The organism is Coleofasciculus sp. G1-WW12-02, assembly GCF_040219735.1.
In the GTDB taxonomy this organism is placed as follows: domain Bacteria; phylum Cyanobacteriota; class Cyanobacteriia; order Cyanobacteriales; family Coleofasciculaceae; genus Coleofasciculus.
The window spans coordinates 1-47,294 of record NZ_JAVJRX010000008.1 but is presented as its reverse complement, the minus strand read 5'-3'; the positions used below and the strand labels follow the sequence as shown (position 1 = coordinate 47,294).

At 44.6% G+C, this 47,294-nt stretch carries 45 protein-coding genes and 1 pseudogene; 30 read left to right on the top strand and 16 right to left on the bottom strand.

Annotation, left to right across the window (positions count from 1 at the left end; translation table 11 throughout):
- The first annotated feature begins 307 nt into the window (after positions 1-307).
- Entirely contained in the window at positions 308-1,207 is a 900-nt protein-coding gene (gene argB, locus RID09_RS00845) for an acetylglutamate kinase (RefSeq protein ID WP_446334058.1), read from the top strand.
- A 160-nt stretch (positions 1,208-1,367) separates the two neighbouring features.
- Here the strand turns inward: argB and RID09_RS00840 are convergent, their stop codons facing one another.
- On the bottom strand, positions 1,368-1,703 hold the full coding sequence (locus RID09_RS00840) for a hypothetical protein (RefSeq protein ID WP_446334057.1): 336 nt from the start codon (positions 1,701-1,703) through the stop codon (positions 1,368-1,370).
- Between the two features lie 484 nt (positions 1,704-2,187).
- Here RID09_RS00840 and RID09_RS00835 point away from each other — a divergent pair, with 484 nt between their 5' ends.
- Positions 2,188-3,036 (top strand): hypothetical protein, encoded by an 849-nt coding sequence (locus RID09_RS00835; protein WP_446334056.1) that lies wholly within the window; start codon positions 2,188-2,190, stop codon positions 3,034-3,036.
- Between the two features lie 739 nt (positions 3,037-3,775).
- Positions 3,776-5,845: a DICT sensory domain-containing protein gene (locus RID09_RS00830; protein ID WP_446334055.1), complete on the top strand. Its 2,070-nt coding sequence runs from the start codon at positions 3,776-3,778 to the stop codon at positions 5,843-5,845.
- A gap of 139 nt (positions 5,846-5,984) precedes the next feature.
- Here the strand turns inward: RID09_RS00830 and RID09_RS00825 are convergent, their stop codons facing one another.
- Positions 5,985-6,248: a hypothetical protein gene (locus RID09_RS00825; protein WP_446334054.1), complete on the bottom strand. Its 264-nt coding sequence runs from the start codon at positions 6,246-6,248 to the stop codon at positions 5,985-5,987.
- A 65-nt stretch (positions 6,249-6,313) separates the two neighbouring features.
- Here RID09_RS00825 and RID09_RS00820 point away from each other — a divergent pair, with 65 nt between their 5' ends.
- From RID09_RS00820 to RID09_RS00760, 13 genes are all read left to right on the top strand, one after another.
- Positions 6,314-6,844 (top strand): O-acetyl-ADP-ribose deacetylase, encoded by a 531-nt coding sequence (locus tag RID09_RS00820; protein WP_446334053.1) that lies wholly within the window; start codon positions 6,314-6,316, stop codon positions 6,842-6,844.
- A gap of 3 nt (positions 6,845-6,847) precedes the next feature.
- The gene (locus RID09_RS00815; RefSeq protein ID WP_446334052.1) at positions 6,848-8,203 is read left to right on the top strand and encodes an inorganic phosphate transporter; all 1,356 of its coding nucleotides are present in this window, start codon (positions 6,848-6,850) and stop codon (positions 8,201-8,203) included.
- A gap of 229 nt (positions 8,204-8,432) precedes the next feature.
- Positions 8,433-9,320 (top strand): Rpn family recombination-promoting nuclease/putative transposase, encoded by an 888-nt coding sequence (locus RID09_RS00810; RefSeq protein WP_446334051.1) that lies wholly within the window; start codon positions 8,433-8,435, stop codon positions 9,318-9,320.
- Positions 9,321-9,459: 139 nt separating this feature from the next.
- Positions 9,460-9,660 (top strand): hypothetical protein, encoded by a 201-nt coding sequence (locus RID09_RS00805; protein WP_446334050.1) that lies wholly within the window; start codon positions 9,460-9,462, stop codon positions 9,658-9,660.
- Positions 9,661-9,918, top strand: a complete 258-nt coding sequence (locus RID09_RS00800) for a ParE family toxin-like protein (RefSeq protein ID WP_446334049.1) — start codon at positions 9,661-9,663, stop codon at positions 9,916-9,918.
- Positions 9,919-10,194: 276 nt separating this feature from the next.
- On the top strand, positions 10,195-10,344 hold the full coding sequence (locus RID09_RS00795; protein WP_446334048.1) for a hypothetical protein: 150 nt from the start codon (positions 10,195-10,197) through the stop codon (positions 10,342-10,344).
- Entirely contained in the window at positions 10,341-10,619 is a 279-nt protein-coding gene (locus tag RID09_RS00790; RefSeq protein ID WP_446334047.1) for a hypothetical protein, read from the top strand. The genes RID09_RS00795 and RID09_RS00790 overlap by 4 nt, the downstream gene beginning before the upstream one ends.
- Entirely contained in the window at positions 10,616-11,035 is a 420-nt protein-coding gene (locus RID09_RS00785) for a PIN domain-containing protein (protein WP_446334046.1), read from the top strand. The genes RID09_RS00790 and RID09_RS00785 overlap by 4 nt, the downstream gene beginning before the upstream one ends.
- Before the next feature lie 367 nt (positions 11,036-11,402).
- The gene (locus RID09_RS00780; protein WP_446334045.1) at positions 11,403-12,290 is read left to right on the top strand and encodes an Rpn family recombination-promoting nuclease/putative transposase; all 888 of its coding nucleotides are present in this window, start codon (positions 11,403-11,405) and stop codon (positions 12,288-12,290) included.
- 494 nt (positions 12,291-12,784) lie between these two features.
- Positions 12,785-12,940: a hypothetical protein gene (locus tag RID09_RS00775; protein ID WP_446334044.1), complete on the top strand. Its 156-nt coding sequence runs from the start codon at positions 12,785-12,787 to the stop codon at positions 12,938-12,940.
- Positions 12,941-12,976: 36 nt separating this feature from the next.
- Positions 12,977-14,305, top strand: coding sequence for a methyltransferase domain-containing protein (locus RID09_RS00770; protein WP_446334061.1), 1,329 nt, complete (start codon positions 12,977-12,979; stop codon positions 14,303-14,305).
- Positions 14,306-14,427: 122 nt separating this feature from the next.
- Entirely contained in the window at positions 14,428-14,988 is a 561-nt protein-coding gene (locus RID09_RS00765; protein ID WP_446334043.1) for a type IV pilin-like G/H family protein, read from the top strand.
- A gap of 127 nt (positions 14,989-15,115) precedes the next feature.
- Entirely contained in the window at positions 15,116-17,356 is a 2,241-nt protein-coding gene (locus tag RID09_RS00760; RefSeq protein ID WP_446334042.1) for an O-linked N-acetylglucosamine transferase, SPINDLY family protein, read from the top strand.
- A 4-nt stretch (positions 17,357-17,360) separates the two neighbouring features.
- On the opposite strand, the gene RID09_RS00755 is transcribed toward RID09_RS00760, so the two are convergent.
- Together RID09_RS00755 and RID09_RS00750 are read right to left on the bottom strand one after the other, a co-directional pair.
- Complete coding sequence (locus tag RID09_RS00755) at positions 17,361-21,422, bottom strand: glycosyltransferase (protein ID WP_446334041.1); 4,062 nt, start codon at positions 21,420-21,422, stop codon at positions 17,361-17,363.
- 115 nt (positions 21,423-21,537) lie between these two features.
- The gene (locus RID09_RS00750; protein ID WP_446334040.1) at positions 21,538-21,897 is read right to left on the bottom strand and encodes a tetratricopeptide repeat protein; all 360 of its coding nucleotides are present in this window, start codon (positions 21,895-21,897) and stop codon (positions 21,538-21,540) included.
- 185 nt (positions 21,898-22,082) lie between these two features.
- Here RID09_RS00750 and RID09_RS00745 point away from each other — a divergent pair, with 185 nt between their 5' ends.
- Positions 22,083-22,295, top strand: coding sequence for a hypothetical protein (locus RID09_RS00745; RefSeq protein ID WP_446334039.1), 213 nt, complete (start codon positions 22,083-22,085; stop codon positions 22,293-22,295).
- 116 nt (positions 22,296-22,411) lie between these two features.
- Here RID09_RS00745 and vapC read toward each other — a convergent pair whose 3' ends face one another.
- Positions 22,412-22,819, bottom strand: a complete 408-nt coding sequence (vapC, locus tag RID09_RS00740) for a type II toxin-antitoxin system tRNA(fMet)-specific endonuclease VapC (RefSeq protein WP_446334038.1) — start codon at positions 22,817-22,819, stop codon at positions 22,412-22,414.
- A complete protein-coding gene (locus RID09_RS00735) occupies positions 22,810-23,040 on the bottom strand; it encodes an antitoxin (RefSeq protein ID WP_446334037.1) in 231 nt (76 codons plus the stop codon). The genes vapC and RID09_RS00735 overlap by 10 nt, the downstream gene beginning before the upstream one ends.
- A 347-nt stretch (positions 23,041-23,387) precedes the next feature.
- Between RID09_RS00735 and RID09_RS00730 the strand changes: the two genes are divergently transcribed.
- The 3 genes from RID09_RS00730 to RID09_RS00720 all read left to right on the top strand — a co-directional run bounded on the left by RID09_RS00730 (position 23,388) and on the right by RID09_RS00720 (position 27,140).
- Positions 23,388-24,488, top strand: a complete 1,101-nt coding sequence (locus RID09_RS00730; RefSeq protein ID WP_446334036.1) for a flagellar assembly protein H — start codon at positions 23,388-23,390, stop codon at positions 24,486-24,488.
- A gap of 307 nt (positions 24,489-24,795) precedes the next feature.
- A complete protein-coding gene (locus RID09_RS00725; RefSeq protein WP_446334035.1) occupies positions 24,796-25,974 on the top strand; it encodes a flagellar assembly protein H in 1,179 nt (392 codons plus the stop codon).
- 365 nt (positions 25,975-26,339) lie between these two features.
- Positions 26,340-27,140 carry a hypothetical protein gene (locus tag RID09_RS00720; RefSeq protein WP_446334034.1) on the top strand — a complete coding sequence of 267 codons (801 nt, stop codon included), beginning with the start codon at positions 26,340-26,342 and terminating at the stop codon, positions 27,138-27,140.
- Between the two features lie 75 nt (positions 27,141-27,215).
- On the opposite strand, the gene RID09_RS00715 is transcribed toward RID09_RS00720, so the two are convergent.
- On the bottom strand, positions 27,216-27,671 hold the full coding sequence (locus RID09_RS00715; RefSeq protein WP_446334033.1) for a hypothetical protein: 456 nt from the start codon (positions 27,669-27,671) through the stop codon (positions 27,216-27,218).
- A 536-nt stretch (positions 27,672-28,207) separates the two neighbouring features.
- A complete protein-coding gene (locus tag RID09_RS00710) occupies positions 28,208-28,693 on the bottom strand; it encodes an allophycocyanin (protein WP_446334032.1) in 486 nt (161 codons plus the stop codon).
- A 96-nt stretch (positions 28,694-28,789) separates the two neighbouring features.
- Between RID09_RS00710 and rlmD the strand changes: the two genes are divergently transcribed.
- Entirely contained in the window at positions 28,790-30,196 is a 1,407-nt protein-coding gene (gene rlmD / locus RID09_RS00705) for a 23S rRNA (uracil(1939)-C(5))-methyltransferase RlmD (protein WP_446334031.1), read from the top strand.
- A 549-nt stretch (positions 30,197-30,745) separates the two neighbouring features.
- Positions 30,746-31,192, top strand: coding sequence for an ATP-binding protein (locus RID09_RS00700; protein WP_446334060.1), 447 nt, complete (start codon positions 30,746-30,748; stop codon positions 31,190-31,192).
- Here the strand turns inward: RID09_RS00700 and RID09_RS00695 are convergent.
- Positions 31,189-31,461: a DUF6439 family protein gene (locus tag RID09_RS00695; protein ID WP_446334030.1), complete on the bottom strand. Its 273-nt coding sequence runs from the start codon at positions 31,459-31,461 to the stop codon at positions 31,189-31,191. The genes RID09_RS00700 and RID09_RS00695 overlap by 4 nt on opposite strands.
- 108 nt (positions 31,462-31,569) lie before the next feature.
- Here RID09_RS00695 and RID09_RS00690 point away from each other — a divergent pair, with 108 nt between their 5' ends.
- Both RID09_RS00690 and asnS read left to right on the top strand, forming a co-directional pair.
- On the top strand, positions 31,570-31,938 hold the full coding sequence (locus RID09_RS00690; protein WP_446334029.1) for a DUF2203 domain-containing protein: 369 nt from the start codon (positions 31,570-31,572) through the stop codon (positions 31,936-31,938).
- A 386-nt stretch (positions 31,939-32,324) separates the two neighbouring features.
- A complete protein-coding gene (asnS, locus tag RID09_RS00685) occupies positions 32,325-33,716 on the top strand; it encodes an asparagine--tRNA ligase (RefSeq protein WP_446334028.1) in 1,392 nt (463 codons plus the stop codon).
- Positions 33,717-33,742: 26 nt separating this feature from the next.
- Here the strand turns inward: asnS and RID09_RS00680 are convergent.
- From RID09_RS00680 to RID09_RS00670, 3 genes and pseudogenes are all read right to left on the bottom strand, one after another.
- A pseudogene (locus RID09_RS00680) lies at positions 33,743-33,814 on the bottom strand (RNA-guided endonuclease InsQ/TnpB family protein); the annotation flags it as partial.
- A 1,106-nt stretch (positions 33,815-34,920) separates the two neighbouring features.
- A complete protein-coding gene (locus RID09_RS00675) occupies positions 34,921-35,724 on the bottom strand; it encodes a hypothetical protein (RefSeq protein WP_446334027.1) in 804 nt (267 codons plus the stop codon).
- A 238-nt stretch (positions 35,725-35,962) separates the two neighbouring features.
- The gene (locus tag RID09_RS00670; RefSeq protein WP_446334026.1) at positions 35,963-36,325 is read right to left on the bottom strand and encodes a hypothetical protein; all 363 of its coding nucleotides are present in this window, start codon (positions 36,323-36,325) and stop codon (positions 35,963-35,965) included.
- Between the two features lie 196 nt (positions 36,326-36,521).
- On the opposite strand from RID09_RS00670, the gene RID09_RS00665 reads away from it, so the two are divergent.
- A complete protein-coding gene (locus RID09_RS00665; RefSeq protein WP_446334025.1) occupies positions 36,522-37,307 on the top strand; it encodes a DUF4058 family protein in 786 nt (261 codons plus the stop codon).
- 117 nt (positions 37,308-37,424) lie between these two features.
- Here the strand turns inward: RID09_RS00665 and RID09_RS00660 are convergent, their stop codons facing one another.
- From RID09_RS00660 to sufR, 3 genes are all read right to left on the bottom strand, one after another.
- Entirely contained in the window at positions 37,425-38,273 is an 849-nt protein-coding gene (locus RID09_RS00660) for a hypothetical protein (protein ID WP_446334024.1), read from the bottom strand.
- A gap of 598 nt (positions 38,274-38,871) precedes the next feature.
- Positions 38,872-39,123: a hypothetical protein gene (locus tag RID09_RS00655; RefSeq protein ID WP_446334023.1), complete on the bottom strand. Its 252-nt coding sequence runs from the start codon at positions 39,121-39,123 to the stop codon at positions 38,872-38,874.
- A gap of 188 nt (positions 39,124-39,311) precedes the next feature.
- The gene (gene sufR, locus RID09_RS00650) at positions 39,312-39,968 is read right to left on the bottom strand and encodes an iron-sulfur cluster biosynthesis transcriptional regulator SufR (RefSeq protein WP_446334022.1); all 657 of its coding nucleotides are present in this window, start codon (positions 39,966-39,968) and stop codon (positions 39,312-39,314) included.
- A 243-nt stretch (positions 39,969-40,211) separates the two neighbouring features.
- Here sufR and sufB point away from each other — a divergent pair, with 243 nt between their 5' ends.
- The 5 genes from sufB to RID09_RS00625 all read left to right on the top strand — a co-directional run bounded on the left by sufB (position 40,212) and on the right by RID09_RS00625 (position 46,173).
- Positions 40,212-41,651 carry a Fe-S cluster assembly protein SufB gene (gene sufB, locus RID09_RS00645; RefSeq protein ID WP_446334021.1) on the top strand — a complete coding sequence of 480 codons (1,440 nt, stop codon included), beginning with the start codon at positions 40,212-40,214 and terminating at the stop codon, positions 41,649-41,651.
- A gap of 150 nt (positions 41,652-41,801) precedes the next feature.
- Positions 41,802-42,590: a Fe-S cluster assembly ATPase SufC gene (sufC, locus tag RID09_RS00640; protein WP_446334020.1), complete on the top strand. Its 789-nt coding sequence runs from the start codon at positions 41,802-41,804 to the stop codon at positions 42,588-42,590.
- Entirely contained in the window at positions 42,590-43,948 is a 1,359-nt protein-coding gene (gene sufD / locus RID09_RS00635; RefSeq protein WP_446334019.1) for a Fe-S cluster assembly protein SufD, read from the top strand. The genes sufC and sufD overlap by 1 nt, the downstream gene beginning before the upstream one ends.
- Positions 43,949-44,114: 166 nt before the next feature.
- Positions 44,115-45,377 (top strand): SufS family cysteine desulfurase, encoded by a 1,263-nt coding sequence (locus tag RID09_RS00630; protein ID WP_446334018.1) that lies wholly within the window; start codon positions 44,115-44,117, stop codon positions 45,375-45,377.
- A gap of 166 nt (positions 45,378-45,543) precedes the next feature.
- A complete protein-coding gene (locus tag RID09_RS00625) occupies positions 45,544-46,173 on the top strand; it encodes a Uma2 family endonuclease (protein ID WP_446334017.1) in 630 nt (209 codons plus the stop codon).
- A 134-nt stretch (positions 46,174-46,307) separates the two neighbouring features.
- Here RID09_RS00625 and RID09_RS00620 read toward each other — a convergent pair whose 3' ends face one another.
- On the bottom strand, positions 46,308-46,979 hold the full coding sequence (locus RID09_RS00620) for a transposase (RefSeq protein ID WP_446334059.1): 672 nt from the start codon (positions 46,977-46,979) through the stop codon (positions 46,308-46,310).
- Between the last annotated feature and the right edge of the window lie 315 nt (positions 46,980-47,294).

Genomic DNA, 47,294 nt, shown 5'->3' with positions numbered 1-47,294 from the left:
ATGGGGTAAGTTGACGGGGATGGAGACGGTACGCTTGACGGTTTTACCTCCAAAATCCTTGATCGACTTAGATTAGCACAAAAACTTATATGTTTTAGTGGTATACGCAAAGAAAATACATCGAGACTCACAAACACAGAGGCTAACTGTCACCCCGATAGATTATTGGCAGGCTCAGGGGTATTGAACCCCGTCGCCGGCCTCGCCTCTCATCCCCATCCCCTTGTGGATGGGGATGAGAGGCGAATTTTATAAAGAAATGATCTAAACTGCTTGGGATATCTTATTGATCTTCCAGTTCCTGTCGATGACAAAAGAAAACAATCACGATTTAATCCGGGAAGCCGAAGCAACCCGTGTGCAGATACTCAGTGAAGCTCTACCTTACATCCAGCAGTTTGCCGGAAGGACAGTTGTGGTGAAGTATGGGGGGGCGGCGATGAAGGATAGCAACCTCAAAGATAAAGTGATTCGGGATGTTGTCTTCTTATCCTGTGTCGGCGTTCGTCCCGTCGTGGTTCACGGCGGGGGTCCAGAAATTAATAGCTGGTTGGATAAGCTGGGGATTGAACCACAATTCAAGGATGGGTTGCGGGTAACGGATGCGCCTACGATGGATGTTGTGGAGATGGTTCTCGTGGGTCGAGTTAATAAGGAGTTAGTCTCTTTGATTAACCGGGCTGGGGGTTTAGCCGTGGGACTTTGCGGTAAGGACGGGAATTTAATCAAAGCCCGTCCCGAAGGGCGCAAGGGGATTGGCTTTGTCGGAGAAGTCAGCAGTGTTGATATTAAACTGGTGGACTCTTTGGTCAAAAGTGGCTACATTCCAGTTGTGTCAAGTGTTTCAGCCGATGATACAGGTCAAGCCTATAATATCAACGCTGATACCGTTGCTGGTGAAATAGCAGCCGCTTTGGGAGCAGAAAAGTTAATTTTGCTCACCGATACTCCTGGGATTTTGCAGGATTACCAAGACCCCTCCACTCTAATGGCTAAGCTGGATATCCAACAAGCACGAGAGTTAATGGTATCGGGCGTTGTGGCTGGCGGTATGATACCTAAAGTCAACTGTTGTGTGCGATCGCTGGCTCAGGGGGTACGGGCGGCTCATATTATTGATGGTCGAATTCCCCACGCCCTACTTTTAGAAATTTTTACCAATAAAGGAATTGGTTCTATGATTGTGGCATCTGAATTTACGACTTAGCACTGCTTAGCTTCAACTATCCACCAGTCAAAATTATTCCCAGACGTGCCCTATTAGTCTGGAACATTGCTTCCCTTAGAGGGGCGGGTTTAGTCAAGTTATCGGACATCGACAAAACGTTATCGGTAAAACCCGCCCCTATGATTTGGTATGTGGAAGGTTACTTACTTCTGTTTAATAATCCCGTCAATGAAGTGGGGCGTTTCTGGGAACGCTTTCTCGCTTTAGCCTCTCGACGCTGTTTCGCCAGGCTTAATCCACTTAGCTTGACGGGTGGTTCCTCTGGCTCATCTTGGGGTTCAGAGGGTACGGTACTCGGTTCATCTTTACTTTTCCACCAAGCTACAACCCAGCCGCCAGCAATTCCCCCAACAGCACCCACTAAAATACTGAAGGGAACCGAGTATCTCAATAAGAAAAGGCATAGCAAAAATACTAACCATAGTCTCAGCGCGACTGGGAACCCATCTGAGAAACCTGGGAAAAGTTTATTCATTCCTTTATTCCTTTATTCTTTGCCGTTACATATTATCTTGAGAGGTTCATCCTACTAAGGTAGGATATTAATGAGACTGGCACGAAATAAACCTACCTATAGGTCTGCATAGATACTATGTTTCATTTACTCACCCTTTGTCCTTTTGTCAAGGGGCAATTTTTAAATATTGTGTGAAGATAGAATTCATTGGTTTTGATAAAAATAACTTATGACTCAAGGGATTTGCCTGGTTAAAACGGTTAAGTTTATTTAAGGATTGTAAATATATTTTACGAATATTCAGGCAGCTTCATCAACGTACATTGAGCGAAGGTATTCAACTCCTCATATATGTAAACTTTTTCTTAACAAGTATTTAAATTAATAATAACTTAATTTCTTTATTTATGTAAAGTTTTTGTGAACCTGACAAAAAACCAGGAATTTAAATTATAAATCACTGTATTCTAAATATTAAGATACAGATTACCCCATTACTAATATGAATAAACTCTTAATAGCTGTGACTTTATCACTGTCTATTCTTCTAGAAGCTTTAGGAGGAAATTCGGTAGGCGCATTAACGATAAGAAGTTGGAACAGCGCCAATCAGCGTGGGGGTGATTTATTCAATGCCGGAAATGGCACATTCCAATATAGTGCATTCAGTTCTAGTCTTCTTGAACGTTCACATACTATCCTTCCAGGACTATCAACTCTAACTGAGACAAATCTGGCTGACGTTGATGTATTCTTTCACGGAACGTCTTTTAAAACCCTGACGTCAACCGAAAGTACTGTGCTGAGAAGTTTCGTTAAAACTGGTGGTTCTGTGATCGTCGAATCAGATTCAAGTCTTGATGAACAGATATCTGCCAATTCTTTACTTGAAGCGCTCGGACTCGGTTCACGATATACAGGTGTTGTCGATGGTGTCAATTCTTCTACAGGTGGCACCTTTGAAGATACAGTTTCTCTAACGAATGTCGGTGCCTTAGGTGATTTAAGAGGTCAAACATTTGGTACATCCTTAGCCACTGATATTGATCCAATGGTAACCGATATTACTCCGACTGGGGGAACGCTGATTGGTACAAATGGCTCAATCAGGTCGATGGTGGAATTTCAGCCCTTTGCTAACGGGGGTCAAGTCTTGGCTGTTGGTGATCCTTACGGTTTTAATCTTTTCCAGAGTTCAGATGATTTTTTGTATAATTCTAACAATCAAAAAGCCTATTTAAATTTCATCGAGTCTAAACAATTGAGAATACCTGTTCCGGAAACATCAACGGTATTGGCTCTATTGACATTAGGAATTTGTGCTGTCGGAAACAAGTTCACTAAAAATTAAACACAGGTCTCAAGGCTAGCCAGTTTTTGGTTTAACGTTTCGCCTGTCATTTTGGGGTCATTTTTCGTCGGTATATTGATTCGGCTCTCCCGGATGCTTGGGTCAAAATGTAGCAAATCATACAAAAATTAATTTTAAATAAAGACTGAAAGCATTGTTCAGGCTCATGGGAGACCTATCAGCGTTACCAGCACCCTGAGACATGAGATATATTCTAGCGTTGCGTTGCGCAGGGGGTATGGGGGAGGCGCTCGTCCCCCATCGGGGGGTCTGGGGGGCTGGTCCCCCAGATAAAACTGCTATATTTGACCCTATCTGTGACAAGAAGAAATGGTCTAAAAGCAGGATGGCTCAACACTTCAGCAAGCTTGTCACCCCGTGAGGACATGGGGTGACAAGCTTGCTTGTTCATCAAAATTTGTGGCTTTCCTCCGCTTTGAGAGCGTCAGGTAAGCTGGGGAGGAAAGCCGTCCTCCATAAAGGTACAATCTAAAAAGGAATTTTATCGGGTTCGCTAGGTGGAAGTTACCTCATTTTGTACCATAGGTTGATAGGACAAGTTATCAAATCTAGATGACACCAAAGCGGTTCTTTGCAGAATCGCGTCCCTTTGGTATTCCCCATACCTGCCGATTGCTCTCGATCAATTGGGTATTGCGGCGATTTAATTCATAAAAAAGGGGATTTGTCAAGGGTTTGTTGCCAAGCTCAAGCTAAAAACTGCTTATCGCTTATTTGAATGATCATCAAAACTTCGGTGCTGGCTCACTTACTCCAAGCCATGCCCCAACTGCGGCAACAAGTATATTTCAAAGCGTCTTTGACCGCACTCTCCCATGCAATGGAAGATCAGGTCTTGGCTGGTTCGGAGCAGCCGTTGGTGATTGCCTGTTTTCAGCGAGAACGCTTCTATCGTCAGGAAGCCCATCGCTATCGGCGTATTGCTCAACGGACACCTCATGTCTATGTATTAGCCGCACCGGAAACTGATTTCAAGAATAGCTCAGAGCACCACGAAACCGTGGCATTTGATCCGGGCGATGGCTTAAGTCACGAGTGGCATTTAGTCGTAATTGGTTCGTACTATGCCAACTGTTTGATTTGCCGAGAAAAACCTGTGTCTGTCTCCAATAGCGTCAATGGCGAGATGGATACCTCTCGACGTTTTGAGGGAATTTGGACATTTGACCGAACGGTTAGTGCAAAAGCCGCCGAGTTGCTTCTGGATCGCATTGCCAGCTATCGACCTGAATTAGCGGATAAAATCGAGCAGGCAAAAGCTCAGTATATTGGCGACTCATTAGGGGTAAGTTCTCAATCAAGTCAAACCTCAGACGTGAATCCGCAAGACTCACCTAATCCCGATCCGTTTGTGCAGCGGTTGGTGACTTACTTACAAGCTGGTCAGTATAAACTCCTGAAAGCCTATCGCTCGATCGCGGCTCAAGAACAACGAGAGCGTTTGGTAAATTCGATTAGCACGGCAATTCGGCGATCGCTCGATCCTCATGAAGTCCTAGAAATCGCGGTGCAAGAGTTAGGACGAGCCATGGGTTCCTGTCGCTGTCTGATTTATCGCTGTAAAGCAACGGATACTCAAGCTACGATTACCCATGAATACATGGAAACCCGAGGACGCGATCGCACCATCCTTTGCTCAACTTTAGGTAGCCCTTGGCCCCTAAAAGACAATTCTCTGTTTCAAGGAATTGTCGAACATCAAGAGTCCATTTCCGTAGAAGATACCCAAAACGATCCTCGGCTGAACCAAACACCGAGTAAAAGCGCCAATTCCCCGTCTTCTAACTTAAAGGAATTGGTGAAAACCTTTAGTATGCGCTCTTGGCTAATGGTTCCCGTATTATATCAGGGTCAGTTGTTGGGTATGGTTGAGTTACACCACTGTGGGGAAATCCCTTATCGGTGGAAGGATGAAGAACTCGCCCTCGTCGAAGCGATCGCGACTCAAGTGGGTGTCGCCTTAATCCAAGCTGAAGCCTATGCGAATCTGCAAGATTTGAACCAACAACTCGCAGCCCTTGACCGCACTCGTAGTAATTTAGTCGCAATCACGGGTCACGAACTCCGCACCCCCCTGTCAACCATTCAGGTTTGCCTAGAAAGTCTGGCTAGCGAGCCGGATATGTCGCCAGAATTGCGTCAAGTGATGCTCAATACCGCCCTTGATGACGCCGAACGTATGCGGAAACTGGTGCAAGACTTTCTCACCCTCTCCCGCCTAGAAAGTGGTCGTGTGGAATGGAATGTAGAAGCCATTTCTCTACAAGAGTGCATTGAGTTAGCCCTCAGCCGGATCAACGTCCATTGGTCACAGGAGCGGCGACCGAATATTATTAATCAAGTTCCTACCGATCTGCCCTTAGTCCAAGCAGATGGCGAGTGGCTGGTGGAAACCCTTGCCAAACTGCTAGACAATGCCTGCAAATTTACGTCCTCCCAAGGAGAAATCACAATTGGGATTCAAACCAATGGGAATTCTATGTTAAAAGTGACCGTAGCCGATACAGGGCGGGGTATTGAACCCAATCGCTTAGAAGATGTCTTTGATCGTTTTTATCAAGAAGAAGGGGCGCTGCGACGGACTACAGGCGGCACAGGCTTAGGTTTAGCAATTTGTCGCCAAATTGTCAAGGGGTGGGGCGGTAAAATTTGGGCAGACTCGGCGGGTAAAGACCAGGGTTGTCAGTTTCACTTTACGGTGCCAATGATTGCACCGACATCAAAATCCCAGCCATCTAAAGGAAAGGGAAAAGGTAGTAGTAAGGGGTCAAAAGTTAAGCGAAATTGACCGTTCTTTCTCACCCTAAGGAGTCGGACTCAATTAAAGTTGAGCAAACTTTCTCAATGCCCAGTCACCCGTCCCCATTTTTGGATTAAATTTGATAGCAGGGATTATTTTTTACTATGGGCATTTATACCTTGTTCATCTAGGAATAATCCCAATTCGGTTCTGATTGTTCAGCTAGAGACACCATATCGCCCTGATAGTTGTGATTTATCTGAATCGCTTTAGACTGCAAATGTTGAGGGACATAACACAAATCAACTGGCAATCCATGGACTAACAGAAATTCTGCTAATTGTTCAGAATGAATATAGATGCCCTCTCGATGCAGACGTTGTAACATTTCCTTAAACGTATGCCAGCGCTGATCAGTTTTTTGGGGGAATGGTAAGGGTGTGGGTAACATGCTGTGCTAAAACCTCAGCTCAATCTTGAAGGAAAGAAATATTTCTTAGGAGGATACAATTCATTATGATACCAGGTAAAATAGCAGTCATTGAAGGCGATATTACCCAGTTAACCGTCGATGCTATTGTCAATGCAGCAAACACCTCTCTCCTTGGTGGAGGAGGTGTGGATGGGGCGATTCATCGTGCTGCAGGACCCGGCTTGTTGGCAGAATGTCGAGGTTTGAATGGTTGTAAAACGGGTGATGCCAAAATTACTCAGGGTTACAATCTGCCAGCCGATTGGGTAATTCATACAGTGGGACCTGTCTGGCGGGATGGTAATCATGGCGAGGATGCTTTGTTAGCGAGTTGTTATTATCGGAGTTTGGAACTGGCAAAGGATTATCAGATTCGCAGTATTGCCTTTCCTGCTATCAGCACGGGCGCTTATGGGTTTCCGCCGGAACGGGCTGCCAGAATAGCTGTAGGTACAGTTAAGCAGGTTTTGGAAGGGAATACAACCATCGAGCAAGTGATTTTTGTTGGTTTTTCCAAGCTATCCTATAACCACTATCGGCAAGCTGTGCAGGAAATTTTGATGAATAAGGAATAACGAGTGATTTCAATAGCTGTAGTTCAACTCGGTTTAACTGCCATTCTTGCCTTCTATGTAGCCTGGAATCTAGGCGCCAATGATGTTGCTAATTCCATGGGAACATCAGTTGGCTCAAAAGCGGTTACCCTACGGCAAGCGCTAATTATTGCAGGTATTTTGGAGTTTACGGGTGCGGTTTTATTTGGTCAAGGGGTGGCGACAACGTTAGCAACGAAAGTTATTGATCCAAGCTTATTTGCCCAAACGCCACAGGTGTTACTACTGGGGATGACTTCGGTGTTACTCGCTTGTGGTTTATGGTTACAAATTGCCACCAGTCTGGGATTACCTGTCGCATCATCCCATGCTGTGGTTGGCGCGATCGCAGGATTTTGTTGGGTAGCGATTGGGGTGCAGGCGGTAGACTGGGGAACGTTGGGTCGTATTTCGTTAACCTGGATTATTACACCCGTGATCAGTGGGATTTTAGCCGCCGGATTTTATAGTATTATCAATACCTCAATTTTAAGGCGAACGAATCCGATTGTTCAGTTACGGGAATGGATTCCTTGGCTAAGTGCTATTCTTTTGAGCATCTTTGGCGCGATTGTGATGCCAAGTTTATTTAATCGTCCTCTATTTTATGCTTTGCCTATTCCTGCTCATGATTTACCCATTATTACTATTTCAATAGCGGCGATTGTCCTGAGTTTGATTAGTTGGAATCAGTTAGAAAGTGGTTCCTTAATTCTAGCTGTTAATACTAAAGAATCGAGAGACAAAAGTATTCATAAGGGGGAAACTGGGGAAGGGGAAATTGAAGCTAATATTGTCCCACCCCCTAATTCTGTGTCCCCCTTTACCTCACCAATTGAGCAACAACTGGCGCGTTTCCAAGTTCTCAGCGCTTGTTTTGTGGCGTTTGCTCACGGTTCCAACGATGTCGGGAATGCGATCGCTCCCTTAGCTGTGATCGCGTATATCATTGCTACGGGTACGGTTCCACTCACTGCGTTTAATATTCCGTTGTGGATTCTTATCGTCGGTGGTGCGGGTATCGTTGCAGGTTTAGCCGTTTGGGGTAAAAAGGTGATTACTACCGTTGGGGAAAATATTATCCCTTTACAACCCAGTAGTGGATTTTGTGCCGAAATTGCCACGGCGACAACTGTTTTACTCGCTTCCCGCTTCGGCTTCCCGGTTTCAACGTCTCACGCCTTAGTGGGTGGTATTGTTGGCATTGGATTGATTCAAAATTGGCGCACAGTTCGCTTTCAAACCCTTAAATCCATTGCTCTAGCTTGGTTAATTACGCTACCCGCCGCCGCTAGTTTAGGAGCGATTATTTTTATCAGTTTACGTGGGATTTTTCTTTAGGCTCTTAAGCAAGGGCGGGTTTTGTTGCTCATTTATCGGCTTTTAATATGCGATCGCCTGTTGGTTTATGGTATACTTTTCATCATGGGAAAATGTACCTGCCTATAGACTCTATCCATAAGGTGGCAGACGAGGAAACAAAAAGAGCGATCGCACCAAAAACTCGGTTAGCACAAAGGAATGCGATCGGGTGTTTGTAGGGGATCGTGTTCATTGGGGGAAAATGATTATGATTTTTATTAATCCAAAAACGGATTTTGCCTTTAAGAAAATATTTGGCTCTGAGCAAAACCCAGAAATCCTTATTAGTTTCCTGAATTCCCTCCTCTACGATGGACATTCCCGCATCACGGAGTTAGAAATTATTAACCCTTATCTCGCGCCGAAGATTCAGGGAATTAAAGATACGTTCCTGGATGTTAAAGCCAAACTAACCGATAATAAAACGGTAATTATTGAGATGCAAGTCCTGAATTTATCCGGGTTTGAGAAGCGGATATTGTATAACGCCGCTAAAGCCTATTCGATTCAATTGCAACCCGGGGAGGATTATACTCTATTGAATCCGGTGATAGCTTTGACTCTGACGGACTTTGAAATGTTTGAGGATTTGCCCCAGGTGATTTCTAATTTTGTTCTCAAAGAAAAGAACCTGTTGACGGATTACCCGATTAATGACTTGGAGTTAGTCTTTGTTGAATTACCCAAGTTTACCAAAGAGCTAGACGAATTAGGCAGCTTAGCGGATAAATGGATATACTTTATCAAATGTGCTAGAGGATTAGAGTCGATACCGGAAACAATGGCACAAGTTCCCGAAATTCGCAAAGCATTTGAAGTGGCGAATCAAGCGAATCTGACTCGTGAAGAATTAGAAGCTTTAGAACAGCGAGAAATCTATATTCATGACCAACGGAATGCGATTAAACTGGCGTTGAGACAGGGAATTGAACAGGGTATTCAAGTGGGACGAGAACAGGGGATTCAGGAGTCTAAAGTAGAAATAGCGAGGAAAATGATCGGGGTTTTAGATGAACAGACAATTAGTCAGATCACTGGCTTGAGTTTAGAAGAGGAGAGACTGCGATCGCTAGGCGTTGATCCAGATTCTTTGTGATAACATAGATGACACCGATTGAATCATATTCTGCCGCCGACTTACGGTTAAATGACACAGATTGACATAGAAAGATGTTTTAGGCGAGCACATCTACGCGATAAAATGATAGAGGTGGATTGCTCAAGCGTGACGTTAAATGAAACAAGTGAAACAGATTCAATCGGAAATTGAAGCGCTCTCTCAGGAGGATTTCCGGCGATTGAGAGAGTGGTTTGCTCAAAAAGATTGGGAAATCTGGGATAAGCAAATTGAGGGGGATAGTGCTAATGGCAAACTGGATTTTTTGCTGGAAGAGGCAATGACAGCAAAGTCTCAAGGAAAACTAGGAAACTTGTAAGTGCATCGAACAACCCCGAAATTCTGGCAACGCTTTTACGCCTTACCAGAGACGGTTCAGCGTCAGGCAAGAAAAAGCTATGATTTACTCAAAGCTGATCCCAATCATCCATCTTTAAACTTCAAAAAGGTGGGAAAGTATTGGTCAGCAAGGATTGGATTAAGTTATAGAGCCTTAGCTGTAGAAGATGGTTCTGACTTTATTTGGGTATGGATAGGAGATCATGATGAGTATGACAGACTGATTCATCGTAATTAGGTATTCGGGTTGTAGCTTTAAGGTGGAAGCGCGATCGCGTATTGGTTTATTTATGGTATACTTTTTATCATGGGAAAATGTGCCTGCCTATAAACTCGATACATAAGCTTGCAGACAAGAACATAGAAAGAGCGATCGCACGTCCTAGCTGGGCATCTTTAATAGGTTACAGGAGAGACTGCGATCGCTCTTTCGTTGATCCAGATACTTTGTGATAACACAAGTGACACCGATTGAATCATATTCTGCTGTAGACTCACGCTTAAATAACACAGATTGACACAGAAAGACGTTAAGAGCGATCGCACCCAAGACCCAATTGTGGCGATATCGGGTAGGATTGAGCTGATGATGGGGGAAAATGGGGTGATCAGTGAGTCTAAACTCGTCCCCAGGTTATCTTGGATTTTGGGGTTATCTGTATGAGTGAGAATTTTTTAGCATCGGGAGAGTCGATTATGCAAATCACAGCGATTAAACGCGGTCAAACGTTAGAATTTTCAGAACTTCTGGATATTCCTGAAGGTCAAGCCGTGAGAATTGAAATTATTGATACTCCAATCAATCAGGATAAAGGCAAGTTTGGTGACAAATTAGAGGAATTTAGGCTCAGATATAATATCGCTGAACTAGACATTGATGTTGATGCTATTTTTGGCGATGTGCGCGATAAATCTCCTGGACGCGAGGTGAATTTGTGACGCTTCGATTTTTGCTAGATAGTAATATAATATCTGAACCGATGAAGCCAAAGCCTGATGCCAGAGTTATGGCAAATTTATCCCGTTATGCTGGAGAGATGTCAACAGCAACGATAGTCTGGCACGAGCTGTTATTTGGTTTGAATCGATTGCCGCCATCAAGAAAGCGTCAAGGGTTAGAACAATATCTTCAGGAAGAAGTCAAAGCGAAATTACCTTTTTTTCCTTACAACGAAGCCGCCGCCGAATGGCACGCCCAAGAGAGGGCGCGTTTGGTTAAACTGGGCAAAACTCCCTCGTTTGCAGATAGTCAAATTGCCGCAATTGCTAAGGTTAATCAGTTGATTTTAGTGACTAATAATGTATCCGATTATGCTAATTTTAATGAATTGAAAATCGAAAATTGGTATTTCTAAAGCCTGGTTGATTTTCTCCTGCTGACCTGCGATCGCGTGTTGGTTTATGGTATACTTTTCATCATGGGAAAATGTGCCTGCCTATAGACTCGACACATAAGGTTTCAGACAAAGACACAGAAGGAGCGATCGCACGTCCTAGCTGGGCATCTTTAATCGGTTAGAGGAGAGACTGCGATCGCTCTTTCGTTGATCCAGACTCTTTGTGATCACACATAAGACACCGATTTAATCACATTCTGCTGTAAACTCACGATTAAGTAACACAGATTGACACAAAAAGAGGTTTCACGCGATCACGAAGCGAGTAGAGCTTACAACAGATTGCCATTTTTTAAAGTAAACGTTTAATCAGGGGAGGATAACTATGATTTTTATTAATCCCAAAACGGATTTTGCCTTTAAAAAGATATTTGGCTCTGAGCAAAACCCAGAAATCCTAATTAGTTTCCTGAATTCCCTCCTCTACGGTGGACATCCCCGAATCACTGAGTTAAAAATTATTAACCCTTATCTAGCGCCGAAGATTCAGGGAATTAAAGATACGTTCCTGGATGTTAAAGCTAAACTAACCGATGAGACAACGGTGATTATAGAGATGCAAGTCCTGAATTTATCGGGGTTTGAGAAGCGGATATTGTATAACGCAGCTAAAGCCTATTCGATTCAATTGCAACCCGGGGAGGATTATACTCTATTGAATCCGGTTATTGCCTTGACGCTGACGGACTTTGAAATGTTTGAGGATTTGCCCCAAGTGATTTCTAATTTTGTCCTCAAAGAAAAGAATCTTTTGACAGATTACCCGATTAATGACTTGGAGTTAGTCTTTGTTGAATTACCAAAATTTACCAAAGAGCTAGAAGAACTAGAAACCCTAGCGGATAAATGGATATACTTTATTAAATGTGCTAGAGGATTAGAAACGATACCGGAAACAATGGCACAAGTCCCGGAAATACGCAAGGCGTTTGAAGTAGCGAATCAAGCGAATCTGACTCGTGAAGAGTTAGAAGCGCTAGAACAACGGGAAATGTATATTCATGACCAACGGAATGCAATAAAATTAGCCTTGAGACAGGGAATTGAACAGGGAATTCAGCTTGGACGAGAACAGGGGATTCAAGTGGGACGAGAACAGGGGATTCAGGAATCTAAAGTAGAAATGGCTAGGAAAATGTTAGGGGTTGTCGATGAAGATACGATTAGTCAAATCACTGGCTTGAGTTTAGAAGAGGTGCGACGGTTGAGGTAAAAAATATAACTTAATGCGATCGCGTGTTGATTCATGGTATACTTTTGATCGTGGAAAAATGTGCCTGCCTATAGACTATATACATAAGCTTGCAGACGAGGACACAAAAAGAGCGATCGCACCGTTCGTAGTGAGCGCTCGCTTCGCTTTGTGTACGTCCTGGCTGGGCATATCTAATCGGTTAGAGGAGAGACTGCGATCGCTGGGAGTTGATCCAGATTTTTTGTGATAACACAGATGACTCAGATTGAGTCACACTTTGCCGCTGACTAACGATTAAATGACACAGATTGACACACAAAGGCGTTTCATATCTGTCTCAATCGAATCTTGATTGTATCCCCACACCTGTATTTGCTGTGGAGTGAAATCAGTGGGGCTAACCTCTCACATCCCCACCCCTACCTTTTCGATAAATCCGTGAAATCAGTGTTTCGTGCTGTGCTACCTGAAAAACCCCTCGACTGGCGTAGCACACCTAATATGTATGATGGATGGTTCCTCGTAGGGGCGCACCGACGTGCGCCCTTTCCCAACGTGCGCCCTTGTTGGTAAATGGTGTCAGTGACGATTATCCCTTCATAATCATTGCGATCGCGTCACCCATCCGATTATCCTTAGACTTGGGGGAAAAGCTTGAATGCTGTTGATTTGTGTCTGTGCCTTTGTATGGAGAGATAGCGCTGATGGATGAACAAGCGGCTGTATTACTAGAAAAAATTCGCCAGCAATTTGATTTTGGGCCCTATCCACGTATTCCCATAGACCGCTCCCCGAAAGATAATGTTAGCAAACTCTATATTCATAATTTTGTCACACCTTACTATGTAAGAAATCAAAAGGTAATAGATACGGAGCAGATAACAATTTTAGATGCTGGCTGTGGTGCGGGATATGGAGCTTTAATTTTAGCCGAAGCCAACCCTGGGGCAAAAATTGTCGGGATTGATATATCCGAGAAATCCCTGGAATTAGCGCGTCAGCGTTTAAAGCATCATGGTTTTGAGCAGGTAGAATTTCATCAGATCTCTATTTATGAGTTGCCTCAGCTCGGTTTAGAGTTTGACTACATTAATTGTGATGAGTTGCTTTACCTGTTTCCTGACCCAGCCATTGCCCTCCAAGCAATGAAGTTAGTGCTGAAGCCACAGGGGATTATTCGCAGCAATCTCCACAGCAAACATCAGCGGGTTAACTATTTCCGCGCTCAAGAAGCGTTCCAGATGATGGGATTGATGGAGGGTAATCCGGAGGATATGGAGATTGAAATCGTCTTAGACATAATGAAGGCTTTGAAGGATGGGGTTAACCTGAAAACCCAAACGTGGACTGGTAAGTATGAAGGGGAAGATGGAAAAGGAAATGTTTTAATGAACTATCTCTTCCAAGGGGATAAGGGCTACACGATTTCTGATTTATTTGCGGCGTTGAGAGGGGCAGACTTAGAATTTATCAGTATGGTGAATTGGCGGCAATGGGACTTAATGAAGCTATTCAAAGAGCCGGAGAATTTGCCCGTGTTTTTGGCGATGAGTTTACCCGATATTTCAGAGGAACAGCAACTGCGCTTATTTGAGCTATTACATCCCATCCATCGTCTATTGGACTTCTGGTGCGGGCATCCCCATCAAGCTCAACCCTTTGTACCGATTGCCGAGTGGACGAATGATGATTGGCAGGAAGCCCAGGTACATTTACATCCCCAGCTCAGAACCGCAGCCGTGAAAGAGGAAATGAGCAGATGTGTCACCCAGTTCAATCCCTGGGAAATCAGTAAGTATCTACCTGTGACGGGAGAGTCAAGATTGGTAGATAGTACTATTGCCGCTTGCCTGTTGCCTCTGTTGGAGTCGTCTCAGTTGATACCATCCCTGGTGGCGCGATGGCAGCAATTGCGCCCAGTGCATCCGGTAACCCTGGAGTCTACCAACCAAGAAGAGGCGTTGGAGACTGTCAAACAGGCATTGACTGGACTGGCAGAAAATGGATATGTGCTGGTAGAGCGTGCATCCTGAGTGACTGGGAACCCAGAAAAAAAATTTTTTTGGCGTCAGGTGATAGGAAAGTAGTCGGAAGTGGGTAAGTTACATGTAGGAGACAAAAGTCAAGCATCCCCCATCTCAAGGAGAAACCGTTCATGAAAACTGAACTCAAAGCCAAGTTCTTACAGCATCTCAGTCAGAAAAAGCAGGATCAGGGTTTCACGCTGATTGAACTGCTCGTCGTAATCATTATTATTGGTATTCTATCTGCTATTGCTCTGCCCTCCTTCCTCAACCAAGCGAATAAGGCGAAGCAGTCGGAAGCAAAAACTTATGTTGGTTCAGCGAACCGATCTCAACAAGCTTACTACTTGGAGGAAGGCAAGTTTGTGACCGACGTTGACGAGTTCGGTTTATTGGGTCTTGGCATTGCCACCGAAACCACTAATTATAAATATGGTGTTGAAGGTCAGAACACCGCTGGCGCCGAACAAACTACCCATTTGGCACAACCAAAGAGTGCCACCCTCAAAGCTTATGAAGGCGGCGTTGAGGTAGGCGAGGTAGCAGGTACAGGTGAGGCAACTACACTTGCTGTGTTGTGCGAAGGTATCAAGGCTCCGACGAACGGGGGACCTAATGCCGCTAGTACTACAATAGACTTCACTGGTGATGCACCCAAATGCGACGCAGCTTATAAACCCTTAGACGGTTAGAAGAGAAACTCTATCTGCAGTGGTTTTAGTAAATCTAAGTTAGACAAGGTGCTGAAGTGGGTAGGGAATCTCTACCCGCTTTGTTTTATTTCACAACTATTTCACAACTATTGATTAGTGTTTGCCGATGACGGATAAAGGTGCTTTTTTTACTAATATCGCTATCTGGCAGCAGCAAGCAAATCAGTGTCTAATTCAAGGCGACTATAGCCAAGCGGCAAGCCTATATGAACAAGCAATCGAGGCTGAACCTGATGTTAAATCCCATTACTGGCATTTAGGTTTGCTATTGCTGTTGCAGGGGCAGGAAACCGAAGCGCAAATGATCTGGCTGCTACCAATGGCAGAGGGAGAACCAGAGCAAGTCGAGCTTTGGACAAGAGAGCTGGTAGAAATCTTACAACAAGAAGCAGTCAGACGGGAAGCAGTAGCAGATGACAAGGTGGCTTGGGCAATCCGACAGCACATTAGAGAAATCAGCCCAGATAATTTAGATAACTTACTTCACATTATTCTGCTCTCTGTGCGCTTAGAGTTATTTGCGGATGACGATTCCACCCTATCTCAGGCAGTACAACAACTTAAGACAGACAAGTCTGGAAAAGTTGATGCTAGTTTGCTGTTGCAAGTGTTGGCGCAGATATTAGAGCATCACCCGCTTCATCCACAGGCTGTTGATTTGGCAGAATATTGCGTTTCTAGTCTTAATCGTTCCGAAGATTATTATCAAATATTAAACTCTATTTTGTTTGAGCAAGTAGAGTCCTTTGTAAAATATCTCCCTGCAAAAGTCGCTGCAAAATACCTTGAACTATGCCTGCGGCTACAACCTAACAACATATCGATTTTGGCAAACCTGGCAAACCTCTATCAGAACACAGGTAGGTATCTTGAGAGTCTGGAGTTTGCCCGACATATTCTTCGCTGCTCTCAGGCATTGGAAGATAAAATAGCGGGGAATTATCTGCAAATCAGAGGTCTAACGCGAGCTGGTGGGTACTGGCAAGAAGCATCTAAAATATATCAAAAACTGCAAGATCAGCTTCACAAACTCGTTGAATCAAACAGTATTGTCAGTGAAAACCATTTGCTCAGTTTGATAACAACGGTTGCTTTTTCTAACTATTTGACTGATGAGCCAGAAAAGACTCATAAGTTACGCAATAAAGTTGCCAAATTTTGTCAATCTAGCATCCAGAACTACTACCAACCGAGAGCGAGCCAATTTCAATCACTACAACTATCCAAGCGCCGTGATAGTTCTTTGAAACCCTTAAAATTAGGTTATATCTCTAGCTGCTTGCGCCGACACTCTGTTGGCTGGCTGGTGCGATGGATATTTCACTATCATAACCGCGATTTATATGAAATTTATGCTTATTCTCTCAAGCGAACCAATGATAGCTTGCAACAGTCTTTTGCTGAGAATAGTTCTCAATTTTGCGACTTGTCGGAAACCAAGACAGTTAGTGAAATTGCTGAGCGTATTAATCACGATGAAATTGATTTGCTAATCGACCTAGACAGTGTCACTTCTAGCGGAGTTTGTGGGGTTATGGCTTTGAAGCCTGCTCCCATTCAAGTCACTTGGCTAGGTTCTGACGCATCAGGGTTGCCAACAATTGACTATTTTATCGCTGACCCCTATGTTTTACCGGAATCTGCTGGAAATTATTATTCTGCCAAAATTTGGCGTCTACCCAAAACTTATATTGCTGTGGATGGTTTTGAGGTAGGTGTGCCTACTCTACGTCGGGATCAACTCAATATTCCTAGCGACGCTGTGGTGTATCTTAGCGCTCAAACTGGCTATAAGCGTCATCCTCATACGGCACGACTGCAAATGCAAATTCTTAAGCAGGTTCCTAATAGCTACTTTTTGATTAAAGGTTTGGCTGATGAAGAGTCAATCAAGCGCTTCTTTACCCAAATTGCTGAAGAAGCGGGAGTGGATAGTGAGCGTTTGCGATTTTTACCAGGGGTGGAATTAGAATCGGTTCATCGTGCCAATTTAGGCATTGCTGATGTAGTGCTAGATACCTATCCCTATAACGGAGCAACTACGACTTTAGAAACGCTCTGGATGTGTATTCCCATAGTCACAAGAGTTGGACAGCAATTTGCAGCTCGTAACAGCTATACCATGATCATGAATGCGGGTGTAACTGAGGGAATTAGTTGGACGGATGAAGAATATATCGAGTGGGGTGTGCGCTTAGGGAAAGACGAAACTCTGCGGCAAAATGTTGCTTGGAAACTGCGGCAATCCAGGCAAACTGCCCCCTTATGGAATGCCAAGCAGTTTACTCGTGAGATGGAAAACGCTTACAAACAGATGTGGCAAAAATACATTGAAGCTAATCAGTAGGAGTTTATATAAACTGCCAACGCCCTGTTTCTAACCGAACCGCTTGCTTCTTGCATACACTGTCTAGCGTACAGGATGGAATGCTTTCTGCTTTTACGCCTGTGATCACTTCTTGATTTTCGTTCTCTAAGATAATACGAGCCTGGAGGTGAGGCAAGAGAGATTTCCACTGCATTTCACCCAGATGTCCCATGAGAGATATTTCTGAACCCTCGGTAACATCTAAATCTTCCTGCATGAGTAGATTCATGGCTACAGCAGACAAAAAGAGATTAGCCTCCTCCTGAGAAATATTACTGGTGTCTATCAGCAACGTGATATGACTTCTATCCGCATGAGTCGCGATCGCTTTAATCACCTGTTCCAATTCTATCCCTAGTGACTCTTCAGGTTGAGACCAATCGGGGAATATAATTAAATTAATGTCTCTCAGATTTAAAGGCAAGAGGGTAGCATCAACAAAAGCCGCACTAACGATTTCCGCCATTTTTGACCATGAGAACATTTTCGCTTGTGCTAAACCCGCCGCAATTAGCGAGTTGCGAACATCGGGTTTTTGCACATCACAAAGCGCATTCGTTAGTTCATTATTATCAGTGTCATTCACATATAATGCCGCTTCCCCAGCCACTTCAGGAATAGATGCATTTGCACAAGTTATCACTGGACAACCACAAGCCATTGCCTCTAACAGTGGTAACCCAAACCCTTCATACTTTGAGGGATAAACTAATGAAACCGCACCAGAATAAGCGGTTCTCAATTCCTCGTCACTAAGTTGCAACATATGGACAACACTACCCGACGCATAAGTTCTTAACTCTGGAGAAAGCAGGGAACCGCTACCCGTGCAAACAATATCAAAACCCTGTTTACTATACAGTTGAGCAAACGCTTGGAAAAATAGAATTGTATTCTTATACCCGCCTCCAGTACCTACCAGAATAAAATAAGGCTTTGAGATGCCGTACTTCGTGCGAAAACTATTCACCTCCTCCAAATTCGCTGGAGAAAAAATGCTTTTAACTCCACAAGGAGCCACTCTTACCAATTCTGGAGATATCTCTGGGAAAAACCTTACCAAATCACGCGCTGTATTTTCTGAAATCGCCAGGTAAGCAGACGCCTGTTGAATCGCACGATGTTTTTCTTTCCACATAGGATTATTCATATCCCATTCCAGAACTTCTGGAATCATGTCATACGCCATAAACACAGATGGCGTTGACAGGGGTGTCGTATAGTAAGTAGAAATAAATAAATCAGCACCTTCCTCATCACACACCTGCTGTAACATTGTCCGGTCAGCATCTGTACTGCTATAGTCATAAAGTGGTACACTTCGATAACGGATTCCAGGAATTTGGGGCGCTGTTCCAGATCGGTCAAGTATCACAATATATTTGGCAAATTCTTTATGTGACCATTCTTCTAGTAACGAACGCCAGACCCGGGCAATTCCAGTTTTGTATAGCTGGAAAAATACACCATCTATACAGATTTTTAAACCTAATTTTTCGGATATTCCACTATTTTTATGAAACCAGACTCCCGTATCATCAATCTTTTGTATGGCAAATGATTCGCCTCGAAGTCGCTCAAACTCATGCACAGCTTTTCTACAACCTTCCCAATGACCGTAGTCATCCACTTGAATAATGCCTTGAGGAACAACGCTCTCATAGAACGTGTTGAATATTTCTTTTGTTGATTCGTACCAGTCCCCATCCGCATGTAAGAAAGCAATGTTGCTTATTACTGACTTATATTCTGGCAAAGTCTCGCAAAATAAACCCTGGACAGGTATGACTATATTTCTAACGTTCAATAACTGACATATTTTGTCCAAATTTTCACGAATTGGAGCTTTTAATGTCCCTACCCCGAATCCCGTTAAATTCGCTGGAATCCCCTTATGTCGGTCAATTTCAGTAGGATTTGGCATTCCTTCAAAAGTATCAAAGGCGTATAGGAGTCGAGGGCGTAAAGTATATTTTTGGATTACGGATGCTAATAGAGCTGCTGCTCCTCCCTTATAAGTTCCACACTCCACAAAATTTCCGGGAATATCATCCAAACAGACTTTCTTAGCTAGGGAGTAAAGTGAGAACAACCGCGCTTCACTTAATAGGGTGTAGGGTCGGACAATATCAAGGATTTCTTTAAATTCATAAGATGAATCTTGGGATAAACCACTTACTAAATAATCTTGCAAGTGGGTAGGTAATTCCCAGTCAACTTTTGGATCGGGTTGATGCTTAACGGGTTCAACATTTCCTCGCCAAGCCACTCCCATAATTTGCATAGTTTGATAAACCATCGTTTGCCACCCTTTTTCTTTGAAGTAGTCTAAACCTTCAGCTACATCAGGAGAAGCTAAATCATGGAAGAGAATTAAAGCATCCACTTCGGCAAATTTTTCGCACATAATTGCATCATTAAGCGGTGCGGGAGCCTCGTGACTACCATCAATAAAAATCAATGACCACTTGCGTTGAAACTGAGTAGCTAGCTCCTCTATTTTTTGGGGACTACAACCAGCAATTAGATTAACTGAGTCAAGAACATTAGCGTCTCTGAGGGAACTACTTACGCTTTGATAAAATTCATGTTGAACCAACAAAGGGTCAATTACATCTAACTCTACTCCAGCCAATCCTAAATGACAGGCTGACCAACCCAACCAACAGCCAATTTCTAAAGCTCTTTTTCCTTTAAAATTGAGGGCTGTATTATAGAGAATATGAGCTTCATCTCGATTGAGAAATCCCACTCCAGGTTGCCGCTTGTCTACATACCAGTTATGGGGAACTTTCCAACGCAGATAGGGCCAACGACAGGCTCTTTTATCACCAACAATCATGTTGGGAAAATATTTATCAAGTTTAATAATAGAGAACTCAGGCGAAACGTAATCACCATTGGGTAACAAAGCTCGCTCAATCACTCCTACTGTCTCCTTAACCATGCGTTCTTCTCTAAACATTTTTTCAGCTCGCCGTTTGCCAGCCTGACCACAAGAGTGGCATAACTCTGGATTAGTCACCCAGTCTTGAATCGCTTTTATCAATTCCTTGACTGTAGCCTGTGAATCGATTTTTGGATCAGGCAGCAATTTGCCCGTATCACCTACTTCTTCCGGAATACCACTTACAGCCGTTGCAATAACAGGTAATCCCTTTGCCATTGCTTCCATAACACACAACGGCATTCCCTCTAATTGGGATGGAAAAACAAAAATATCACTAGCATCAAGCCAATCTGAAACGTCTGAAATTTGCCCCAAAAACTTAATTTGATCAGTTACGTTTAGTTCATCTACTAATTTTTTTATTCTATCTTCAAGTTGTGGCTCAAAAATACCAGCACCAGCCCATACAAAATAAACTTTAGTCCAAATTGGACTTTGTTTGAGTTGCTTAATTGCTTCTAACTGGTACTGGTAACCTTTTCGCATCTCTATACGAGCGGCTGTGAAGCAAACTACAGCATCAAATGGAATGTTCAGCTCTTGTCGCAGGCGTTCACGAGCCGATGAGTCGCGAGGTTTAAAGTATTCTACAGGTCTTCCATAGTAAATAACCTTACCCTGGTTTTTAGGAAGTCTAAAGAGTTTGTATAATAAATTCAAATTATCATAGGAAACTGCAATAACTGACTTAGCGTGACTGTAGTGATGTGATAACTCTTCTAAGTATTCAGCGAAGCGATCTGCTAGATGAGGTTCAACAAGACCTTCGACAATAATATAGGGAATTGAAAGCTGGATAGCTACTTTCTTAATAGCAAAATTTGAAAATGGATTGGAGTTACTACAAACAAGTAGATCGGGTTTATTAGATGGGTGGCTAAAAAGGCGTATAACATCATTAAAATTATCACGACTTACCCACAGATGTTGAATACCTAAATGTTTTTGAGCGTTAATGAGTTGATTAGATGTTTGATGTTGTAAACAGCTTACTCGATATCCTAACTTAACTAAACCACAGAGAATGGAGTGATTATATTGGGCGACACCACCAATTCCTGGATCGTCCGTACATAAAACTATATGTTTATTCATATTAACAGCTTGGTTGTGAGACAAGGCATCCTATCAAGATGATATTGATAACTTTGATGTTAAGCAACTTTTAGCGATCGCTCTCTCCACTCCCCTAACTCTCTTTTCCCACCTGCTATTGCAACTGCTCCAACTGTAACTTATACCCTGCCTCCTGAGGATGCAACTCCACCAACTTCTCCAACGGCGCGATCGCACCTTGAGTATCCTGCATCTGTAACCGTATCTCCACCAAGCCTTCCAGCGCCACCCGATTATCCGGTTCCCTCTCTAAAACCAACTCATACCCCCGTTCCTTAGCTGCTAGCTGTTGCTCAACCAACACCTCTTCCGGGATAGCCGTCGTTTTCGGTTGCTGTAAGGCGTTACTATAGAGACCAAATAGCCCATAGCCCGTAGACCCTAGAAAGGCTACCATTGAGAATACAAGAAGAATTCGTTTGAGAGGATTTTCCTTGGGTTTCTTATCAGACATACCGACCTAGGGGTAAATGAATCTGCCAGTTAATCAAGTCTCGGCTAATCGCTCAAATCAGCCAAAGCGAGCGAGAACGACCGAATTTAACCAGCTTGAGCATTGAACGGTGAACCTGAGTTCACAGCTTCGCCCTATCCTTAACCTACCCATATCTCGACCCAGAGCGATCACCTAACCTTATAATGCCTCAAACCAATTGTATCGGGCGCACGTTAGTGCGCCCCTACGTGCGGGCGACAAACGGTGCGATCGCCTGTTCCATTCGGGTCAATTCAATGGTGCGATCGCTCCCTTGTTCCCATCCCCGTCAATTTTATCGGGCGCACGTCTATGCGCCCCTACGGACGGACGACAAAGGCTGCGATCGCTCGCCTGTTCCATTCCGGTCAATTTAGCCTTTGTTGTTCCCTCCCCTTAGCAAGGGGAGGGTTAGGGAGGGGTCGCGTCAAGGTATTGCTTTGTTAATTAAGTAAAGGGCGACCCATGCGATCGCATCAAGCTTATCAGCCCGTCATGCTACCCAGTTTTCCCAAGTCAAGCCAGGAATTCTGGAAAATTCTCTCACGTTATTGGTAACTAAAGTGATGCCAAGATCAAGAGCTTGAGATGCAATAAGCAAATCCATTGCACCAATAACAATCCCCATTTTTTCTAATTCTGATCGCATTTTACCATAAGTTTGTGTTGTTTGGGCATCAAAAGGTAAAATTTCCAGCATCATTAGAAACTGACTCAACGCCGTCCTGTTTTGTTCTTGACGCTGACTTTTGTAAGCTCCATACTCCAGTTCAGCCACTGTAATAGATGATACGCCAACATCAGATGGACTGAGGCTTTGAAACTTTTCGAGTACGTTGGCGGGTTTTTGTCTGATAATGTAGATGCAAATATTAGTATCCAACAAAAATATTATTGCCATGTTTCTCTAGTTTCCAGGCTAGGCTGCTCCCGATTCTCCATAAAGTCCTTTGAAAAGAGATTTAAGCTTTCTCTTAAAGTTTGCCAAGGATTAGCTTTAGGAATCAAAATCAGGACGTTACCAATTTTTTTAATATAAACTTCGTTATCCTGAAATTGAAACTCTTTGGGTAATATAACCGTCTGATTATCATCATTAATTAATAATTTTGCTGTCTTCATCTATGTTTCGCGGCTGGGTATCTAGGGAGGAAAGCTGCGCCTCCTAATAATTACAAAGATAACATAAGCATTGAACCGAACTCGCCTGTTCCCTTCCGGTCAATTACATCGTGCGATCGCAGCCTTATTCCCAGCAAGCACCAATCTTGTTCCCTCCCCTTCGAGGGGAGGGTTAGGGAGGGGTCAGATCACGGTCTTGCTTTGTTGATTAAGTTTTGGGCGACCCGACCCAATTGAAGGGATTGGAGTTGTTCATTGATGAGGTGCATCTCGCCCCTACCGATCGCGAATTTTCTCCAACTCCGGTAAGATAGACAGCTACACTCGTAGACTATCCCCATTCCCCAATGACCCGATTCCCTCACGACCAATTTGCCAAGGAATACCTTGACCAACTTTTATCCCCCATAGGAATCGTTGAGACGAGTCGAGACATTGCTGGGGAAGTGCGAGAGGTTGATGTCTACTTCACACCCACCTCTATCTCAAATGACTACCTCCTCTCTCTGGGACTTTTAGGGCGCTTCGCCACAACGTCCGCCGTCTTTGAACCCTTTCGCAATGCTGTCACCTCCGAGCAAATTTGTGATTGTATTTCCAAACTATTTGACCTACATCGGGAATTGAGACGACGCGCCAGACGGGAATCCACCTCCCTGAACCCGAGTGAACTCCCCCGACTATGGATACTCACCCCCACCGCCTCAACCCCCTTACTCGATAGCTTTGGCGCCTTGGGCGACGAACAAAACTGGTTAAATGGACTCTATTTTCTCCACGAGGCGTTCAGAACAGCCATCGTCGTCATCCACCAACTCCCTCGTATCCCAGAAACCCTCTGGTTGAGACTTCTAGGAAAAGGTACAGTCCAACAGCAAGCCATAGAGGAAATCACCGCATTACCCGAAGACAGCCAACGGCGGCAGTCTACGCTAGAGTTATTGTATGACTTGCAAGCCAACTTACAAGCCAATCAAGAACAAAAATTAGACACAGAGGACAGGGCGTTAATTATGGCATTAGCACCCCTATATCGGCAACAACTCGACGCCGCGCTGCAACGAGGCATGGAACAAGGATTGCAACAAGGCATACAACAAGGCATACAACAAGGACAACGGCTGATTATCGAAAACCTCCTCCAGACTCGTCTGGGACAATTGACTCCCACCCTGAGTGCTTTAATTACTCCTTTATCGGCATTACCCCCTCAGCAATTAACCCCATTTCTCCTGCAATTATCTCAACTCGAAAACAGTGAATCAGCAATCAAACAAATACAGCATTTTATTGTCGAAAATTTGCTTCAAATTCGATTTGGAGAATTGGATGAGCAACTGACAACACTAGTCTCTTCTTTATTAGCATTACCTCCCCAACAGTTAAGCCAATACCTCTCACAACTACCTCAGCTATCCCGTGAGCAACTCCTAGCTCGATTTCCCTAAGCCAGTCCTTAAACTAAACCTGCCCCTGTCGTTCCCTCCCCTTGAAGGGGAGGGGTCGCGTCAAGGTATTGCTTTGTTGATTAAGCTGCTATGCAGCTAAATCCAATAATTTAGCTCCTGAAACCTTTTGCTAGCTTAGATTGCCTTATCAAATTAAATGCGTTACAGCTTAAGTAAAGGGCGACCCGATCGAATTGAATGGATTGGGGTTGTTAATTGATGCAGGTATCTCGCCCCTACCGATCGCGAATTTTCTTCAACTCCGGTAAGATAGACGGCTACACTGGTAGACTATCCCCATTCCCCAATGACTCGATTTCCCCACGACCAATTTGCCAAAGATTATCTTGACCAACTCTTATCCCCCATAGGAACCGTTGAGACGAGTCGAGACATTGCTGGGGAAGTGCGACAGGTTGACGTTTACTTCACCCCCACTTCTACCCCAAATGACTACCAAACCACCCTTGGACTTTTGGGACGCCTAGCCACAACACCCGCCGTATTTGAACCCTTTCGCAACGCTGTCATCCCTAGTCAAATCCGCAGTTGTCTGTCTAAACTGTTTGACCTACATTCAGAATTAGAACGACGCGCCCGACGGGAAAATACCTCCATCAACGACAGTGAACTCCCCCAACTATGGATTCTCACGCCCACCGCCTCAAGCCGATTATTAGCAGGATTTAGAGCCATAAACGATGAACCTAACTGGCTAGAAGGAATCTACTTCATGGGAGAATCTCTCAAAACAGCCATCATCGTCATCCACAAACTCCCTCTTACTCCCCAAACCCTATGGCTAAGACTTCTCGGAAAAGGCAGAGTTCAACAGCAAGCCATTGAGGAGATCACCGGATTACCCGAAGACCATCCATTGCGGAAATCTGCGCTAGATTTATTGTATAACTTGCAAGCCAACTTACAAGCCCATCAAAACTTAGAAACAGAGGAGAGGGAGTTAATTATGGCATTAGCACCCCTATATCGGCAACAACTCGACGCCGCACTGCAACGAGGCATAGAACAAGGCATGCAACAAGGTATGCAAAAAGGTATACAACAAGGTATACAACGAGGCATAGAACAAGGCATGCAACAAGGCATGCAACAAGGTATGCAGCAAGGTATACAACAAGGACAACGGCTGATTCTCGAAAACCTCCTCCAGACTCGTGTGGGACAGTTGACTCCCACCCTGAGTGCTTTAATTACTCCCTTATCGGCATTACCCCCTCAGCAGTTAACCCCATTTCTCCTGCAATTATCTCAACTCGAAAACAGTGAATCGGGAATCCACCAAGCACAGCATTTTATTGTCGAAAATTTGCTTCAAATTCGATTTGGAGAATTGGATGAGCAACTCAGCGCACTGGTCACTTCTTTATTAGCATTACCCCCCCAACAGTTAAGCCAATACCTCTCACAACTACCTCAGCTATCCCGTGAGCAACTCCTAGCTCGATTTCCCCAAGCCAGTCCTTAAACTAAACGTGCCGTTGTTGTTCCCTCCCCTTCAAGGGGAGGGTTAGGGAGGGGTTAAATCAAGGCATTGCTATTGTTTATTAAGTAAAGGGCGACCCGATCCAATTGAATGGATTGGAGTTATTCATTGATGAGGTGCATCTTGCCCCTACAAGGATCGCCTGTTTCCTTCTGGTCAATTCAACCGTGCGATCGCTCCCTTATTCCCATTCCCGTCAATTGTATCGGGCGCACGTCTGTGCGCCCCTACAGGGACTTACAAATCTTTAGGAACTCGCGTTAGTCTAACGTTAGCGAAGCTAGGCTAGTTTTGTTTGTGTAGCTGTGGTTCAATCCCCTAACTAATAATCAATACATTTACCAAAAATGCTGACCCAATCTTCTCAACCCTTACGTCAATCTCTCATTCCTTCCCTGATTGCCATCCTCTGTATCATCGCCATAGGGGGGTTGCAAATTCCCCAACTCAATCAGCTCCAAGGCAGGGGCAAAACGCCCTCTCCCACAGAACTGCAACGCCAAATCGAAGCCGAAAAGGTGCGCCTAAATCTCCTCCAGAAAGTACCAACATTCGGATTTGATAACCTATTAGCCGATTGGGTTTTTCTCAATTTCCTGCAATACTTTGGGGATGATGAAGCTCGCGATGTCACCGGCTATCAACTGAGTCCCGAATACTTTGAAGTGATTCTAGCCCGTGACCCCCGCTTCTTAGAAGCCTACTTTTTCCTTTCAGGTAGCACATCCCTCTATGCGGGTATGCCAGATCGATCAGTAGAACTGATGGAAGAAGGACTCCAGCAGCTTTCCCCCCAAGTTCCCCCCAAATCCTATTACATCTGGCGCTATAAGGCAATTGACGAACTGTTATTCCTGGGTGACGCCCAAGCCGCCCGCCAATCCTTTGAGAAAGCCGCAGAATGGGCAAGCACATATCAAGACGAAGAAAGTCAGTATGTTGCCTCAATTTCCCGCCAAACCGCTCAATTTCTTGCCCGCAATCCCTTAAGTAAATCAGCCCAAGTCAGTGCTTGGTCAATGGTGCTACAAAATGCCCTAGACGATGGCACTCGTCAGCGTGCCATTAATCAGATTGAAGCACTCGGCGGTAAAGTTGTCACCACCCCAGAAGGTGCTGTGAAAATTCAACTCCCAAGCAGTGATTAAAGTTTGCAGGGAAAGCAATGTTCCAGACATAAGGCGTGGAACTATGGCGAGGCGAGGGAGCAAACAAAGGACACTTCAGAACATACTGCTCACGATCTGCTGTGCGATTATGCCTAACCCATAGCCAACCAGAGAAAAGACAACCAACACACTGAAAGCTTGCCATTCGCCAAAGTTGGCAACTTGCAAATCTAACCGCACTAACGCCCCGGCTGATAGCAGCACCAGAATCCGGACAAAAACATGTATCCAGCACAGAATCAGCACTGCCAAAAAAGCGCCCACAATCACGGATATAAAGGCGCGGGTATCTGACTTGAGCCAACTGCTATAAACGCTCTGAATCAGCGTCAGTGGGGCAGTTAGGGCTAAATCGATAAACACGATATATATTGCCCCCATCAGCCACAACACCCAAGGTCTATCTGCATCTGCGATTAACTTTGAAGCGGCGATCAACCAGCCAAAGACGCAATGGGTGGCGAACAAGATCGATAAGGAAGTCCAAGGCAGTTTTTTGACAAACAACATAGCCCTAGTGGCGTGGCACACCGAATTTAGTGGATGACGCTTACGCCTGGAAACTTTAGGGGCGCAAAGGATTGTGCCCAATTTAACCGTAAATCTATTCCACCATTTTAGCTGAACCGCGCCACGAGAGCCTCGGTTGGCGTAATCGCCGTTAGTGTTGGGGAAGACGCCAATTTATTCTCCTCATCTCGCCTCACAAGCAAACAGGACGATTGGCTACGATCAAGTTCACAACCAATCGCTGATCGAGATCGCAATCCTCAGGCGGGTTAATTTTGCATACTAGCTAATGACTGAACTCTAGCCGAGTCATCAATAGGGAACACACAAACAGCCGACAGATTCTCCCCATAGAGACTGTCGGTTTTTTATACTTGATCATCAAGGATTTGTCAATACATTATTGAGGATTGGTGAGATGAGGCGGTGATTGGGACAATTGGGAATCTGATGATCAAAACGCTTCCCCATCCCGAATCCCGAATCACCAATCACCAATCCTGAGGTAACCTAATGACCAAGAACCTTGTCAAGAGTCAGGACATCGATTGAATGATGTAATCAAAATAAGGAGCCGCTTCCATCGCATCTTCCTGACTCAGCAACTCCAAGGAAGCATTTTTGAGGCAACGAATCGATTCAACCATTCCGGCGACAGGGACGCCGAGAGAGTTATACATCTCCTTGACCCCAATCAAACCAATTTTTTCAATCGGTTCCTTGCCTCCAGCCAGAACACCATAGGTAATCAATCGCAAATACCAGCCGTAGTCCCGTAGGCATAGCGATCGCTGGCGCTCCCCATAAGCATTGCCTCCTGGTGAAATAAAGTCAGGACGCTTTTGCCATAGCTGCTTACTCGCTTCCTGAACAATTTTCTTTTCATTTTCTGCTAGGGTGGAAGCGATACGCATCCGCTGCTCACCCGTCTGCAAAAAGGCTTTAATACCCATCAGTTCACCGGAGCTGGGGTATCGCAGCTCGTCGTCGGCTTTGAGGATAACTTGGCTAACTACGCTCATCTTATTGGGTTAACTTAGATAACATTTGTAGTTTAGCGACTCTAGACCCCACAAATAAAGTCAGTTGCTGGAAAAGTATTCACAAATCTACATTTTATGGATCACTCTGTCTCCCTGTCCCCCCATCCTCCCGTCTCCCCTGATCAGTGGCAACAAGGTCAATTGGTGGAAGTGACGATCAAAGACCTAAATGATAGTGGCGATGGTGTCGGACGGTTGGGGAATCGAGTCGTTTTTGTTCCTGATACGGTAACCGGGGATCATGTCCGAGTCAGACTTGTGCGCGTCAAACCCAATTACGCGATCGCGAAACTCCATCAACTTCTCGAACCCTCTCCCCATCGTATCCGCCCCCACTGCATCGTGGCGGATAAATGTGGCGGTTGTCAGTGGCAGCATATTGATCCCCAGTATCAGCGATCAGTCAAAGAAAATCTGATAGAGCAAGCGTTAACCCGTATCGGCGGCTTCACATCAATCGAGATCGCCCCGATTTTAAGCACTGATTCTCCTTTAGCTTACCGGAACAAAGCCACCTATCCGATGCAGCGATCGCCAACGGGTCAAGTTCAAGCTGGGTATTACCAGAAAGGAACCCATCAACTGATTAACCTAAATCAATGCCCCGTTCAAGATGCTCGCTTAAATCCCCTATTAGCCCAAATCAAGCAGGATATTCAGCAACAAGGTTGGTCAATCTATAACGAAAGCCGTCATCAAGGACGATTGCGTCACCTGTCACTCCGGATTGGACGCCGAACCAGGGAAATGCTTTTAACCTTAGTCACAACCGATGCCAACTTAACCAATCTGGAAACTCAAGCCCAAACCTGGCTCAATCGCTATCCTGACCTGGTGGGTGTTTGTGTGAATGTGAATCCCCACCGTACCAATGTCATTTTCGGCACTCAAACCCATTGTGTCCTGGGTCAACCGTATCTGCGGGAGATATTCGCGGATTTAGAGTTCCAATTAAGACCTGATACCTTTTTCCAGGTCAACACCGAAGCCGCAGAAGCCTTGTTTAATGTCATTCGGCAAAAGCTGGCACTCCAAGGCACTGAATATCTAGTCGATGCCTACTGTGGCATTGGTACATTCACCCTACCCTTAGCCAAACAGGTGCAGCAAGCATTGGGGATCGAAGCGCAAGGGACAGCCGTGGAGCAAGCCCAACTTAATGCCCAGATTAATGGTATTACCAATGTCACCTTTAAGACAGGAACTGTGGAAACCGTGCTGCCGCAACTGGGGATCGCTCCAGATATCGTATTACTTGACCCACCACGCCAGGGCTGCAATCCTCAAGTCATTGAAACCCTGCTTTCAGTTCTCCCTCAACGCCTTGTCTACATTAGCTGCAAGCCAGCCACCCTAGCACGAGATCTTAAACGTCTCTGTCAGTCGGGCGGCTACCAATTAACCTATATTCAACCGGCAGACTTGTTTACCCAAACCCCCCACGTTGAGTGCGCGGCTTTCCTGGAAAAACAGGAGGGATGAGGGAGTTATCAGTTATCAGTTATCAGTTATCAGTGAGCAGGGGGAGCAGGGGGAGCAGGGGAAGTTAACTCAAAATTCTACCTTACCTGTTCCCTGTTCCCTGTTCCCTAACGAATAACGAATCAATCTGCCCTCATTTAAAACAAAGCTCTGGTATTTGAATGAGAGTTTGGATACAATAGTAGATAAAGTACATTGTCATTACTAATTCAGAGAAAAACTACCCCCTGAGAGGCAAATTTGACATATAATACCACAATCTACCAATCAATCAATGGGCAGTAGTTGAAATTATTCACCACAACCATAAGAAGCTCACCAACCTGCTGACGTAGCAAGAAACTCAAGATTGAGCATGAGGATTCGACAAAATTTAGATCAGCGAATTCAACGATTAGGGTGCCAGTATACAAAATCTGGACGAACCTTTATGATAACTCATACCTGAGTGTGGAGCGTCTGGTTTGAGAAAAATGAGATCGACAAACGCGGCTATAGACCGTGTCATGTATCCAGTCCACCAACGAAAAGCTAGGGGTTTTTTAAGTGATTGCTGTATCATCTTTGCGCCCAGTTGAACGCAACTGGGGAACAATTAGCTTTGCTTCTACCCTTTACCTTTGCCCAATTCTCGACATACTTGTGGAACAAATTCCGCGCAAGTGGCGACCGGAGATCCGACTCGGACTCCAAGAGGCATTAGTAAATGCGGCAAAGCACGGCAATAATTTAGACCCAAGTAAGACCGTAATGGTTCACTTTAGTGTCATCAATGACGAATATTGGTGGATCATCTCAGATCAAGGCTCCGGCTTTTCTCCGCCTTGTCGTCAAGGGGATGCTGACGAGAGTTTGCCCCATGATGAATCAGAAAATGGTAGAGGGTTATGCCTTCTCTACCAAATTTTTGATCAAGTTCACTGGAATCCTCAGGGAACTGAACTGCGACTGTGCAAACACATGAAGAGTCGCTCAAGGTTACCCTTGATTCCCTAGCGATCGCGATTTCCATGAGTTGGGCAAGGGGGGGCACAGATCGAGCGATCCAGCCATCCTGACGCCTGACGCAACCGATCTAGAGCTTCCTCTGGCTTTTCTTTGAGCAAAAAGACTAAAGCCGCCGCCGTTTGCTCCTTGGCTCTAGCTGGGCGATTTGACTTTAATCGATGCCAATCTTGGGGTGTAATCCCTAAACGTTCTGCTAAGGCTTGGGCAAGTTCCAGGGTACTGGCGTCCTTGAGACTATCGGTTTTAGTATATTGCATCGGTCTAGGTATAAGTTTGTTAAGCTAATCCCACGGCTGAAGCCTCTGGGGTCTTGTGTTTGATTGTATCTATTTTTTTTCACCCATTGATTGATCCCTTCTTCTGTTATGAGTGCTGATTCTGATCCCAATCAGCAAAATCCAGATGCTGACGAGTTTGAGCAAGCGTTATCTGAGGTTGAGCAATCGCTTTTGGCTCTCAAAGAGCGCTATGAACAAGTCCAACGGGATCAGCAGCGACAAGCCCAGCTTCAGCACCGTCGCGAGCAAATTAGACGATCTGGGCGTCAAACTCGTAACCAACCCGCCTTGAAAGCTGAACTCCGGCAAATTCAAGAGCAGCTTGAAACCATTGAACTGAATTTAGAGAGCCAGCTTTTTTCCTGGAGTGCTTTTAAAGAACCCTTTTGGCAAGCCGTTCGCTTCGGGGGACTGGGGATTGTGATCGGCTGGTTGCTCAAATCTTGTGCAGGTTAATCGGTAGGGGCGACCCGCCGCCTGCATCGATTAACAACCCCATCCGCTCACTTGTCTCGGGTCTCCCTTGGCTCATCAATTGTCTCGGGTTGTCCTCTTTTCCTTGCCAATTGACGCCCAAACCCTTCACAATAGTTAACAGAGCGCCAAATCTGCCCGGATTTATCATTGCAGAGCCTGAAGGATTGATCCACACCAAGGCAGTGGAGATATCTATTTCCCAGTCATAACCAATCCCCCGTTCATTCGCAAAAATAATTGATCCTCTATTGTTTTACATTGATCCCCAACCGTAATCTCCATTCAACTGACGCTAAAAAAAGCTGAATTAATTGTCCAGGTATGGGCAAGCCCGGAGTGACTGATTTTGGTAAACTGGCAAAATTATGCAAAAAAAACCGATCGCACAACTTTTACGCACAGGTCAGCCGGATGAAACTGTAACCATCCAGGGCTGGGTACGCACGAAACGAGAACTCAAAGAGTTTGCCTTTATGGAGGTTAATGATGGCTCCTGCTTGGCAAATTTGCAAGTCATCCTGAATCCTGACGTACCGGATTATCAAAGGATTCTCCAGCGGATCAACACTGGGGCGTCTGTAGAAGTTGCTGGCGTATTGGTGCCATCTCCAGGAAAAGGACAACGGATTGAGTTGAGGGCAAATTCGGTTCAGGTGTATGGTGAAGCCGATCCTGCTACCTATCCGCTACAGAAAAAACGCCATTCCTTTGAGTTCCTGCGAACCATTGGACATTTGCGATCGCGCACCAATACGATCGGCGCTGTACTACGGGTGCGTAATGCTTGTGCTAATGCTATCCACCAATTCTTTCAGGAACGAGGTTTTTTATGGATTCACAGCCCGATTATCACAGCTAGCGATTGTGAAGGGGCGGGGGAACTGTTTACGGTAACCAGTCTCAACCTCAACGAGATTCCCAAAACCGAAGACCAATTGGTGGATTTTAGCCAAGACTTCTTTGGACGCCAAGCCTACCTCACCGTCAGTGGTCAACTGCAAGCCGAGGTGATGGCGATGGCATTTGGGAATGTGTATACCTTTGGTCCGACATTCCGGGCGGAAAATTCCAATACCTCCCGCCATTTAGCCGAGTTTTGGATGGTGGAACCGGAAATGGCGTTCTGTGATTTACAGGGCGATATGGACTTGGCACAGGAGTTTCTCAAGTATGTATTCTCCTCGGTACTAGAGAACTGTCCCGAAGACATGGAATTTTTCAATAAGCGGATTGATAATACCGTACTGGCAACGGCGGAAAATATTATCAACAATCAGTTTGAGCAAATTACCTACACCGATGCGATCGCGCAATTAGAAAAAGCTGACCGCAAGTTCGAGTACCCCGTTGAGTGGGGGACAGACTTACAGTCGGAACACGAACGCTATTTGGCAGAAGAATTATTTCAGAAACCCGTTATAGTGAGCGATTACCCATTAGGGATCAAGGCATTTTATATGCGTTTGAACGATGACGGCAAAACTGTTGCCGCCATGGACGTACTAGCACCCAAGATTGGGGAAATTATCGGCGGTTCCCAACGGGAGGAACGCCTCGATGTCCTCCTTTCTCGCATCCAGAATCAGGGGATGAATCCAGAGGATTTATGGTGGTATCTAGACTTGCGGCGTTATGGTACCGTTGCCCATGCGGGGTTTGGTTTAGGATTTGAGCGCTTGGTGCAGTTTATGACGGGGATGGGAAATATACGAGACGTGATTCCTTTCCCCCGCACACCATTGAGTGCCGAATTTTAAGTTGAGTGACATCTCCTACACCAACCTAGACTGCACCCACAGTGAGGGCATTCATGCCAACGAACGTGCAACTTTTTAGGAACTTTATCGCCACAATTTTAATTTCAGGGACAGCTTTGTCTTCCAGGGAAAGCGTTATCCTGATAGCTGATAACTGACAAGCGATAGTTTAAGCTCTGGCGTTATTGTAATCTTTGCCAGTTGGGTGTTTTACTGAAAAACAATTCAGTGATTAATTCGCGATCGCGCTCGGAATCTTCACCGATTATCGCTTTGCAGTAATATTCCCCGGTGACAGCAGTCTCTAGTCGATAAAACAACGAAATAAAAACACTTTCAGCCTTTTTAGTCCAGCTTCACACCAAGGAGCCGCGTAGCTTGGTTTATCGCTTTGGGATTATTGAGATTTATAAGTTTTGCTTGGGTGGAATTCCCGCGATCGCCTGGGAATTTCTACCATCAGGTCATCTGTGGAGAGTTAAGCTGTTCGGCGTTTAAACCTTAATGTCAATAATAGCGAAATCTTTGTAGTGCGAGCATCTTGCTCGCTACTAATACCCAATTTAAAGGCATGACAGCTTACCCTGATGGCACAGTGGTTCAGATGGAATGTATGATTATCAGGTAGAACCTGGATAACTTACCGCATTGCCGTTAATCCTTTATATCATGTCAGGGCGCGATCGCTAATTTCTCTTTACTCCTACAATTTTTGAGATTTTTGCTGGAGTACAGGCGGATCAGGAGTTTACATCAGTAGTTTTTCCGCTTTTGGCTTCTCTTCTTTTTCTTCTTCTCTGGGGGGTTCGCTCTTTGACCCGCATTTCTCACACAAAGAGCGATCGCAAACTATAAAAGCCTTGGCAGACAGCGATTTGACCTCAGTTAGCTCCTCCAGTCGCACATAACAGTGTGTTGTTCCTTCAATACTCTAAATCCGAGTCCTCCTTAACAAGCCAGAAAAGATAAATTAAGACGCATATTTTTACAATAGAAACTTCTTAAAAATTCTACTGACCTTCAGAACAAAAGATGATTTTGTGAGGTATTAGCTGAGTAACTGCTGATAATAAGTTTCAGATAATCTGGTTTCGTTGGCATCCAGTGTGAATCTGACATTCTCGCCAGTTACAAACAATTGGTGCGATTTTTGCTTTGATTGCGGATTCTGCAATTTATGATTGTAGGTCTTCCCAGATGAGAGCTAAGTTGATGAGTTATTTCTACCAAGCTGCTCTAGATATAACAGTTGCTTGGCAAAGGGAGAACGTTCACAGTTTGTAAATCCCAATCTTAAGTAGCTTCTTTTAAATTCTTCAAATCCAGGTCTATTATTTAGAATGGCATAGGGGTTGATAAAGACTTTAGAAGTTGCCCCGTACAGAAGATATTTGTTGCAAAAGTAGTTGGATTGTTCGTAGCCATAGGGGATAAAGCGACTCGCAAGAAGAAAAATTCTATCGTTCCTATAATAGACTAATTCAGAGAGGTGAGAATACCCTTCTAGGTCATAGTCTTCATAGTAACCAGATGTTATTAAAAAAACTGGTCGCTTTTCTTTAATAGCTCTCATGAGCATAGATAATTTACCTGTGTCTATTCCTAGCTCATCTCCATCCTGACCATCAAAATGTCCGCAATAACCTGCTTTACTAACATTATGAGTTTGAATGTAAATCGAGCCTTGTGATGTTGTAAATACTGGCTGTTCTGGTATTGGGGTGTTATTTAAAGGCGGTTTATAGTAATTTATAGCCTGTCTTTCCAATCTAATTAAAACTTTTCTAAGGTCTGTAATTTTTGCCAATAAATCATCGGTTAACAGCCGATATTGAATGACAGCGTTCTCAATATTCTCGAACTGTGCTTGACGATGATGATTTATATGTCGATTCTTTAAGTTACATGACAAACCGATATACATTACTGGACAGACAGAATTACCTATATAGTAAATGCCGGGTTTAGGCGGCAGTTCCCTACGTGAACTATAGGATAGAATTGCCATCTTCTTGTAGTTAAGATTTAATTTCATGAGTAGGAACCAGATTATCTACAAAGAGTTTGCGAACATAAAATTTTTAAGCAAATATATGGTTGAAATGTACGTTATTTTAGTCTAGCTAATCTACCAACACAAAAAATGTGACTCCTCAATTTTAACTGTCACTTTAATCATATCTTGTCCAGAGTGGAAGCATAAGCTGCTCCTATAACTGTGATTATTTTTCGCGATCGCACTCCGATTAAAAGGGTTGAACTCCAAAAAGCTTGTAGTCAATAGACTTATGGCTACATCCGGTTTTTACCTTTTCTTGTTCGTTTGAGGTTGTCAGTGAAATATTAATTTTGCTCTCAGCTAAAGTGTCAGTTTCTTGTGATTCAGTTATTTCAATGGTTTCAGACTTTCTAACTGACACTTTATCAGGTATAGGGGGGGGACTTCCCTCTATCTTGATAGACTCAATTTCTGGCTTGTTGTCACAGGATTCTTTTGGTTCATAATCATAAGGATTAGATATGCCATAGACCTTATTTCGTTTTCCTGTGCCTGATGGACGCTTGGTAATCAGTCCCCGTTTGAACAATCGTCCTAATGCCTGATACACACTATCCTTTTTCTGGGGAGGGATACCTAATGACTCAGATATCTCTACCTGTTCATATTACCACTTGGTTGCAAACTCATCCGTATTAAGCGAAGACGGATTTAATTAATCTGTCTGATTCCGGGATTTCCCAGCGCCACCGTAAAACGACGATAAAATTTAAGGAATGAGAATCGAATGCTGAGGAGGGACTTTTATGCCAAACCCTTTTGCGGGGATGAACCCTTACCTAGAACATCCGGAAATCTGGCCCGGAGTCCATCACTGGCTAATTGTTGAATTAGCTAGGTCACTTTCTCCTCAACTGCGCCCAAAATACAGAGTGGCGGTTGAGGTGCGTCTGTATGAAACCATTGGCGAACAATCCCTACTGATTGGTGTTCCTGATTTAACGGTCAAAGGTTCACAGGCGACAACGAAACAACCGATGAGTAATGTTGCTGTCGCCCCATCTCCAACTCAACCCAAAATCGTAGAAGTTCCTGTACCTGAAACAATTAAACAAGGGTATTTAGAAGTACGAGAAGTCGCCACGGGTGAAGTTGTAACCGTTATTGAGATACTCTCTCCGGTTAATAAACGTTCTGGAGAAGGACGCGATCAATATGAAACTAAACGCCATAAAATATTCGGCAGTTCAACTCATTTAGTGGAAATTGATTTACTGCGGAAGGGGCAACCTATGCCAGTTTATCACAGCAATGGTCAAACTCATTATCTAATTTTAGTCAGTCGAGGGGATTGTCGTCCTCAAGCTGATTTATATGCCTTTAATCTACCCGATACGATTCCCTCATTTCCCTTACCCTTGAAGTCGGGTGATGAAGAACCCGTAGTTGATTTACAGGTATTGTTGAATAATGTGTACGAGCAAGCCAGTTATGATTTAGCAATCGATTATACGCAAGAACCCGTACCGCTATTGTTAGCAGATGATCTGGTTTGGGTTAATACATTGTTAACCGAGCAACAAGTGCGATAATGCTAGTAGGAAAAGCTGTCGCGATTCTGACTTATTTTTATGACTAAATGTGGTTGCTGGAGTGACGCTCTCACCCTAATAAGGGCAATTCATGAATTGCCCCTACATGTAATCCTTCTATCGATTCAGCCGTTGAACAAACTTACGGATTCCCCAAGCACCCATAGCGAATAAACCTAATGCTGTAGAGGCTTCTGGAATATCGACGGGTTCTGAATCGGTGGGAATCCGAGTAATAGCAACCGCATCAAGATATGACCGATTTTGGCGGAAGCGAAAGCTGAGGGATTCAAAATAATCTTGACCTACTAGGTTATCCTGAATGCTGACAATCATGGGTAGTGTTGAACCGTCTTTAGCGGAAAACACTTGCCAATTATCATTCAGCCAATAGTAGGGCGTGACTTCAACAGTATCCATTCCCGTTTTACTCAATGTGAGTCGGAAATTATCGTAAGTTTCAGTATCAGGAAATTGATCGGGAACAACCAGTTCTTGTTCAACCTCATGGGGAATATTAAAGCCGGGATCAACGTAAAGTAAATAGGGTAAGTTGCGGAAATTGCCATCACGGGGAGAAACAGGACGGATATTCCAGTTAATTTGGCGCGGTTCCTGGGTATCTGTTGGTGCAACATTCAGTTCCATAAAGAACTTACCCAGTTCGGGCTTGCTTCGATCTGTGCGAGCGCTCCAGTAAATAGCGATATCACCATCATCTAAATCCAATTTATTTAAGGATGAGAGATCGTAGTATGCTGATGCCCAATTCGTCTCAGGATTAGCCTGAAGTTCACCCTGATCAACCGTGGTATTGTTTAGCTGCCAATCATTTGCCTTATCAAATGTAGTGTGATAAATTTCTTGTTCATTCGGATTATAGGTAAAAAAATTCGCCGCTTGCGCTTTTGCCGCTACACCAGCGACGAAGGCGGCTGATAGTAAAAAAGTTAATTTGAGTTTCACGGAATTACCTCTAAGCACGAGTTTCGTATACTCGCCATCATAATTAACCTTCACCAGCGAATAGGTAAAATCCGCATAAAATTATCGGCTCAATCTATAAATTTTTGGCAAAATCATTTTCTTTTTTTGGATAAATTTATTTTTGTTGATTTATGTAAAATTTTATTGTCCTGTTCTTGACTAATAAGGAGCGAATAACAATGTGAGATGGTCTATTTTTTTATGGAAAAATTTTAATCAGTCGGTTCAGTAGGTTACCGATAACTGCTCCACAAAACCCGCCCTGGCTAAGTCATAACGGGGAAAATAAAGGTAGCTTATGTTACCGTTTTTCAGGAATGGGATGATCGATTTCGATTACACCGACTGGTGTTCTAGGGTTTGGTTACTCAAAAAGAAGACGGGAGCCTAGTGCGGCGGGCATGGAAATACTTGAGCAGCTTCGTAGATACGATCAAGCAGGGGGAGCATGTAGAGACGTAGCATGCTACGTCTGGGAGCAGAGGGAGCTGGGGGAGATGTTAGCTGTTGGCGTTATTTCTGTCTTCTTGCACTAGGTTCTCCAGACCCAATCTACAACGTTGACATGCACCCGGAATCACCACTTCAAAAATGCAGCATCAGATCCCTGTTCGCGGCGAATCTTACTGTCTTTTTCAAACCAATCAATCACCTGCTGAGGCGTCAAGTCTTTAACAGCTACTCCTGTATCCTGGGCAATATGGGTTAAAAGGCGCAGGGATGAAATAGTTAATCGGGTTAAAAACTTCTCATGGGCTGCGAGTAACGCTTTATCGACTGCAGCAGATTCCTCTGGACTCAAAAATTGTGTCGTGGGTTGTTGGGACATAGGAAAGGGGGGATGCGGGGAAGATGGGGGAGCAGAGGGAGCAGGGAAAGCAGATGCATTCGTAGGGGCGAAGCATTCGCACCCAAATCTATCGGTTTTCTATTCAAATCTCAACGCGAATGCTTCGCCCAATCCCTAACCACCAATGACCAATGACCAATGAACCATGAACCATGAACCATGACAAACTATTTCCCCTTAATCAAATAACCACACTGATGTTCTCCATGATTAATCCAGTGAGTGCGCTCGACTTGGCAATCGGGTAGAATAGCGGCAAACATTTCCAATTCATGTCCGCAGACGCTAGGAAAGGATTCAGCGACGTTGGAAATAGCACAGTTGTGTTCTTTCAAGATAAACTGATTACGGGTCTGTTGACTCACGTCACTGGATTCAACTGGATACCATTCAGCCATATACCCTTCACTTTGGCGCAGTTCTACCAATTTGGCGACTCGTTCGGCTAATGAACCTTTACCCAAGCGCTGGCGGTATTCCAGGGCTTTGCGTTCCCACTGCTTCTGGAGAATGTTACTCACCTGATCCCGACCTACTGTTTCTTCCAAGGTGTCTAGCAAAGACACAGCAAACTCGCCATAATGGTTAGGGAAGCGATCGCGTCCTTTCTTGCTCAAGCGGTAAACATGCTGGGGACGCCCCATCCCCATCGATACCGACTCATACTCTATCAGTCCCTCGGTTTCCAAATCCTTCAGGTGACGCCGAATGGCTTGGGGACTAATATCGAGAGCTTCGGCTAATGTCTGTGCGATCGCTCGCTCCTGTTTGAGTAGATACTGCAAAATGTCTTGTTTGGTAGAAGATTGCTGAGTGGTGGTCATCGGCTTTTGGGGTGAAATCACGCTTGTGTTAGGGCAACAGAAGAAATGCAGTTGACTTTGACAACATCTTAGTTGTTAATATAACCTACAATAGAGTTAAACAACACTTGTGTTGTTTAACCCTATTGCTAGTGCAACGTGACCCAATTAGCCTGAACTCTGGAAAACTGGTGACGGGTCTATTGATACAGAAACGCTCCCGCCCACTTCCCATCCTTAGTAGAAGAGAGAACCTTAAATCGAATGACTGCTACTGTCAAGAAATTAGTCAACCAGCCCTACAAGTACGGCTTTGTCACCGATATCGAAGCCGACACCATTCCCCGTGGCTTGAATGAAGACGTAGTCCGCCTGATCTCCGCCAAGAAGAACGAACCGGAGTTCATGTTGGATTTTCGCCTCAAAGCCTATCGCCAATGGCTGAAGATGGAGGAACCAACGTGGCCCCACGTTAACTATCCGCCCATCGACTACCAGAATATCATTTACTACTCCGCCCCGAAAAAGAAAACCGAAAAGCTAAACAGCCTGGAAGAGGTTGACCCAGCCCTCCTAGAAACCTTTGAAAAGCTGGGGATTCCCCTGTCTGAACAGAAGCGACTGTCCAACGTTGCTGTAGATGCTATTTTTGACAGCGTTTCCGTCGCCACCACATTTAAAGAAAAATTAGCCGAAGTCGGCGTTATCTTCTGTTCCATCTCCGAAGCTCTGCAAGAACACCCAGAACTGGTGCAGAAATATCTGGGTAGTGTTGTCCCCGTAGGCGATAATTACTTTGCTGCCCTAAACTCGGCTGTGTTTAGTGACGGTTCCTTTGTATTTATTCCCAAAGGCGTCAAATGTCCTATGGAACTGTCCACCTATTTCCGGATTAATACCGGGGACACAGGACAGTTTGAGCGTACCCTGATTGTCGCCGAAGAAGGGAGTTCGGTGAGCTACTTAGAAGGGTGTACCGCGCCCATGTACGACACCAACCAACTCCACGCGGCTGTTGTGGAACTTGTCACCCTAGATAACGCCGATATTAAATACTCCACCGTACAAAACTGGTTTGCAGGTGACGAAAAGGGTAAAGGGGGAATCTATAACTTTGTCACCAAGCGCGGCTTGTGCAAAGGGGTTAACTCCAAGATTTCCTGGACGCAGGTAGAAACCGGTTCAGCGATTACCTGGAAATATCCCAGTTGTGTCCTCGTGGGGGATAACTCCGTGGGTGAGTTTTACTCCGTGGCGTTAACCAATAACATGCAGCAAGCCGACACCGGCACTAAAATGGTGCATATTGGCAAAAATACCCGTAGCACTATTATTTCTAAAGGGATTTCCGCTGGTAATTCTAAGAATAGCTATCGGGGTTTAGTGAAAGTGAGTCCGAAAGCAAAAGGGGCGCGGAATTATTCCCAGTGCGATTCCATGTTGATTGGTGATACGGCTGAGGCGAATACTTTCCCCTATATTCAAGTTGAAAATAATACGGCTAAAGTCGAACACGAAGCCTCAACCTCGAAAATTGGCGAGGATCAGCTTTTCTACTTTACTCAACGCGGAATCTCAGAAGAAGATGCTGTCTCCATGATGGTTAGTGGGTTCTGTCAGGATGTCTTCAATAAATTGCCGATGGAATTCGCCGCTGAAGCCGATAAATTATTGAGTCTGAAATTAGAAGGAGCCGTTGGTTAAGGATTGGGGATTGGCAACATGTCATGTCTGTAGGGGCGGGTTTCACGACTATCGTTTCCGTTGCACCCAAATGGAACTAAACCCGCCCCGACTGTAGAGACGTAGCTACGTCTGGAACATCCCATCTATCTGAATTGGTGAAAACGTGTAATGATTAGAGAAAATAGCGACGTAATCTTATCCGTCCACAATTTGACGGCAAATGTTGAAGGACAACAAATCCTCAAAGGCTTAAACCTAGAGGTGAAGGCGGGAGAAATTCACGCCATCATGGGGCAAAATGGCTCAGGTAAAAGCACCTTTTCCAAGCTTTTAGCTGGACATCCCGCCTACGAAATCACCGGGGGCGAGGTGACATTTCTGGGGCAAAATCTGCTGGAACTCGAACCCGAAGAACGGGCATTGGCTGGCATTTTTCTAGCGTTTCAGTATCCATTAGAAATTCCTGGGGTGAGTAATTTAGACTTCTTGCGCGTCGCTTATAATTCCCGCCGTAAGCATCAGGGATTAGAGGAAATTGATACGTTTGACTTTGAAGACTTAATCGAGGAAAAGCTGGAAATTGTCAAGATGAATCCCAGCTTCCTGGAGCGCAGTTTAAATGAAGGCTTCTCTGGCGGCGAGAAGAAGCGGAATGAGATTCTGCAAATGGCGTTGTTAGAACCCAAACTGGCGATTCTGGATGAGACGGATTCCGGTTTGGATATTGACGCCCTAAAGATTGTCGCCAACGGGGTGAATCAGTTAGCAAATCCTGATAATGCCATGATTCTGATTACCCACTACCAACGGATGCTCAATTATATTGAACCCGATTATGTCCATGTCATGGCAGCAGGGCGCATTCTCAAAACCGGGGGTAAGGAATTGGCATTAGAATTAGAATCCCGTGGTTATGACTGGGTGATAGAAGAAGCGGCGGCTGAGGTGATTGCCTGATGAGTATACAACTATCTGCGAAACCGGAAATTTCCTATTTAAAGGCGCTATTAGACGAATGTCGCCAAGATGAACCTGTTGTCGGGGGACAATTAAACGCCACTCTCCAGCAACTGCGCGACCAAGCGGCGGCGATTGTGCAAGAATTGGCAATTCCGACTCGTCGCGATGAAGAATGGCGGTTTACGGATTTGTCGTCGTTATTGGCGGTGAATTTTCAAGGGGTGGAGACGTTTTTTGAGCAATTCCTGCAACACTTAGACTTGACTTCCCTAACCCTACCCGAAACCCCGAATAGTCGATTAGTCTTCGTCAATGGGGTGTATGCGTCGGATTTATCGTCGGTGAGTGGATTACCCGAAGGCGTGTATGTGGGGAATTTGGCGGGTTTACCTGGGGCGTATGAAGGGAAAATCCAAAATTATTTGGGGAAGCAACAGGGCGCTGGTGATGTCTTCACCGCCCTAAATACATCGGGACTCACGGATGCGGCGGTGGTGTGGGTACCCAAAAATAGAATAGTCGAGACACCGATTCATCTGCTGTTTATTTCCACGACTGACGAAGTACCTGTAATATGCCAACCGCGCTGTCTGGTGGTTGCTGAAGCGGGTTCTGTGGTGAATCTGATTGAACATTACGCGGCGAATGTAGAAGGATGTCCAGATATTCCGGTGAATCGTCCTTATTTCAATAACCCAGTGACGGAGATTTGGCTTGAGGAGGGTTCCCAAGTTATCCATACGCGGAATCAGCGAGAAGCGATTGATGGGTTGCACATTGGTAAAACAGCGGTAAGTCAAGCCCGGAATAGCCGCTATACTTGTAACGCGATTAGTTTAGGGGCGAAACTATCTCGGCATAATTTAGAAATCGTGCAAACGGGTGAGGCGACAGAAACCACGCTCAACGGTTTAACCATGATTGGTGGGGAACAGGTGGCAGATACCCATAGTGCTGTGCTGTTAAATCATCCTCATGGCATAACCAACCAGTTGCACAAATGTATCATAGATGACCGGGCGCACGGAGTATTCAATGGTAAGGTTTTCGTGCCCCAAGGGGCTCAATTCACCAATGCGGCTCAATTGAATCGCAATTTATTGCTTTCAGCTAAAGCCCGTGTGGATACCAAACCGCAACTGGAAATTACGGCTGACCAAGTTAAATGTTCTCACGGTGCGACAGTGAGTCAATTAGACCCAGAAGACGTGTTTTATTTACAAAGTCGAGGACTGAATGAAACTAATGCCCGGAATCTGTTAATTGATGCCTTTGTAGCGGAGATTCTCCAGCGAGTCCCTGTGGAATCCCTGGGGCAAAGACTTGCCCAATGTGCGATGTGTAGGACAATGTAGTCCCAAAAAATGTAGAGATGCATGGCACGTCTTTCCGGGGCGGGTTTAGGGATTAAGGTTGATTGTTTTATCTAGTTTTTATGCAAAACCCGCCCTGAATCTGAGTCTTGATTTCTATAATTCTTTGACAAATGACCAATGACATAAGACAAATGACGAATAACCAATGACCATCACTCAAGAAAAGACTCTAGCTGCTATCGTCCGTTCTGACTTTCCCATTTTGCAGGAGAAAGTTCACGATAAACCATTAATTTATCTTGACAGTGCTGCCACATCTCAGAAGCCTTTGGCGGTGCTTAAGGCGCTGCAAAATTACTATGAAAGGGATAACGCTAATGTCCACCGAGGCGCTCATGCGCTGAGTGTGAGGGCGACAGAAGCCTATGAGTCGGCGCGGGATAAGGTGGCGGCGTTTGTGAATGCGGCGTCGCGGAATGAGATTGTTTTTACCCGGAATGCCTCAGAATCGATTAACCTGGTGGCGTATAGCTGGGGATTAAATCGTTTGCAGCCAGGGGATGAAATAATTCTCTCGGTGATGGAACATCACAGCAACATTGTTCCCTGGCAAATGATTGCCCAGAAGACGGGGGCGGTGTTGAAGTATGTGGAACTGACACAAAGCCAGGAGTTTGATTTAGAACAGTTCAAGTCTCTGATTTCTGAGAAGACGAAGTTAGTTAGTGTGGTGCATGTCTCGAATACGTTGGGATGTATTAACCCAGTTGAGGAGATTATTGCGATCGCACATCAGTATGGCGCTAAGGTATTGATTGATGCTTGCCAATCTGTCCCCCATACACCCATTGATGTCCAGGGGATGGGTTGTGACTGGTTAGTGGCATCGGGTCACAAAATGTGTGCGCCCACAGGGATTGGTTTCTTGTATGGCAAATTAGATTTGTTGCTGGAAATGCCTCCCTTTATGGGTGGGGGTGAGATGATTTCTGAAGTCTTTCTCGACTATTCCACCTACGCCGAATTGCCCCACAAATTTGAAGCGGGGACACCTGCGATTGGGGAAGCGATCGCGCTGGGTGCAGCGGTAGACTATTTAATGGGGATTGGTATGGATAAAATCCATGCTTATGAGGAGGAACTTACGGCTTATCTATTCCAGCAATTACGGGATGTTCCTGATTTGACCCTTTATGGTCCTCAACCGACAGCAGAGGGGAAAGGAAGGGCAGCTTTAGCATCGTTTAATGTTGAGGGATTGGCGTCGAGTGATGTGTCTACGTTATTAGACCATGAAGGGGTGGCGATTCGTTCGGGTCATCACTGTACTCAACCTTTACACCGTATTTTAGAGGTAATGGGTTCGGCGCGGGCGAGTTTGTATTTCTACAATACACGAGAAGAGATTGACGTTTTTGTTCAGGCGTTGAAAGAGACAATAGACTTTTTCAAAAGTGTCATGGAGTAGAGTTGTGGGGTGGGCGTTGCCTACCCTACGGTTTTTTGGGGTTAGGGATTTATATTTTTTTTTAACGCAGAGGGACGCAGAGGTAAGCGCTCCAGGTAGCAGAGGTTTTTGAGGAGAATAGTTATTGTTGCCATGATTTTAACAGATCCTAACTAACCGTATAGATATGCTGACAATCTCAACTCTAGCTGAACAACGAACTGTCCTGCACAATATTAGCTGGCAAACGTTTGAAACCTTATTGGCAGAAACGGGTGAAAACCGGGGTTATCGGTTTGCTTATGATTGTGGTACGTTGGAAATTATGACGCCTCGTTTTGAACATGAAAATCCTAAAGCTAATTTGGGTAATTTCATTGTTGTATTAGCCGAAGAGTTAGATATTGAGATTAAAAGTGCTGGTTCGACCACGCTGAAACGAGAAATAGTCAAGCGAGGTATAGAGCCTGATAATTGTTATTATATCCAAAATGAACCCGATATTCGAGGTCGCCAAGATATCAATTTAGAAACTGATCCGCCCCCTGATTTAGCGATTGAAATTGATATTACCAGCAGTTCTGTGAATAAGTTTGAGATTTACTCGGCGCTAGGTGTACCTGAACTTTGGCGGTATAATGGGCAAGTTTTGCGATTTTATCAACGGGTAGAAGGACAATATATTGAGTACGAATCTAGCCTAGCTTTTCCTTTGGTATCTGTCAGTGAAATGAGTCGATTTATTCAGCAGAGTAAAACAATGGGAGAAATAGCTCTATTGAAAGTATTTCGGGTTTGGGTGAGAGACAATTTATAAATCAAACATGAATTAATTCTCTCTGGGGCGGGTTTATAAAATTAAATGGTGAGTGACATCAGTTTGCCGTAAAACCCGCCCCTACAAAAGACGCCCCAAAAGAATGCGCCCCAAAAGAATGCGCGATCGCACATCTACCTGACAATAATCTGAGTGTGAGATTTGCCCTGGGATTCAAATACCAGAGGAATCGATTCATCCCAGCTATGGAGATTCTCAGGATGCAAATCATCGTTTTGCCAATTCCAGGGATTTTTTAGGATATAGTCACGAATAGCGGTTAATGATTCTTCGTGGCGGATAATATGTTCATAATAACCCCGTTGCCATACAGGGATACCCGATTGGGAACGAAGTTGATTGATGCGACGGGATGAAAAGGTTTTGAAGCCGCGCACAATTTCTGGTAATCCGTAAATTTTCGGTTGTTGATGGTTGAATTTTGCCGACGTAGTAGATTCTGTAGGGGCGGGTTTTACGGCAAACGTAGCGGTTGTAGGAAATAACCTATCTAAACCCGCCCCCTCTCCACCCCAATCGTGTAAAAAAATAATCCCATGCACATGATTGGGCATAATGATGAAAGCATCTAATTGCACGCCGTCGTAACGTTTGGGTAAGATATCCCAATTAAATTTGACGGCTTCGCCATAGCGACTCAGTTGCATTTCCCCATTGATTATCTCACCCAATAAACATTGGCGCTGCCATGTACATACGGTGATAAAATAAGCACCTGTTTGGGTATAATCATATCCCTTGAGCCGAATCGAACGGCGATGATGTTTCTGGGGATTGTATTTCATCATCCATCAAAGGGGTGGTTTGATCAAGATTTAGGATATCCTACCAATATAATAAACCTGTCACATCTGGGATGGGAGCGGGGCGGGTTTATATAGGTAAATGGTGAGTTGCATCAGTTGGTTGTCAAACCCGCCCCTACAATGCGCGATCGCACGTTCTCAGGGTGGATTTAATTCACATTTAGAATATCCTACTAATATAATAAACCTGTCACATCTGGGATGGGAGCGGGGCGGGTTTATATAGGTAAATGGTGAGTTGCATCAGTTGGTTGTCAAACCCGCCCCTACAATGCGCGATCGCACGTTCTCAGG

Bases quoted from the DNA above. Each gene is read 5' to 3' on its own strand.
- RID09_RS00695 (WP_446334030.1), bottom strand. From the start codon at position 31,461: ATGCAATATACTAAAACCGATAGTCTCAAGGACGCCAGTACCCTGGAA.
- RID09_RS00745 (WP_446334039.1), top strand. From the start codon at position 22,083: ATGCCTCAAACCAATTGTATCGGGCGCACGTTAGTGCGCCCCTACGTG.
- RID09_RS00770 (WP_446334061.1), top strand. From the start codon at position 12,977: ATGGATGAACAAGCGGCTGTATTACTAGAAAAAATTCGCCAGCAATTT.
- RID09_RS00710 (WP_446334032.1), bottom strand. From the start codon at position 28,693: ATGAGCGTAGTTAGCCAAGTTATCCTCAAAGCCGACGACGAGCTGCGA.
- RID09_RS00750 (WP_446334040.1), bottom strand. From the start codon at position 21,897: ATGTCTGATAAGAAACCCAAGGAAAATCCTCTCAAACGAATTCTTCTT.
- RID09_RS00625 (WP_446334017.1), top strand. From the start codon at position 45,544: ATGCTGACAATCTCAACTCTAGCTGAACAACGAACTGTCCTGCACAAT.
- RID09_RS00790 (WP_446334047.1), top strand. From the start codon at position 10,341: ATGAGTGAGAATTTTTTAGCATCGGGAGAGTCGATTATGCAAATCACA.
- sufB (WP_446334021.1), top strand. From the start codon at position 40,212: ATGACTGCTACTGTCAAGAAATTAGTCAACCAGCCCTACAAGTACGGC.
- RID09_RS00675 (WP_446334027.1), bottom strand. From the start codon at position 35,724: ATGGCAATTCTATCCTATAGTTCACGTAGGGAACTGCCGCCTAAACCC.
- asnS (WP_446334028.1), top strand. From the start codon at position 32,325: ATGCAAAAAAAACCGATCGCACAACTTTTACGCACAGGTCAGCCGGAT.
- RID09_RS00825 (WP_446334054.1), bottom strand. From the start codon at position 6,248: ATGTTACCCACACCCTTACCATTCCCCCAAAAAACTGATCAGCGCTGG.
- RID09_RS00755 (WP_446334041.1), bottom strand. From the start codon at position 21,422: ATGAATAAACATATAGTTTTATGTACGGACGATCCAGGAATTGGTGGT.
- RID09_RS00665 (WP_446334025.1), top strand. From the start codon at position 36,522: ATGCCAAACCCTTTTGCGGGGATGAACCCTTACCTAGAACATCCGGAA.
- vapC (WP_446334038.1), bottom strand. From the start codon at position 22,819: ATGGCAATAATATTTTTGTTGGATACTAATATTTGCATCTACATTATC.
- RID09_RS00630 (WP_446334018.1), top strand. From the start codon at position 44,115: ATGACCATCACTCAAGAAAAGACTCTAGCTGCTATCGTCCGTTCTGAC.
- RID09_RS00620 (WP_446334059.1), bottom strand. From the start codon at position 46,979: ATGAAATACAATCCCCAGAAACATCATCGCCGTTCGATTCGGCTCAAG.
- RID09_RS00840 (WP_446334057.1), bottom strand. From the start codon at position 1,703: ATGAATAAACTTTTCCCAGGTTTCTCAGATGGGTTCCCAGTCGCGCTG.
- RID09_RS00690 (WP_446334029.1), top strand. From the start codon at position 31,570: ATGAGTGCTGATTCTGATCCCAATCAGCAAAATCCAGATGCTGACGAG.
- RID09_RS00820 (WP_446334053.1), top strand. From the start codon at position 6,314: ATGATACCAGGTAAAATAGCAGTCATTGAAGGCGATATTACCCAGTTA.
- RID09_RS00725 (WP_446334035.1), top strand. From the start codon at position 24,796: ATGACTCGATTTCCCCACGACCAATTTGCCAAAGATTATCTTGACCAA.
- RID09_RS00765 (WP_446334043.1), top strand. From the start codon at position 14,428: ATGAAAACTGAACTCAAAGCCAAGTTCTTACAGCATCTCAGTCAGAAA.
- RID09_RS00720 (WP_446334034.1), top strand. From the start codon at position 26,340: ATGCTGACCCAATCTTCTCAACCCTTACGTCAATCTCTCATTCCTTCC.
- sufC (WP_446334020.1), top strand. From the start codon at position 41,802: ATGATTAGAGAAAATAGCGACGTAATCTTATCCGTCCACAATTTGACG.
- RID09_RS00810 (WP_446334051.1), top strand. From the start codon at position 8,433: ATGATTTTTATTAATCCAAAAACGGATTTTGCCTTTAAGAAAATATTT.
- RID09_RS00805 (WP_446334050.1), top strand. From the start codon at position 9,460: ATGAAACAAGTGAAACAGATTCAATCGGAAATTGAAGCGCTCTCTCAG.
- rlmD (WP_446334031.1), top strand. From the start codon at position 28,790: ATGGATCACTCTGTCTCCCTGTCCCCCCATCCTCCCGTCTCCCCTGAT.
- RID09_RS00835 (WP_446334056.1), top strand. From the start codon at position 2,188: ATGAATAAACTCTTAATAGCTGTGACTTTATCACTGTCTATTCTTCTA.
- RID09_RS00775 (WP_446334044.1), top strand. From the start codon at position 12,785: ATGGTTCCTCGTAGGGGCGCACCGACGTGCGCCCTTTCCCAACGTGCG.
- RID09_RS00730 (WP_446334036.1), top strand. From the start codon at position 23,388: ATGACCCGATTCCCTCACGACCAATTTGCCAAGGAATACCTTGACCAA.
- sufD (WP_446334019.1), top strand. From the start codon at position 42,590: ATGAGTATACAACTATCTGCGAAACCGGAAATTTCCTATTTAAAGGCG.
- RID09_RS00780 (WP_446334045.1), top strand. From the start codon at position 11,403: ATGATTTTTATTAATCCCAAAACGGATTTTGCCTTTAAAAAGATATTT.
- RID09_RS00760 (WP_446334042.1), top strand. From the start codon at position 15,116: ATGACGGATAAAGGTGCTTTTTTTACTAATATCGCTATCTGGCAGCAG.
- sufR (WP_446334022.1), bottom strand. From the start codon at position 39,968: ATGACCACCACTCAGCAATCTTCTACCAAACAAGACATTTTGCAGTAT.
- RID09_RS00830 (WP_446334055.1), top strand. From the start codon at position 3,776: ATGATCATCAAAACTTCGGTGCTGGCTCACTTACTCCAAGCCATGCCC.
- argB (WP_446334058.1), top strand. From the start codon at position 308: ATGACAAAAGAAAACAATCACGATTTAATCCGGGAAGCCGAAGCAACC.
- RID09_RS00655 (WP_446334023.1), bottom strand. From the start codon at position 39,123: ATGTCCCAACAACCCACGACACAATTTTTGAGTCCAGAGGAATCTGCT.
- RID09_RS00735 (WP_446334037.1), bottom strand. From the start codon at position 23,040: ATGAAGACAGCAAAATTATTAATTAATGATGATAATCAGACGGTTATA.
- RID09_RS00715 (WP_446334033.1), bottom strand. From the start codon at position 27,671: ATGTTGTTTGTCAAAAAACTGCCTTGGACTTCCTTATCGATCTTGTTC.